This window comes from Streptomyces sp. NPDC088124 (assembly GCF_040685895.1).
GTDB lineage: Bacteria > Actinomycetota > Actinomycetes > Streptomycetales > Streptomycetaceae > Streptomyces.
The window spans coordinates 1-45,015 of the sequence record NZ_JBFBJB010000057.1; the positions used below are offsets into that span (position 1 = coordinate 1).

Consider the following 45,015-nt stretch of genomic DNA (forward strand, 5'->3'; position numbering starts at 1 on the left):
GCCGCCTCGACACCAGCCGCCCGTCCGCCAACGGATGGGAGATGCAGAAGGCCACGGACGACGGTGGTGACATCGTGGCCCGTCCCGTACCGGGCACCGGTCTGAACGTCTCCGTACGCATGGGAGACACCGAAACGGTCCTCGTCCATGTGATCCGGCGCTTCCACTACGAGGTCGACGCCCTTGGCCGGGGCGCCGAACCGAACCCAATCGAGGGCTGGGTGGCGCCGTCGGCGGTCCGCGACAGCCGCCTCCCGGAGTCCAACCAGGCATCAGGCACGGCCGTCGTGATCCGGCCGGACTTCTATCCCCCCGGCGTACGGGGCGGATTCACCGCCGGACAGCAGCTGACCATCCGCGACATCGTCGCCGACACCGAAGGAGTCGTCCGCTGGGGTGGCGAGGACCGCCGCGCCTACGAGGGCCTCTTCTACCTCACCGTGCGTCCGGGCGACCAGCGTCTGCGGCGGATCGCGTCCAAGATCCGGGCCTGGGACGAGACTCCGGGAACAGGCGCCGGAACGGTACCCGACGTCACGGAGTCCTCCCGCCGCCGCCGGGCCGCCGCCCTTCGCTGAGTCCGTCTCCGGCGCGCGATTCCCGGGAATCGCGCGCCGGAGGGCGTCCCCCGTGACCGGCGGCGGATCAGCGCAGTCCGGCGAAGAGATCGTTCTCGGGAACGGCCGCGCCGGTGCTGTCCTTGACGCGCACGAAGGTCTCCAGGCCCATCACCTCGCCGAACTTCTCCTTGCCCATCTTGAGGAAGAAGATGTTCTCGCCCTGACTGGCGTGCGCGGCCAGCGAATCGTACTTCTGACCACTGAACGCGGTGGTGTCCACCCAGGTGGTGATCTCATCGTCGGGGAGGCCGATCTCGGCCATCGCGGCGGCCTCGGCGGGATCCGGCTCCGGCATGTCCTCCTGGAATTCGCGCATGGTCTCCCCGAACCGCTGCATCATCGAGCGGGGCATCGTCGTCCAGTACACCTTCGGGGTCAGCTCGGTCATCTCCAGCGCCGCCATCGTGATGCGGTGGGCCTGGATGTGGTCGGGGTGGCCGTAGAAGCCGTTCTCGTCGTAGGTGACCACCACATCGGGCCGGTAGTGCCGCATGAGTTCCGCGAGCCGGGCGGCGCCTTCCTCCACGGGGGTCCGCCAGAAGGATCCGGGGGCGTCGTTGCTGGGCCAGCCCACCATCCCGGAGTCGGCGTAGTCCAGCATCTCCAGATCGCCGACCTTCAGGACGTCACAGCTCGCCTCCAGTTCTTGGCGGCGCATCAGGGCGACAGCGGCCGGATCATGGCCGGGATCGCCCGGCTTGGCACCCCCCGCCCCGTCGCCGCAACGGCCGTCGGTACACGTCACGAGAACCGTGCGAATGCCTTCCGCCGCATACCGCGCGAGGACCCCGCCGGTGCTGGTGGCCTCGTCGTCGGGGTGGGCGTGTACTGCCATGAGCGTCAAGGGCCGGTCAGTCATGAAAAAGTCCTCCAGCAGAACAGAACTACGTCTTGGTCCGAGTGCGCGTCGGGCATACCGCGCTCCGGGGCCTGGTGGGGCGGACGACCTCGTGGTCTCCGTGTTCCTCGCCCGTGCGGCACCGGTCCCTCGGTTGCAACCGTGCCGACCGGAGCCGCTGTTCCCGGCGCGCGAACTGATTGTCGCGCGGGCCGCCCGTCCGAGCGGGCGCGGCTGATCCACCAGCAGGGGGCGGAGGGACATCGCCCGAGGTGGCTGGGTACAGTCCCCCGTACGCTGCCGGTCCTCCACCGTGCACGTACCGCCCCCTGGGTGTGGTGCATGGCGAAGTGATCGGCTTCGCCGGAATCCGGGATTGAGTATGGGGGAATACGTGACGTTCGACTCGGAATGGGCGGCACTCCGCGCGGAATCGACGCAACGAGTCAATATGCGCCTGAACAGTGCGCCCAAGGAGCCGGGTGGTTCGGGGGGGCCGGCCGCTGCGGACCTCGCGGTCAATCAGGACAACCTGGGTGCCATCGGTCACGAGGCATATGAACTGCGCACCCGGCTGTCGAAGGACGGGGACCACGCCCGGCCCACCACCTTCGACGCGGCCATCGCGCTCACCAACGGCAACTTCGAGAGCGGTTCGGGGCTCCTCAAGGTCCACGACCGCTGGAACACGCACTTCAAGACGCTGTTGGACGCCCTCGCGCAGATCTCGAACCACCTGAACTACACGAAGTCCTCACAACAGAAGGAAGACGTGCAGATCGCCGGCGACCTGATCTCGGTGTCCAAGCTCAACGACTATATGAAGTAGTCGACCGAAGTCTCGCGTCATCAACGGGGGAAGAGAGAGATGCTGAAATACGAGGACATAGTCGACGCGCCTGTCGGCAAACTGAAGGCGGCCGCCGACGACTGGGCCGAGATGGTCACCAAGCTGGACAAGCTGGCCGACGACGCCCGGGACGGGATGAAGACCAAGGCGGACAAGGCAGAGTGGGAAGGCGTCAACGCGGGCGTCACCAAGGCGTTCATAGGCAAGACCGCCAAGGAGTTCGAGGACGCCGCCGCCGAGGCCAAGGGCGTCAAGCTCATCATGGAGGACGCCCACAAGGCCATCAAGAAGGCCAAGGACGACCTGGAGGCCATCCGTGACGAGGAGGGTCCCGCGGCGGGCATGCACATCGACGCCAAAGGCAAGGTGACCGCCCGTCATCCGCTGGAGAACGACAAGACGGCGCGGCACGACCCGGACTACTCCGATCTGCTGCGCCAGCAGAAGAGCGCGATCGATGCCTGGCAGAAGAAGATCGACAACATCGTCGACAACTGCAACGACACGGACGTGGCCTTCAAGAACGCCCTGGAGGCCAACGTCACCGAGGGCAAGGACTTCAGCGCGCCGAAGTACCGGAAGCTGGACCAGGAGGAGGCGGCCCGGGCCGCCGCACTGGCCGCCAAGGGCCGCGACATCACGCACACGGAGCTTCAGCAGCTCAACGAACTGCTGCGGGACAACACCAAGTCCACCGAGTTCGCCAAGACTTTCTACGAGAAGCTCGGCCCGGAGAAGTCGCTCGCGTTCTTCGGGCAGCTCGCGACCGACACGCACGATTACGGCAAGGTCGACAAGAAACGGCTGAAGGACGTCCAGGAGCTGCAGAAGAACCTCGGACTCAACCTGGCCACCGCTTCGCAGGACAAGGCGTTCTCGGACAAGTGGGGCCCGGAGCTGCGCAAGCTCGGCACCGAACAGATTCCGCTGTCCAAGTACGACAACACCGGCGGGCCCTACGGCTACCAGCTGCTGGGCGGCATCATGCGGAACGGCAACTACAACGCGGCGTTCCTCAACCCGATCGCCGAACACGTGGCGCAGCTGCACCAGAAGGACCCGTTCTTCTTCGCCAACAACAAGCAGGTCAACGGCCCCCTGGAGAATCCGTACAACCCCTCGGGGAAGAACGGCGCCGGTTACGACCCGACCACGGCCATGCTGGAGGCGCTGGGGCACAGCCCGGAGGCGTCCAAGAAGTTCTTCACCGATCCGCCGACCGCGTACAAGGAGGACGGCACGGTCGACGAGAGTGGTACCGCCGATCTCGGGAAGGGCGAGGACGGCGAACCCATCGCGAACTACCTCGACTTCTTCGGCAACGAGAAGTGGGAGTCGTTCCCCGACGGCAACTCGATCGACCCCGACAAGCTCAAGCCCACGCTCAACTACATGCCGGACGCGTTGGGGCACGCGCTGGAATCGGCCGCCCTCGGCTACCCGTACGACAGTCCGGACGCGAAGGTCGTGCGGGACGAGGACAACGCCGATGTCATGAAGCAGGTGATGGAGAAGTACGGGGAGGACGCGGGCCTGCTCAAGAAGCAGGAGGCGTTGTCCGACAGCCTGGGCACCATGGGCGCCGCGTATATCGACGACATCAACTGGTCGCTGGAGAAGACTTCGGAGGACAGCATCTTCGCGCCCACGAAGAACCCCGACGGTCACCTCAGTTTCGATCCCGAAGACGACAGCCGCCAAATCGCGCGTAAGTTCCTCAGTTCGCTCGGTCAGCACCCGGATGCGTACGCCACGGTCTCCAAGGCCGAGCAGATCTACACCACCAGCGTGCTGGAGGCCCAGGTCGGGCCCGACGGAAAGATCGACGAGGGAGGCGCGCGGAACGCCGTGCGGGTCGGGTCCGAGGTGCAGGGGATGCTCGACCAGTCGCGCGCCGACCAGGTCGGGGCGGAGTACGAGAAGAAGCACGAGGAGTACGAGAAGGCGGTGGCCGCCCGATCCGGCTGGATCGAATTCGGAGCCGCCGCGGGCGTCGCCGCGGGGGTCGCCTTCCTGCCAGCCACCGCGGCCGTGGGCACGGCCGCGGTGCTCATTCCGCTGGCCACCGACACCGCCGCCGGAGGCGTGGAGCAGATCATCGGGACGGTCATCGGTGATGTCTCCGACAAGTCGATCGACGAGCACAAGGACAAGGTCGACGAGCTGAGCAAGGAGGATCGGAGGAAGGTCTGGTCCGGCGGTGAATACATGGCCGAGGCCCCCATGGAGAAGTTCCTCGACTACCACTCGACAGAGGTGGACAAGGAATTCAAGGAAGACCTCAGGCAGGCCATGCTGATCGGATACGGGGCCGGAAACGCCCGCGCGCAGCAGCAGGGCAACGATCCGGAGACCGGCTGATACGGGAGACAGTCCTTGAGGAGCGGCGTGGAGAGGAAAGGTGTGGGAGTGGTGCGGGTGAGGAAGGCGCTCTCCGTGACCGGGGTGGTGCTCGCCCTCGGCGCGGTCGCGGTCGCGTGCGGTTCGGGCGGGGAGGACGAGTCGCCGTACGTGGGGGCGGCGGAGGTGTGTGACGGCGTGTTCGCCGGTCCGTTGGAGAAGACGATCGAGTCCGTCACCGGCGCCACGTCCTTCTCCCGACTCACCGGTGAAGGGGTGGGGCGGGTGTCCGAGAACATCAAGGACGGTCACGCATCGGGCCGCAGTTGGACGGTCGGTGAGAAACTCTGCAAAATACCGGCGAAAGGTACTTCTTCGCGCGAGAACGCCACCATCGATTTCTCCATCTATGCGCCGCAGGACATTGGGGACCCGAAGCCCCGTGAGGGGAGTCGCTTCTTCGCCCTTGGCACGGAGGCCGTCGCGTCGCCTCGCGGGGCCCGCGTCTACTTCGAGTGTGTCAGCCCCCAGATGAAGGGTTCCGACGAGCAGCCGGCGCGCATCTATGCGGCTCTTGTTCACGTGAAGGACCGCGGGGACGCGCTGGAGAACCTGCAGGCTAATGTGACGGTCGTCAACGCCGCGGCACTCGCCGTGGCCGAGCGGCTCGACTGCGAGAACAACGGCGGCCTGCGGGAGAAGCCCGACCTGCGACCCCTGGACGGCCATTAGCTGGAAGGTGCAGGCGAAGACCCCGAGTCCGGCCCAGGTCTGGGCACCGGTCAAGCTGCGGAGGCGGGTGCGGCGGAAACCGAAGCTGCGCACGAGGTGGCTGATGCGGGCCTCGATACCGACTCTCCAGTTGCGCGTGCGCCGGAAGGGCCGGGTGCGGTCCTGCAGAGCCCCCAGCTCACCCGCCCACGACCGGGCATCAGCCAGTTCCCCCACCCATGACCGGACCAACGACCGACCTCCCCAACCGTCACCAACAAAGACCGTTGCCGTACGAGCCCGGCGCTGCGGGCAAGCCCTGGCTGCAATGGCGGGGCGTGCCCCACGTGTTCCGAGGGGCTGCGAGGCTGAGGGCGCCGTGCGCCGTCAGCGAGGGGAACGTCCTCGCGAGAAGGCGGACTCATCTGCTCAGCGCCCTCTGTTTCTGGCGCAACGGCCTGAAGGCAGGGATCACAGGCAGGGACGAGCACTGGGCCTCCTCCGCCGCGTCCCCCAGCCGGTACTCCTCCCCATAGCTGACGAAGGCCGAGGTGTCTCGGAGACGATGTGCCCCAAGTGACTTCCCCGAGGAACGGCGGGTGACAGCATTTCCTGCTCGTCTTGTCCGTCGCGCGGTGGTTGCTGCGGGATCAGCACTTCCGGCATCCACAGCTTCTTCTTCGCGTAGACGTAGAACCGCTCGACGTGGGAGACCTCTCGGCCACACGTGCCGCCGTCGACGCGCGGCCCGCGGAGGTCTCGGCGCCGCCTGGGTCGACGTCCGCCGTGACACAGCCTCTGCCCCACGCCCACGCGCATCTCCTCCGGCATACGTTCAGCACCGGAGGGCGCAGGCTTCGGGCGGAGCCTCGTCCACCCGGCCACCCCTGGTCATGTCTGATCAGCAGCCGTCAACCCGTACACATGGCCCTGTGATTGGGGGACTCGCGTGCGGGTTTCCGTCCCCTGGCGCCCAGGATTCCTGGAACCCGCGCGGCTTCTTGTGCTTGCCGCTCGAGACCGCTGTTCACCGCTCCGGCCGGCATGTTGTGGCACGGCGGCGCGGGCCCCTACCTCCCGGGCCGTGTCCGGTGTGCACCTCCTGTGCGAGTTCCGTTGGGCGCCGTTGCCGGCCCTTGTCCACCACTGCGTCCGGCAGGTAGTGGCGCGGCCGGTCACAGGTTCAGGTCCACGCGGCGTGGAGGTCCTCGGGTGTGAGGGTGGGGACGCCGTCGGCGGTGCAGCCGCTGCGGGTGACGGCGAGCAAGGGGGTGGTGTCGTCGGCGCCGGGGAGCAGGGAGCGGTGGGTGATGAGGCGGCCGAGATCGCGGTTGTCGAAGGGCTTCTTCTCCAGCCACTTGACCGAACCCACGAGGGTGATCTTCCTGGCGATCGGGGCACGGTCGGCGCCGACGATGTCGATCTCCGGGTCGTTGGTACGGGTCCAGTAGCCGCCGATCGCATCGGTGCCCGAGGGCAGCTGCCCTCCGTCGGGGCCCAGTCGCCACAGGGCTTCGCGGATGACGGGCTCGATGGCTCTGCCACGCCAGGATGTCCAGCCGGCGCGGATGGTGTCGAGGACGCGGTCTCCGCGGCCTCGTTCGACGGTGGGGATGCCGGGGCCGATGAAGGAGAGCCAGAAGCGTAGGTACGGGTCGTCGATGCGATAGCGGGTCTCACGGCTGGGTCTGGTGGACAGGGGCAGTTCGGCGGCGACCATGCGGCGGGACGAGAGCAGGTCCAGCGAGCGGGACACCGAGCCGGGGTTGAGGCCGCCGGCGGCTCTCCCGATCAGAGTGAAGGTGCGCTCGCCGTGGCCGATGGCGCCCAGAACGGTGCGAGCCTGCGCCTCGGAGGGAAACTCGGCGGCCAGGGATCGCTCGCCGCTGACCAGCAGGGCGGAGGTCGGTCTGCGTAGAGCCAGTTCGAGGTACTCCCACAGTCCGGCGCCCGGTGGCCATTCCTCCAGGATGAGCGGGAGCCCGCCGGAGACCAGATAGGCGTCGAAGGCGTCTGCGGGAGTCAGATCGAGCATCGAGGCGACCTCTGCCGGATTCAACGGCGGTACGACCATCTCGGTCCCCCGCTGGTAGAAGGGCCGTCCGTAGGTGTTCAGCTGCTCCATCATGGCGATGTCGGAGCCGATGAGGATGAGCAGAACAGGCAGCCTCGACAACGTTCGGTCGAATGCCTTCTGCAGTGCGCCCTCGAAGCTGGGGTCCTCTCGTACGAGGTAGGGCATCTCGTCGAGGACCACCACGCTGGGTGAACCGGTGGGCAGCGCGGAAGCGAGCATGGTCAGCGCGGCGTCCCAGGTCAGCGGGGCCGCGAAATCGCCGAACCGTGCCGAGTCGGGAAGCCGGGAGGCCGTCACCTCGGCGGCGAAGCCCGCCAGATCCCCCTCGCGGGAGCCGCCGACGGCGGTGAAGAACACGTGCGGCAGCCCGGCCTGCTCCAAGAACTCCTCGACCAAGCGGGACTTGCCCACCCGTCGGCGTCCGCGGATCAGGACGGCCCGCCCGGGCCGGCCGCTGCGGCCGCCAGTCTTGACCGGTTCCAACAGCTCGTCCAAAAGGGCGAGTTCGGTGCGGCGCCCGATGAATCCCTTCATGGCAGTCCACCTTCGCGCGCTCTTGATGCTTGCACTCAAGATACTCTCATCAAATAAAGTATCAAGGAAGTGCGGAGAGTGATCGCGCGGGTGAGTGGCATCCACCTGCATCCGGCAGTCGTTCGGCGGCCGCCCCGCTTGCGAACGGCATCTCCGGCGCTCAACTGGACTTCCTCACCGCACTGCCACAGCGGTGAGGAGAGGGGCCGCGCGGGGCAGTCGGCCGACGACGGTACCGGCCCCACCGTCGGCGTACCCGGGCCTCTCCCTGACGTCGTCAAGACGTCCGACCAGGCCGAAAGGCGTGCGACCAGGCCGACGCAGGCGGCCGGGGCGGGCCGGCGCCCCTCGGTGGGACGACGCCTGCGCGGCGGTGCCGCCGCTTGCTCGTCACACGCCCGGACGCGCGAGCATGCTTCCCGGACGATGAACCATGGCCGCGGACCACCGGCGCGGCCAGGCTTGTGGCATGACACAGACGAACGCGACGCATACAGACACGATGGGCGCCGGGAACACCGTGCTGGTGATCGGCGGTTCCGGCAAGACCGGCCGTAGGACGGTGGCACGCCTCCGGGAGCTGGGCGTGGAGACCCGAGCGGCCTCACGGTCCGGGGACACCCTCTTCGACTGGGCGGATCGGACGACCTGGCAGGCGGCCCTCGACGGGGTCGACGCCGTCTACATCGTCCCGCTGGACACCTCACCCTCCCCGACGCCCGCCTTCGTCGCACAGGCCGTCGCGAGCGGGGTACGACGGCTGGTGCTGCTCTCGGCCCGGGGCGTGGACGTGCCCGGTTACTTCGGCTCCTCCTTCGAGGGTGGCGGCCCGCACATGGAGAGCGAGGTGGCCGTCCGGTCGTCCGGCGTCGCCTGGACGATCCTGCGGCCCGGCTGGTTCGCCCAGAACTTCAGCGAGGGCGTCTTCCTCGACGGTGTACGTGCCGGCGAACTCGCCCTGCCCACCGGCAGCGGCGCCGCCGCGTTCGTCGACGCCGACGACATCGCGGCGGTCGCCGTCGCGGCCCTGACCGACGAGGACGGACACGACGGCGAGGTGTACGAACTCTCCGGCCCCCGGGCGCTCGGCATCGCCGACGTACTCGAAGAGATCGCGAAGGTGACCGGCGTGCGTGCCGCCTACGTTCCGGTGGAGGAGTCCGTCTTCCGGGCCGGGCTGGTGGCACAGGGACTGCCCGAGGAGGAGGCCGCGCTCTGGACCGACGCGATGAAGCCGATTCGTACGAGTCAGGAGGCACCGGTCACGGACGGCGTGCGGAGAGCACTCGGCCGCCCGCCGCGCGACGTCACCGACTTCGTCCGTGACGCGTCCGCGGCGGGTGCCTGGTCCTGAGGGGGAGCCGGAGTACCCGGGAAGCCGGAGTACCCGGGAAGCCGGGGTACCTGGCGGGAAGGCGTCAGAGGGCTCCGGCGCGGCCCTGCCCGGGTCCGCCGCCGGGGCGCACCGGCCGGAGCCGGCCCGCCGGTCCGGCGCGGTCCGGTACGCGGGCGGTGGCGGCCTCCTGTCGGTAGGTGCTCGGGCTCTCGCCCCGGGGCCGTTTGAACGCCGCGCTGAAGCCGAACGCGTCCGCGTAGCCGACCCGCCGGGCCACCGCTGCCACCGTCAGTTCCGGGCGGGCCAGCAGATCGGCGGCGACGGTCATCCGCCACTCGGCGAGATACGCCACCGGCCCGTTCCCGACCAGTTCCGTGAACCGCTTCGCCAAGGTCGTCCTCGACACCCCCGCCCGGCCTGCCGGCTCCGCCGTCGTCCACGGGTGCGCCGGATCCTCGTGGATCGCGCGCAGGGCGGGCCCCGCCACCTCGTCGCGCACCGCCTCAGTCCTCGGTCGGCGGCTCTGCCGATTCGGCGGCGCGGCGGTACTCGGCGTTGATGCGTTGCGCCTCTTCCAGCTGGTCTTCCAGGACGACGATACGACAGGCCGCCTCGATGGACGTGCCCTGGTCGACCAGTTCACGGGCGCGGGCGGCGATGCGCAGTTGGTAGCGGGAGTAGCGGCGGTGGCCGCCCTCCGAGCGCAGGGGGGTGATCAGGCGGGCTTCGCCGATAGCGCGGAGGAAGCCCTGGGTGGTGCCGAGCATCTCGGCGGCCCGGCCCATCGTGTAGGCGGGGTAGTCGTCGTCGTCAAGCCGGCCGTACGAGTCGTCTGCTGTCACTTGCACCTCTCTTGTGGAACGCGTGGAGGGGCCCTGGTGCCGTACGGCACCAGGGCCCCGAAGGAACTACTACACCACCTGCCGGCCCTGATACTGCACCGGCATTCTGTGTCCGCAGACCCGACCTGGCCGCTGTCGGGAGTGCGGGGATCGCGGTTGCTCGACCGGAGACCACCTCACTATCGATGTCCTGCGGTACCCGGGCTCAATGCTCCGGCCCGGGCGATCCTGATGGCGCGGGCTCCTCCGTTCTTCCCTCGGTGATCAACTACCTACCATGGGGACACTGCGTACTGCTGGTACTGCACTACTGCGTACTGCTGGTGATGCGAACTGCTCAGCGGCCTGTGACAGCGCCGCTCTCCGGCAGCCAGCCCCGTTGCCCTTCCTGCGTCTGCTCTGGCTTGGAACCCCACTGCCGAACTTCCCGGTGCGCGCGTCCGCAGCCGACGCCTTCACCGAGGTACCGCTTGGTCACTTCACTGCTGGGTACTGCGAACTGCACTCACGGGTACCGCAACTTTCATGACAGCGGTCCCGCTTTGGCGGCCCCTTACTGCGGGCCACCCGGTCCGGCCGTCAGTCCCGTCGCCGTCCTGCAACAACCCTGGCTTCGAAACTCCACTGCCACACCGTCCTGCGACTACGTGTACTGCCGGCAGTTCTTCTCTGCCAGGCCCTGCTGTCTCTCTCGGGTACAAGAGAAACCATAGCCACACCACCACTCAATGTCTACTCCGGCCAACGGAGATTTTCGCGTGTTCCGTGAGGAGGAAATCGACCTCGCCGGAGGCTCCGGCCGGCCCGCGGTCAACCGGCTCGCCAGAGCGACCGCGGTCACCCGCCGGGCCTCCGAGGGGAAGAAAGCAGATGCCCCTGACCGTGGTCACCGGTGGTGCTGTCATCACCGGCCGACCGGGGCCCGAGGCCGTGTGGAGGCAACGGGTGTCGGAGGTCCTGACGGGCTCGTCCCGTTCTGGGCGAGTTCTCCGCCATGTTCACCGCTACGACGCGAGGGGAGGGGCCGCCCGCGTATCTGCACTTCCGTATGGCGCGGATCCTTCAGGGCACGGTGGGGATCCCGGAGACGGGTGGGATGTACCGCGTCTCGATCGCGGATGTCAGCGCCTGGACCGTGGGTGACTTCAGCTGCCCCGATCACTGACGTCGCGCCGCGCAGAGAAACGGTACGCGGGAGGGCCCGACCGGCGTGTGCCGGTCGGGCCCTCTTGGCTGTTCGGTTGTCAGCGCGCGCTTCCCATCAGCCAAACGGTCGGACAGTCAGACGGCCACCGGGACGCCGAGCATCGCGGAAGCGTGCTGGAGCGGGCTGAGAGGGCGGGTGGGGGCGGCGGTCCGGGGGAGGCTGCGGCAGGTGAAGCCGAGCTTGGTCATGGCCCGGAGGACTTCCTCGGCGCTGAAGTCGCGGGGATCCTGGCGGGTGATGACCACGCCGACCTGCTTGACAGGGTAGGCGCGGCGGCCGATGGTCACGGACTCGCCGACGACCTTCTCGGGCTTGATGCCCTTCATGGACTCCAGGACGCCGCTCCTGGTGAGTTCGAACGGGAAGCGGGCGATAACACAGCGCACGATGCCTCACAGGGATCACAGAGAGAGGAAGGAGATTGTCCGGCGTGGTGAGACGGTTCAGAGGGTCAGGGCGAGGACGCCCGACGCGCTGTCCTGTTCGTCCACGGCGGACGGGGTAGCGGGCCGGCGGTGGTACGTGGCGTGCTCGGCCATCATGGCGGCGGGCGAGGTGTGCGGCCCGCGGTCGCCGAGGATGTCGCGCAGCTGGAGCCGGTCCGTGTAGGCGGGGCCGTCTCGGACGGTGGTGAGCTGGGCCTGGGTGACCAGTCCGGTGCACAGACCGTCGTTGTCGCAGACCCTCAGGTGTCCGGTCCTGTCACTGGCCATGACGGACAGGGCCACCTCGACGGTCATGTCGTCGCAGACCTGTGGCCCTGCCGTGTTCATGGCGTCGAGCGCCGCCCGGGGTACGGGACCGACGTTCGCCGAGTGGGGCCGCATCTGGACCAGCGTCACAATGTGCCTCCTGCAGAGATGGGTCAGCTTCCGGATCACGCGGTGCTCAGGCCGCCGCGTCGAAGGCGGACTGTCGCCCGCTCACGCGCCGGGCAGCCGTGGCGGGACCGCGTCGACCGCGGGAGGCCGTGCCGCGCTCGCGTCGCTCGGGTGCCGGCGCGGTGATCGTCACGGGGATGCCGGAGGGGGTCCGGGCGCCGGTGATCCGGTGGAGCGCTTCCTCGCCGGAGCGGACCTGGGTGGCCCGGGGCGCGATGCCGGCGGCCGCCATGAGGCGCGTCATGGCGCGGCGCTGGTTGTTGGTGACCAGGGTGACGACACTGCCGGACTCGCCGGCCCGCGCGGTACGGCCGCCGCGGTGGAGGTAGTCCTTGTGGTCGTTCGGCGGGTCCACGTTCACGACGAGGTCGAGGTGGTCGACGTGAATGCCGCGCGCCGCGACGTTCGTCGCGACCAGGACGGTGACGTGCCCTGTCTTGAACTGGGCGAGGGTGCGGGTGCGCTGCGACTGTGATTTACCGCCGTGCAAGGCCCCGGCCCGGACACCGCTGGCGAGGAGGTCCTGGGTGAGGCGGTCCACGGCGTGCTTGGTGTCCAGGAACATGATCACCCGGCCGTCGCGCGCCGCGATCTCCGTCGTCAGCCGGTGCTTGTCGGCACCGTGCACGTGCAGGACGTGATGTTCCATCGTGGTGACCGCACCCTGGGAAGGGTCCACGGAGTGGACGACGGGGTCGGTGAGGTAGCGACGGACCAGGAGGTCGATATTACGGTCCAGGGTCGCGGAGAACAGCATGCGCTGGCCCTCGGGGCGGACCTGGTTCAGGAGCTCGGTGACCTGGGGCATGAAGCCCATCTCGGCCATCTGGTCGGCCTCGTCCAGGACGGTGATGGCGACCTGGTTCAGCCGGCAGTCGCCGCGGTCGATGAGGTCCTTGAGGCGACCGGGGGTGGCGACGACGACTTCGGTGCCGCCTCGCAGAGCATTCGCCTGCCGGCCGATCGGCATCCCGCCGACGACGGTGGCCAGCCGCAGCTTCACGGCTCGGGCGTAAGGGGTGAGGGCATCGGTGACCTGCTGGGCGAGTTCCCGGGTGGGAACCAGGACCAGGGCCAGCGGCTGACGGGGCTCGGCGCGCTGCCCGGCGGTGCGGGCCAGCAGGGCCAGGCCGAAGGCGAGAGTCTTGCCGGAGCCGGTCCGGCCGCGGCCCAGGACGTCACGGCCCGCCAGAGAGTTCGGCAACGTCGCACCCTGGATCGGGAACGGCATGGCCACGCCCTGCGCGGTGAGCGCGGCCAGCAGGCTCCTCGGCATGTCGAGGTCGCTGAACACGTCGACTGCGGGCAGCGCCGGAGTGATCGTCTCGGGCAGAGCGAACTCTCCCTGCATCGCGGCAGGCCGCCTGCCACCCGAACGGCTCGGACCTGCCGAACGGCTCGGGGCGGAGGAACCGGAGCGACCGCCCCGAATCGAACCGGCAGCGGAGTCGTACCCGTGGCCGCCGTCACGGCGGGCGCGGGAGGAACGGCTGTTCGTGCGTGTGGGGTTCATACAGAACCTTCCTTGATACGGCGCGTATCAAGGAATTCCACAGCGTAAGAGCGGCGCGGGGAATCACAGGCACGGACCGAATGGAATGCGAACGTGGCCCACGGGAAATCCGTGCCGACGTACGCAAGATGATGGATGGCGCGCGAAAAAGAATCCGGTGCATCGCCGGGAGCGGCTCCGAGGCGGCTGCGTTCCTCAATATTTTTTTCCCGGAGACGAACCGCTGCGGAAATGCGTGCAGCTGGGGCCCGCACCCCGAGGGATGCGGGCCCCAGCTATGAAATGCGCGCCGACGTCAGGCGGAAACGATGTTCTCGGCCGTCGGGCCCTTCTGGCCCTGTGCGATGTCGAAGCTGACCTTCTGACCTTCCTGCAGTTCACGGAATCCCTGGGCGGCGATGTTCGAGAAGTGGGCGAACACGTCAGCGCCGCCACCGTCCTGCTCGATGAAGCCGAAACCCTTTTCCGCGTTGAACCACTTCACGGTGCCAGTAGCCATGTCATATCTCCTTTGGGCAGTACACCGGAATCCGTACTGTACGGAAACCGCGTCGCCGCGATGATGCCCCGCCCGGAAAATGACCGGAAATACAAAGCGCTTCCCTGCGGCATCGAGGCCGAGCGGAGGCGCTTGAGTTTTTGGGTACCAAAACTGCAACCGAGTCCGACAGTAGCACGACGTGGACGATTGTGTGCGTCAAGTATTTCCCCGTGCGTGCTGCGGCAGAAACTCTCCCAGTAAGAGCCGTTAAATTCTGAGGTCGCCGGCACAGGTATTCATTTACCTCGAGTGCAGCGTTTTCCGAAAGCAAGGGCCGGCTGCTCCACCGAGAGCGTCAACAAGCACGGGGACGAACCGAAATGATCGAGCGAGTCCGCCCCGTCCTGGTCATCGCTGACGACACGATGCCGGTCATCCGACGCACCAGGCCCGGTGTCCCCGAGTACTGGGTCCTGCCGGGCGGCGGCGTCGAACCCTGCGACGAGCCCCGGGAGACCGCCCTCCACCGGGAGATCCACGAGGAGATCGCGGGGAAGGCCGACATCATCCGTCTCCTCCACACGACGGAGTCCGACAACGAGCGCCTGCTCTTCTACCTCGCCCGCGTCGCGACCTGATCCTTCGACGAGCGCCCTGCCCCGAGTTCAGCGCCGAAGGACGCGGCGATACGCCCTGGAGGAGAACCCGCTGACCATGGAAGGGCTCGACGGCATCGACCTCGATCCCAAGGAGATCGCCCGTGTCCTGCGGGGCGCCATCAGTACCGGAAGGCTCGGAGGCGAGGCAACGCTCTGAGCCTCCGCGCATGTTGACATGCCACGGGGTCGGCGCTGAAAGGGTTTGGCCCCGATGGCGTGACCATGCGTTGCCAGTGCGGCACCGTTTGATGTCGGGGTCGGGTGCCGGTCAGCGGAACCTCGCCCGCGGCCTCCGAGGTCGATCGGCGTCCGCTTCCGGCCCAGGCGGAGCACCGGCCTCGGTTCTGGACGCGCGGCCGGCCCCACACCCGGCGCCTGTCCAGGCCGACTCAGCGTGGCCTGGGCAACAAAGAAGCCCCGGTCCTGTGACCTAGGGCTTTTCATGGAGCGGGTGACGAGAATCGAACTCGCGCTCTGAGCTTGGGAAGCTCATGTTCTACCATTAAACTACACCCGCTTGGCGAGCCGGTGATCGGCTTCGCGTCGTCGGACACTCTACCTCATCCCCGGCCCCGGGCGCCGCTCGCTCCCCGGTTCGGTCGGTGTCGTCGGTGGCCGGGAAGTGCGTTCGGCGGGCGGTGGGGGCGGGAGTTGGGGCGTAGGGTCGGGGGCGGAGTGCCGCCTCTTGTGGTGTCCCGATCATCCCCTAGTGTGGGCGTTCGTCCGCGTTTGTTGGGGAAGGGACTTGATGGACTTGATGGAACGCACCGTCGTCCGCTGTGCCGATGGGCACGTGTTCAGTACTGCTTCGTTCCCGATGCAGCAGCTCGGCGCCGCACGGATCGGCCCCGGCCGGCTCATCCGGTGTCCGCGGTGCGCGCGGTTGCGGCATGCCGTGCCTGTGGAGGTGTCGGTGGAGATGGTGAACACGGTGAACAAGGTGGAGCGGGGTCAGGTGGAGCAGCGCTGACCTTGGGCGGATGAGGCGCGCGAGGCTGCCCGATTGGGGTGGGCTCGCGCGCCTTGCGTATCCTCGGGGCGTGCTTCTCTCAGACAAGGACATCCGGGCCGAGATCGACTCCGGGCGCGTGCGCCTCGATCCGTACGACGCGACGATGGTGCAGCCCTCCAGTATCGATGTACGGCTCGACCGGTACTTCCGGGTGTTCGAGAACCACCGCTATCCGCACATCGACCCCGCCGTCGAGCAGGTCGATCTGACGCGTACGGTCGAGCCCGACGGCGACGAGCCGTTCATCCTGCACCCCGGCGAGTTCGTGCTCGCGTCGACGTACGAGGTCATCTCGCTGCCCGACGACATCGCCTCCCGGCTGGAGGGCAAGTCCAGCCTCGGGCGGCTCGGGCTGGTGACGCACTCGACCGCCGGGTTCATCGACCCCGGGTTCTCCGGGCACGTCACCCTCGAACTGTCGAACATGGCGACCCTGCCCATCAAGCTCTGGCCCGGGATGAAGATCGGGCAGCTCTGCCTCTTCCGGCTCAGCTCGCCGGCCGAGTTCCCCTACGGATCCGAGCGGTACGGGTCGCGATATCAGGGGCAGCGGGGGCCGACAGCCTCGCGTTCGTACCTCAACTTCCACCGGACGCAGGTGTGACACAGGCATGACCGAGCGCCGGGAGAACCTGTCGTACGAGAAGTTCGGCCGCGCCGTGCGCGAGCTGGCGCAGAGCGTCGCGGACGACGGCTATGAACCGGATGTCGTACTGAGCATCGCGCGCGGCGGGGTCTTCGTCGCCGGCGGGCTCGCTTATGCACTCGACTGCAAGAATATTCATCTGGTCAACGTGGAGTTCTACACAGGTGTGGGGACCACGCTCGCGATGCCCGTCATGCTCGCTCCCGTCCCGAACCTCGTGGACTTCTCCGACAAGAAGGTCCTGATCGCGGACGACGTCGCCGACACCGGCAAGACCCTGAAGCTCGTGCACGACTTCTGCACGGGCCATGTCGCCGAGGTGCGCAGCGCCGTCCTCTACGAGAAGCCGCACTCGCTCGTGAAGTGCGAGTACGTGTGGGGGCGCACCGAGCACTGGATCAACTTTCCCTGGAGCGTCGAGCCGCCCGTCGTGCGCCGCGGGGATGAGTAAGGGACGGCCAGGGGGAAGCAGGGGAAGCAGGGGAAGCAAAGGAGGGGCCGGGCGGCCCCTCCTCAACCACTACAGGCCCCTACGGGCCCCTACAGGGTGCCGAGCTTCAGCAGCGACAGCAGCCCGATGAGCTGGATCGCCGACGCGCCCAGCGCCTTCGGCCAGGGCAGGTCGTGCGACTTGCTCACCATCACGGTGAAGAGCGCGCCCGCCGCGATCCACGTCGCCCAGCCGATGATCTGCACCAGCGAGTTCTCGCCGCCCAGGAAGAGCGCGAAGAGCAGGCGCGGGACATCCGTGATCGACATGATCAGCATGGAGAGGCCCACGGTCGGCTGCCAGGCGCCGTCGCCGCCGAGCTGGCGGGCGAGCGAGTGGGTGACCGCGCCCAGGATCAGTCCGCCGATGACGAAGGCGACGGCCGTCGTCAGGACGTACGGGATGGCCGTGGTCAGCGTCGCGTTGATCGCTTCCTCACGGGCGGTGTCGAAGCCGAACAGCGCCAGCAGCCCGTAGAGGAACGTCACGATCAGGGCCGGGCCCCAGATCGGGTAGTCGCGCATCTGCAGGAACGTCTGCGCCGGGCGCAGGACGATGCCGCTCAGCAGGTCCTTCCAGGGCAGCCGCGGGCCGGTCGGAGCCGGGGCCGCGCCGGCCTGGTAGGGGGCGCCGTCGCCGTAACGGTCCTCGTCGATGCTGAACGCCTGGGTGTGCCCGGGGTTGTTGGCGTACGGGTCGCCGGGGTGCTGCGGCGGGCCGCCGTACCCCTGTGTCTGCGCGTACGGGTCGCCGAAGTACTCGGGCTCCCCCTGCCGGCCGCCGCCCCCGTACTGCGCGCCGCCCCCTTGCGGACCACCGCCCGCGGGGGGCCACTGCTGCCGGCCGTACGTCGGCGCGCCCTGCTGACCGCCCCCGTATGCGGGGGGCGGCGCCTGCCGTCCGTACGGCTGTTGCTGCTGCGTTTGCGGTTGCTGTTGCGAGGTGCGGTTGTCCCGGCCGCGTCCGATCCTGAATCCAGCCACGCAATCGAACGTACCCGCTCCTGACGGGCGCGGTGACGGAGGTGGGGAACAGGAGGGCCTTTGCGGCCGAGCTGTGACATCCCTTAGGGGAACCCTGGGGGGTTCTCCCCCAGGGTTCGGTCAGTTGAGGAAGATCGCTGTGCTGAAGGTGAGCAGCGGGTGGGGCCGGAAGGCCGGTACCTTCTTCCCGCCCGGTCCGGAGGCGGGGGCGTAGACCGCCAGGAGGTCCGTTTGCTCGCCCCGGTGCGTTCTTGTGAGCAGGTAGCCGTTCGTCGCGCGCAGGATCTCCGTGGCCGCCTTTGCGGCCGGTACGCCCGGGAGCCGGGGCGCCGGGGGCTTCCGGGCGGCCGGGAAGCTGTACGTGGTGCCCGGGCGCCCGGGGCCGTCCGGGCCGCCCAGCAGCAGCGTTCCGCGCGCGGCCGCCCCGGGCGCGTGGGCGCGGGGCGCGACGACGAGGTCGTCGTAGCCGTCGCCGTTCACATCGGCCTTCGGCTCCGGGGCCGCCAGGACCGTGCCGCCGCCCTGGACCGGCGCGGCGGCGGAGCGCGGGGCCCCGGCCCGGCTGAACGGGCCGCGCAGGAAGGTGACCTGGCCCGCGCTCGCGGTGACCGCGAGGTCGGTCCTGCCGTCCCCGTCGAAGTCGCCGCAGACCGGGTGGTCGGGCCACTCGTCGCCCGCGCGGGCCTTCGCCGGGATCTTGAGGACGACCGCGCGGCCGGTGAGCCCCTGCGGGCCGCCGAACAGGATCTGGAGCGGTACGGGCGGCATCCCGATGCCGTCGTACGGCGGGTCCGTGGCGATGATCAGATCGCCGAAGCCGTCGCCGTCGAGGTCGCACGCCGCCTCCGCGTCGAACGCCGCGGGCAGCGCACCGTCCACCCGCGCGCCCCGTTCGCGCGGGTCGAGCGTCTGGCGTACGGCCGGGTCGAAGCGGCGGGCCTTGTCGCCGTCCCCCGGCCTGGCGGCCGTGCCGTACACGATGCCGATGCCCGCGTCGTCCCCGTACGTGTCGCCCGCCGCCTTGACCAGGTCGTTCAGTACGAGGTCGGGGTGGCCGTCGCCGTTGAAGTCGTCCGGGAGGCGGCTGCCCCTGCCGCGTGGCACGGGGCGGCGCGGCACGGCCGAGACGCCGGTGCCGGGGGCGGTGTCGCCGTTCTTCGCCGCCACCGTGGCGCCCGAGGAGGAAGCGGAGGAGGCGGACGAGGCGTCGGTGCAGGCGGTCAGCGGCAGCAGCAGGGCGGTGCAGGCGGTGAGGCCGATGGCCGTTTTCGTCGTCGCTGTCTTCGTCGCCGTTGTCTTCGTCGTCGCTGTCTTCGTCGCCGTTGTCTTCGTCGCCGTTGTACGTGCTTGCCGTATGCGCCGTTTCCGCATGACCCCACCCGTCCCATCCGTACTCACCGGCCCCCGCCGCACCGCCTTATTGTGCGCGCGGCGGCTCGCCGTGCCCAGGCCGGGCGGGGCTCAGTGACCGAAGTCCCAGCCGAATGCGTCGCCGGCCGCCGGCTTCAGTCCCAGATCCGCCGGAACGATCCTGCGCGGCCGGTCGGCGCCCGTGTCCTTCTCCGCCAGGCCGTCCGGGCCGCCGCGCAGGACGCGTACCTCCGCGGCCCCGGAGAAGTCCCCCCGCGCCGCGCCGATCGCCAGCTCCGCCGCCCCGTCCCCGTCCGTGTCCAGCAGCGCGAGCCGTGGTGTTCCGGGGAGGCCCGCGAGGTGCTGGGCGCCCGTGCCGGTCAGGCCCTTCTCGCCGCCGCGCACGACGAGGATCATGGTCGAGCCGTCCTTCGCCGGGGCGGTGAAGGCCACGTCGGCGTACCCGTCGCCGTTCACGTCGCCCGCCGTGGCCGCCGCCCCGAAGAAGCAGCCGGTGGAGACCGGCGCGCCCGGCAGTCCCTGCGTCCGGTCGTCGATCGTCGTCGGCTTCGGGGCGCGGCCGCGGCCCGCCCGGCCGCCGTACACGACCGTCAGCCGGCTGCCGCCGTCCGCGATCTGCTCCTCGCCGATGACCTCGCAGGAACGGCCGACGATCACGTCCGCGGTGCCGTCCTTGTCGACATCGGCGGTGAGGGTGTCCGCGCCGTAGACGTTCCTGCCCTGGGCGTCCTTGAGGCGGGTGTACGTGGCCGAGACGCCCCCGGCGCCCCGGACGGTCCCGCGGTGGACGGCGGTGGCGCGCGGGACGGGCATCTCGTCGGCGAAGACATGGGTCCAGGTGACGACGAGGTCGTCCCGGCCGTCGCCGTTCACGTCCCCCGCGGCGGCGAGGCGGGCCGTGTAGTACCCCTCGGAGTCCGGACCGGAGCCGGGGGCGGTGTCGGGGCCGAGGCCGGAGTCGGGGCCGCGGTCCTTCGGGGTGAGGTCCAGTGGCACCGTGGCCGCGGGCGCACCGGCCCGGCTGAACGGGCCGTACGACAGCGTCGCCGTCGACGGCGAGCGCCCCGCGGTGACCAGGTCGGCGTACCCGTCCCCGTCGAAGTCACCGGTGACCGGCGCGCTGCCGGCGAGCCGTGCCCCGCCCGCGAGGCCCTTCTCGCCGCCCCAGACGACGAAGACCGTGTCGGTGCCCGCCCCGGTGATCAGATCCGCCGTCCCGTCCCCGTCGAGGTCGGCCGAGCGGACGGTGCGGCCGAAGGCCCCTCCCTGGCCGGCCTTCCCGAGGTTCAGGCTGTTCTGCGTGATCACCCGGTGGCGGCCCGTGTCCGGGCCGTCCGGTGAGCCGGGCACCACGGCCGCGTACCCGGCGGAGTAGACGCCGTCGACCGTCGCGACGGGGTCGGTCAGGACGAGGTCGCTCACGTGGTCACCGTCGAAGTCGGAGTACGTGGCGGGGGCGGGCGGCGCGGTCGGCGACGGGGGCGGGACCGGCGTACGGGACGGCGCCCCGGTCGTCGCGACCGTCGTGGGGCCGGACGGCCCACCGTCCGGTGGCGTGTCCGCGCCACCACATGCCGTCGCCGCCCCCAGGAGACAGACAAGGCTCACCAGGGGGACCACACGGGCAAGGGCGGGCCTGTCGGCCACCGGACGTTTCCGCATGGCCAGTTGGACCCGCTCGGCCGCCGGATGGTTGTGCCACCGGTACGGGCGCCGTGCCGCGCCCGTACGGAACGGCCCCCGCGAACGGACTACTTCGCCGGTTCGGGCTCCGGGTCCGGCGCGCTCTCCCGCTCCTCCTCCGGCTCCGGGTCGGCCGGCGTCCGTACCGAGTCGAGCAGCAGCTGCGCCACGTCCACCACCTGGAGCGACTCCTTGGCCTGGCCGTCGCCCTTCTTGCCGTTGACCGAGTCCGTCAGCATCACCAGGCAGAACGGGCAGGCCGTCGAGACGATGTCCGGGTTGAGCGAAAGCGCCTCGTCCACCCGCTCGTTGTTGATCCGCTTGCCGATGCGCTCCTCCATCCACATCCGCGCGCCGCCCGCGCCGCAGCAGAAGCCGCGCTCCTTGTGGCGGTGCATCTCCTGCTGGCGCAGACCAGGAACGGCGGACATGATCTCGCGCGGCGGTGTGTAGACCTTGTTGTGCCGGCCCAGGTAGCAGGGGTCGTGGTACGTGATCAGGCCCTCGACCGGTGTCACCGGCACCAGCCTGCCCTCGTCCACGAGGTGCTGGAGCAACTGCGTGTGGTGGATGACCTCGTACTCGCCGCCGAGCTGCGGGTACTCGTTCGCGATGGTGTTGAAGCAGTGCGGGCAGGTCGCGACGATCTTCTTCGACGCCTTGGGCTTCTTCGTCGAGGCGTCCTCGTCATCCTCGCCGTACGCCATGTTCAGCATCGCGACGTTCTCCTGGCCGAGCTGCTGGAACAGCGGCTCGTTGCCCAGCCGGCGGGCCGAGTCGCCCGTGCACTTCTCGTCGCCGCCCATGATGGCGAACTTCACGCCGGCGATGTGGAGGAGCTCGGCGAACGCCTTCGTGGTCTTCTTCGCGCGGTCCTCCAAGGCGCCCGCGCAGCCGACCCAGTAGAGGTAGTCGACCTCCGTCAGGTCCTCGACGTCCCTGCCGACCACCGGCACCTCGAAGTCGACCTCCTTGGTCCACTCCAGGCGCTGCTTCTTGGCCAGCCCCCAGGGATTGCCCTTCTTCTCCAGGTTCTTGAGCATCGTCCCGGCCTCGGAGGGGAAGCTGGACTCGATCATCACCTGGTAGCGGCGCATGTCGACGATGTGGTCGATGTGCTCGATGTCGACCGGGCACTGCTCCACGCACGCGCCACAGGTCGTGCAGGACCACAGCACGTCGGGGTCGATGACGCCGTTCTCCGCGAGAGTGCCGATCAGCGGGCGTTCGGCCTCCGCGAGGGCCGCCGCGGGCACCTCCTTCAGGGCCTCGGCGGTGGCCTTCTCCTCGCCCTCCATCGTCTTGCCGCCGCCGGCCAGCAGATACGGCGCCTTGGCGTGGGCGTGGTCGCGCAGCGACATGATCAGCAGCTTCGGGGAGAGCGGCTTGCCCGTGTTCCAGGCGGGGCACTGCGACTGGCAGCGACCGCACTCCGTGCACGTGGAGAAGTCGAGGATGCCCTTCCAGGAGAAGTGCTCGACCTGGGAGACCCCGAAGATGTCGTCGTCGCCCGGGTCCTCGAAGTCGATCTCCTTGCCGCCGGAGGTCATGGGCCGGAGCGCGCCGAGGGCCGTGGAGCCGTCCGCCTCGCGCTTGAACCAGATGTTGGGGAAGGCGAGGAAACGGTGCCAGGCGACACCCATGTCGGTCTTGAGGGCGACGGTGATCATCCACACCAGCGAGGTGGCGATCTTGATCATGGCGACCAGGTAGACCAGGTTCTGCAGGGTGCTGAGGCTCAGCCCCTTGAAGGCCAGGACCAGGGGGTACGAGACGACGTACGCCGCCTGGTACGAGTCCGCGTGGTGCAGCGCCCCCTCCAGCCCGCGCAGGACGAGGATGGCGATCCCGATGGTCAGGATGACGGCCTCGACGAAGTACGCCTGGCCCAGGTTGGAGCCCGCGAAGCGGGACTTGCGTCCGGCCCGGCCGGGCAGCGAGAGCTGGCGGATGACGATCAGCGTCAGGATGCCGAGCGTGGTCAGCAGGCCGATCAGCTCGACGAAGACCTCGTACGGGGTCCAGTCGCCGATCACCGGCAGCAGCCAGTCGGCCTTGAACAGCTGCCCGAAGGCGTTGACCAGGGTCAGGACGAGCGAGAAGAACCCGACCGCGACGAACCAGTGCGCGACGCCGACGACGCCCCAGGCGTTCATCCGGGTGTGGCCGAGGAACTCCTTGGCCACCGTCATGGTGCGTTGCGCGGGTTCGTCGGTACGTGTCCCGGCGGGCACGGGCTGGCCGAGCCGTACGAAGCGGTAGATCTGCGCGATGGCTCGGGCGAACAGCGCGACACCTACGACGGCGAGTACCAGCGACACGATGATCGCGGCGAGTTGCATTTCGGGGGCTCCTCGGGCCTGCGACGGTGGGAGATCCGGAACCGCGCTCAGACTGATCGTACTAAGCGGTAACTTAATCGGCTCGTGCTGAGGGTACCCACTTATTCCGCCGCAATGTAGCCGTCGGACCGGTGATCTGTGTCGCTGAGCCCACCCTGACCCGCCGCAGGAGCGCGCCGGGTGTGCGGGCGAGGACCGACAGGTCGAGGCCGATCCAGTGCTGCTCCACGTAGTGCTGGTCCAGCAGGGGCGCCTCGTTCCACGGCAGCGCCGAGTGGCGCCGTACCTGCGCGAGCCCGGTCAGCCCGGGCCGTACGAGCTGCCGCCAGGGCGCCGCGGCCGCGGGGGAGCCGAACGCGAGGGGCGCCGGACCGACCAGGGAGAGGTGGCCTCGTACGACATGGGGCAGCCGGGAGAGCAGGTCGAGCCGGAAGCGGCGGGTGCGCAGGGAACTCAGGAGGAAGGGGTGTCCGTTGAGCCCGGTGCGGTAGTCGCGTACGAAGACGCCACCGGCCGGGCGGGAGAGCGCGAGGGCGAGGGCGGCGGCCGCGAGGACGGGCGAGGTGAGGAGCAGCAGGGCCGAGCCGAGGGTCAGGTCGAGCAGGCGCTTGGGTTCGAGGTGCGGGCGGAGCCGGCCGATCCGTTCGAGGTGCGGGCGGAGCCGATCGAGCCGTGCGAGGTGCCGGCCCAGCTGATCGAGCCGCGCGAGGCGCGGGTTCGGTGGCGGGGATGTCCGGGGCATCCAGGGCGTCCAGGGTGTCCGGGGTGTCCAGCGTGTAAGTCGCTTCATGGCCACATCTGACCGTTCTCTGAGCGATTTATGGCTTTTGGTGCAGAACGATCGCATGCTGGACCGGTATGGATCAGGTAGGCACCCCGAGCGGTGTCACCCGTCCCGTCGTGCCCGTTTCGGCGTGTTTCGGTGCGGCCCGGATGCGGGCGCACAATAGTTGAGTCTTATCGACTCAGGTCCTTTGACTCCGTGGGATCTGTGATGCATCCTTGAGCCTGTTCCACTCAAGTCACCTGGAGGAATCGAAATGGCACGTGCGGTCGGCATCGACCTGGGCACGACTAACTCCGTCGTCAGCGTTCTCGAAGGCGGCGAGCCCACCGTCATCACCAACGCAGAGGGCGCCAGGACCACGCCGTCCGTCGTCGCCTTCGCCAAGAACGGCGAGGTGCTCGTCGGCGAGGTCGCGAAGCGCCAGGCGGTCACGAACGTCGACAGGACCATCCGGTCGGTCAAGCGCCACATGGGCACCGACTGGAAGATCAACCTCGACGGCAAGGACTTCAACCCCCAGCAGATGTCGGCCTTCGTGCTGCAGAAGCTGAAGCGGGACGCCGAGGCGTACCTGGGCGAGAAGGTCACCGACGCGGTGATCACCGTCCCGGCGTACTTCAACGACTCGGAGCGCCAGGCCACCAAGGAGGCCGGCGAGATCGCGGGCCTGAACGTCCTGCGTATCGTCAACGAGCCGACGGCGGCCGCCCTGGCCTACGGGCTCGACAAGGACGACCAGACCATCCTCGTCTTCGACCTCGGTGGCGGTACGTTCGACGTCTCGCTGCTGGAGATCGGCGACGGCGTCGTCGAGGTGAAGGCCACCAACGGTGACAACCACCTCGGTGGTGACGACTGGGACCAGCGTCTCGTCGACTACCTGGTGAAGCAGTTCGCCAACGGCCACGGCGTGGACCTGTCCAAGGACAAGATGGCTCTCCAGCGTCTCCGCGAGGCCGCGGAGAAGGCGAAGATCGAGCTGTCGTCCTCCACGGAGACCACGATCAACCTGCCGTACATCACGGCGTCCGCCGAGGGCCCGCTGCACCTGGACGAGAAGGTCACCCGCTCCCAGTTCCAGCAGCTCACGGCCGACCTGCTGGACCGGTGCAAGACCCCGTTCCACAACGTCATCAAGGACGCGGGCATCCAGCTCTCCGAGATCGACCACGTGGTGCTCGTCGGTGGTTCGACGCGTATGCCCGCCGTCGCCGAGCTCGTCAAGGAGCTGACCGGTGGCCGCGAGGCCAACAAGGGCGTCAACCCGGACGAGGTCGTCGCCATCGGCGCCGTGCTCCAGGCCGGTGTCCTGAAGGGTGAGGTCAAGGACGTCCTGCTCCTCGACGTCACCCCGCTGTCCCTGGGTATCGAGACCAAGGGCGGCATCATGACCAAGCTCATCGAGCGGAACACCACGATTCCGACGAAGCGCTCGGAGATCTTCACGACGGCCGAGGACAACCAGCCGTCCGTGCAGATCCAGGTCTACCAGGGCGAGCGCGAGATCGCCGCGTACAACAAGAAGCTCGGTATGTTCGAGCTGACCGGTCTGCCGCCCGCGCCGCGCGGTGTGCCGCAGATCGAGGTCGCCTTCGACATCGACGCCAACGGCATCATGCACGTGGCCGCGAAGGACCTCGGCACCGGCAAGGAGCAGAAGATGACCGTCACCGGTGGCTCCTCGCTGCCGAAGGACGAGGTCAACCGGATGCGCGAAGAGGCCGAGAAGTACGCGGACGAGGACCACCGCCGCCGCGAGGCCGCGGAGACCCGCAACCAGGCCGAGCAGCTCGTCTACCAGACCGAGAAGTTCCTCAAGGACAACGAGGAGAAGGTCCCCGGCGAGATCAAGACCGAGGTCGAGACGGCGATCGCCGACCTCAAGGAGAAGCTGAAGGGCGAGGACACCGCCGAGATCCGTACCGCCACGGAGAAGGTCGCGGCCGTGTCCCAGAAGCTCGGACAGGCGATGTACGCGGACGCCCAGGCGTCCGGTGCCGCGCCCGGTCCCGACGGTGCCGCGGGCGCCGGTCAGGCCAAGCCCGAGGACGACGTCGTGGACGCCGAGATCGTCGACGACGAGAAGCCCAGGAAGGACGGTGCGGCGTGACAGAGGAGACCCCGGGCTTCGACGAGAAGCCCGATGTCCCCTCCGGCGCCGACGACGCCACGCCGAAGGCCGCCGAGCCGGACTCCGCGAAGGAGTCCGGGCCGGCGGCCCCCGCCGGGGACATCCAGGACGCGGGCCTGCTGGCCCAGCTCGACCAGGTCCGTACGGCGCTCGGTGAGCGCACGGCAGACCTCCAGCGGCTCCAGGCCGAGTACCAGAACTACCGCAGGCGCGTGGAGCGGGACCGGGTCTCCGTCAAGGAGATCGCGGTCGCGAACCTGCTCACCGAACTCCTGCCCGTGCTCGACGACATCGGGCGGGCGCGGGACCACGACGAGCTCGTCGGCGGCTTCAAGTCCGTCGCCGAGTCGCTGGAAGCGGTCACGGTCAAGCTGGGTCTCCAGCCGTTCGGTACGGAGGGCGAGCCCTTCGACCCGACGATCCACGAGGCCCTGATGCACTCGTACGCGCCGGACGTCACGGAGACGACGTGCGTCGCGATCCTCCAGCCCGGGTATCGGTTCGGCGAGCGCACGATCAGGCCCGCCCGGGTCGCGGTGGCCGAGCCGCAGCCGGGTGGCAAGACCAAGTCCGCCGAGGAGCAGGCGGAGTCGGCCGATGACAAGGAGAACGGTGGGCCCGAACAGGGCTGACGGAGACGGCACGGAGCACGCCGTCGGTAACCGGGACGCGGCCGGCGCACGACGCGCCGGCGGCGTTCCGGACACAGGTGACGCGGTGACCGGCGGTGCCGGTGCGGGCGGAGAGGAGGGACGTCGGGGATGAGCACGAAGGACTTCGTGGAGAAGGACTACTACAAGGTTCTCGGCGTTCCGAAGGACGCCACCGAGGCCGAGATCAAGAAGGCGTACCGGAAGCTCGCCCGCGAGTTCCACCCGGACGCCAACAAGGGCGACGCCAAGGCGGAGGAGCGCTTCAAGGAGATCTCCGAGGCGAACGACATCCTCGGCGACCCCAAGCGGCGCAAGGAGTACGACGAGGCGCGCTCGCTCTTCGGCAACGGCGGGTTCCGGCCGGGGCCCGGCGCGGGCGGCAACGGCTCGTTCAACTTCGACCTGGGCGACCTCTTCGGCGGCGGCCAGGGCGGCGCGCAGGGCGGCCCGGCCGGTGCCGGCGGCTTCGGCGGCGGGCTCGGTGACGTCTTCGGCGGGCTGTTCAACCGCGGCGGCCCCGGCACCCGTACGCAGCCGCGCCGCGGCCAGGACATCGACACCGAGGTGACGCTCAGCTTCACGGAGGCCGTCGACGGGGCCACCGTCCCGCTGCGGATGTCCAGCCAGGCGCCCTGCAAGGCGTGTTCGGGCACCGGCGACAAGAACGGCTCCCCGCGGGTCTGCCCGACCTGTGTGGGCACCGGACAGGTCTCGCGCGGCTCGGGCGGCGGCTTCTCGCTGACCGACCCGTGCGTGGACTGCAAGGGGCGCGGGCTGATCGCCCAGGACCCGTGCGAGGTCTGCAAGGGCAGCGGACGGGCCAGGTCCTCGCGGACCATGCAGGTCCGCATCCCCGCGGGCGTCAGCGACGGCCAGCGGATCAGGCTCCGGGGCAAGGGCGCTCCCGGCGAGCGCGGCGGCCCGGGCGGCGACCTGTACGTCGTCGTGCACGTCGACGCGCACCCGGTCTTCGGCCGCAGGGACGACAACCTCACCATCACGGTGCCCGTCACGTTCGCGGAGGCGGCGCTCGGCGGCGAGGTGCGGGTTCCCACGCTGGGTGGCCCACCGGTCACGCTGAAGCTGCCCGCGGGCACCCCCAACGGCCGTACGATGCGGGCCCGTGGCAAGGGCGCCGTACGCAAGGACGGCAGCCGCGGCGACCTGCTGGTGACCGTCGAGGTGGTCGTGCCCAGGGACCTCGGCGGCCAGGCGCGCGACGCGCTGGAGGCATACCGGAAGGCGACCGCGGACGAGAACCCGCGGGCGGAGCTGTTCCAGGCGGCGAAGGGAGCATGACCCGATGGACAGGGACGGGCGGCGGCGGCCGTCCTCATCGTTCGGCAGGGCGTACGCGCTGACCGAGGAGACGCCGGTGTACGTCATCTCGGTGGCGGCACAGCTCTCCGGGCTGCACCCGCAGACCCTGAGGCAGTACGACCGTCTCGGCCTGGTCTCCCCGGACCGTACGGCGGGCCGCGGGCGCCGCTACTCGGCCCGGGACATCGAACTGCTCCGGCAGGTGCAGCAGCTCTCGCAGGACGAGGGCATCAATCTGGCCGGAATCAAGCGCATCATCGAGCTGGAGAACCAGGTCGCCGCGCTCCAGGCCAGGGTCGCCGAGCTGGCGTCCGCGGTGGACGGCGCCGCGGCGGCGATGCAGCAGCGCGAGGCGCAGGTGCACGCCTCGTACCGCCGGGACCTGGTGCCGTACCAGGACGTGCAGCAGACGAGCGCGCTGGTGGTGTGGCGCCCGAAGCCCAAGCGCCCGACGGACTGACCCGGCGGACTGACCTGACGGACTGCCGACTGCCGACTGCCGCGGAACGCCCGGCCGGGATCTCCCCGGCCGGGCGTTCCGCGTGTTCGCGCGCGCTCGTCCCGCTCGGGTGCGATCAGCCCCGTTTGCGCTCCTCGGCGGCGGCCTCGGACCCCCACCACACCCCGAGCGAGAAGAGCGTGTCCACGCCGACGACCTCGTACAGCTTGTTCAGGTCGGTGTTGACGGTGCGCAGGCTGACGTCCAGTTCGCTGGCGATCTGCTTGAGGGTGCGGCCCTCGCGGAGCTTGTTGAGGATGCGCCGGGAGCGGCCCGTCGTGACGATCCCCTCCCGCGGCCGGAACCGGCCGCCCATCCAGGGCTCGGCCCGCTCCCACTGCTGTTCGAAGAGGTGGTGGAGGAAAGCCACCATGCCGGGGTGCGTCACTTTGAACGCGGTCATTCTGTTCGGCTCGTCCCGGTGGTCGGAAATGATGGCGAATCTTCTGTCCACGAGGATCATTCGCTCGAAATCGGAGGCGAGCGTGCGAATCTCCGCGCCGTGCGCGCTCATGGTCGTCGCCCACTCCTGTTCCGCGGCGCGGGTGCGGGCGGATTCGGAGTAAATGGTGCGGCGGGTGATGCCGCGTTCCAGGAGCTTGATCTCGCGGGGGATGACCGCGGCCAGGCCCTCCGGCTTTCGGTTTACCGGGTGCGCCGTGTACATGTGGGACCGCGCGTAATCCGCCGCCTGCATGATGGCGGCGTTGACGTGTTCGAGGCGGTCCAGAAACTCGATTCCGTTTCCGGTGGGCGAGCCGTACGTTCCCAGCTCGCGGTAGAGATCGGCGAGTTGCCGCATGCGCTGGAGGTGGCGGGCTATGCCGGCCCGCTCCTCGGCCATGGCGGTCTCCTCGGCATGGCGCAGGTCGGCCATGCCCCACCGGTCGTTGTGCGGGTCGTGGACCGCCAGGCCGAGGGCGATCAGTTCGGTGCAGCCGGGCTCGGCGCGCCCGACCTGCTCGCCCCGGACGAACCGGTCGAGCAGGGCGCGCGCCTCCGCCGACACATCGGGCGACGGTCCTCTGTGGGTCACCGCGTCCGGTTGTGTCATATGTCCCTCCTGCGTGGTTCCGCAGTGCTGCACGGTTCCGCAGTGCGCATCAGTGCAGTCGCGTTTCGCTTGATCCGGACAGGCCGAAGCCGCACTCTACAGAGAGTGACTGCGGACGTCGCCGGGTTCTCGCCGTGCAACGGCGGGTTTTAGGCGTCCGGTTCGGGGAATTCGCGCTGTTTCAGGTCGGTTCGGATTCGGATTGCGGGTTTCCTCTGTTTGTTCGGTGTGGGGTTCGTTGTGTGCGGTGTGGAGCGAGGTATGTCGGGGTGTATCGAAATGCCGGGTCAGCGCTCCTGGTCCAGGATTCCCGAGTGTGCGATGAGATAGCCGAGTTGCGCCCTGCTGCCGCTGCCGAGCGTGGTGGCGAGTTTGGCGATGTGGGCGCGGCAGGTCCGTACGTTCATCCCCAGCCGGCGGGCGATGGCCTCGTCCACGTATCCCTCGATGAGCAGCCTCGCGATGGAGCGCTGGACGCCGGAGATGCCGTCGGGGGTCGGCTCGTACGCGACCTGTTCGGTCAGGGGGGTGGCGCGTCGCCAGAGCTGCTCGAAGACCTGGGCCAGGTAGTCGACGAGCGCCGGGTGGCGCAGCTCCAGGGCGACCTCCCGGTCGGAGCGCGCCGGGATGTACGCGACGGTGCGGTCGAAGATGATCAGTCGCTCGACCAGCTCCTCCAGCGTCCGGATCTCGACGTTTCCCTCGGCGAGACGTTCGGCGTAGACGAGCGTGCCCTGGCCGTGCCGGACGGTGTGCTGGTAGAGCGTGCGGATGCTGACGCCGCGGTCCACCACGGTCCGGCCGCGCTCCAGCCCCTGTTCGAGCGCGTCCACGCTGCGGACACCGCCCGGCTGCACGGTGAGGACCTCGGTCCTGCACGCGGCCGTGGAGAGGTCGATCGCCGCGTTGATCCGGCCCTTGCCCTCCAGGACGGTGATCGCGTGGGTGCTCGGCGGCCCCTGCGAGGCGATCGCCATGAACGGCTCGAAAGCGTCGGTCAGCGCGACGGCGAAGTGCCTCCGCTCCTGGATCTCCCGCTCGATGGGGTTGAGGCGCTGGGAGAGCGCGGCCGACGGCGGAACCGGTCGCAGCCAGTCCGGATCGTCCGGGTCCGGATGCAGGAGTGGGAACTCCATCAGACAGGGGGCGGTCACGATCTCGCTCCGGGCGATGCGCCCGGAGCGCAGCGCACTGGCGTAAAGCCGCCTGCCGTCTTCACATAGATCAGTGACGGCATGGGGATGTGTCGGTTTTGTGATGCTTTCGGTCAAATCTCCACCCCTCAGGGTCCTGAACATGCAGGAACATGATGCCTCGTCCCGGTGGTGTTGACGTGTCCGAATGAGACATCGTCTAGATGGCGGGGGAGAGGAATCCATCAAGTGAGGACGAAGCCGACTATGTATCAGAGAATGCTTCGCGCGGTGGTGGCCACTGCTTTCTCTACGGCTCTGGCCTTCGGTGCGCTGGCTGCTGTCGGGGAGATCTCCTGGACCAGTGCGCCGACGGGTGCGGCCCACCAGGCCGCCGCGGTGGGGGAGATCTCCTGGACCAGCACGCCGGCCGGAACCGCCGTCCGGGCCGCGGGCGCGGGCACGAAGGAGATTTCGTGGACGGTGGCCCCCAAGGCCGCCTCCGGTGACGCCGGTGACTCTGGTGACATCGAATGGGGCAGCACCCCGGCCGGCACCGAGGCATGACCGTCCCGCCGGACGATCGGGTCTTCCGGCGCGAGATGGCCACGGCGTACCGATCGGGATGGCACTTCATCGATCTGGTCACGGCCATTCCCCACCGAGGAGACTCGTTGATGGTCACTCTCTTCGGAGAGCCGATCGTCGTCGTGCGCGAGGAGGACGAGGACGTACGCGCCTACCGCTGCCTCCGCAGGCCGCGCGGCGCCCCGCGCCCGGTCCGCTGCGCCATCCGCTACGACATGATCTTCGTCAACCTCGACCAGCGTGACCACCAGCTGGTCGGAGCACCACAGACCACCCTCGCCACCCCCCGCAGTGCCTGAGCGATTCCCCCGTCGTTCCAAATCGTTCAGGCGCTTCCCCCACACAACGGCGCCATCGTGGACCTGAAACACGATGGCGCCGTTGTGCTGCCCGGATTCCTCCGGGCAGCTGCCCCGGATCCCCCCCCGGCCCGGTGCCCTTCCGGCCCGGCACGCGTGACCTCGCGTGCCGGGCCTTTTGGTGTGTACGGGTGGCGCCCGGGCGAGCACCGGTGGTGCTCGCGCCGGAACGCGAGAAAAATCGGGCTCGGGGAGCGGGGTTCCGGGCGCCACTCCAGGCTTGAGTGGAATAGACTCAACTTTGCGTAGGTTCTTGCTATCAGGATGCGGCGGGACGGATGAGACCGGAGCGGCGTTTTTCCGTATCTGTAGGTGATCACGCAAGATCGAAAGATCGCGCAGGTCACGCACGTCACGCAGGTCACGCAACATCGCAGGAACGCGCGCGCAGAACTCGTGCAAGGAGGAGAGGGCACACGTGGACGCCGAGCTGACCAACAAGAGCCGGGATGCGATCAACTCCGCCACCAGCCGGGCGGTGGCGGCGGGACATCCCGACCTGACCCCGGCCCATCTGCTGCTCGCGCTGCTGGAGGGCCAGGAGAACGAGAACGTCACCGACCTGCTGGCCGCCGTCGAGGCGGACCAGGCGGCCGTACGGTCGGCCACCGAGCGGCTGCTCGCCGCCCTGCCCAGCGTCACCGGATCGACCGTCGCTCCCCCGCAGCCCAACCGTGACCTGCTCGCCGTCATCGCGGACGCGGGCCGCCGGGCGAAGGAGCTGGGCGACGACTACCTCTCCACCGAGCACCTGCTCATCGGCATCGCCGCCAAGGGCGGCCAGACCGGGGAGATACTGGCCCGGCAGGGAGCCGCCGCGGACCGGCTCCTGGACGCGTTCGAGAAGTCGAGGGGAGGGCGCCGGGTGACCACACCCGACCCGGAGGGCCAGTACAAGGCCCTGGAGAAGTTCGGCACCGATTTCACCGCCGCCGCCCGGGACGGCAAGCTCGACCCCGTCATCGGCCGGGACCACGAGATCCGCCGCGTGGTGCAGGTGCTGTCGCGCCGTACGAAGAACAACCCGGTGCTGATCGGTGAGCCCGGCGTCGGCAAGACCGCCGTGGTCGAGGGGCTCGCGCAGCGCATCGTCAAGGGCGACGTGCCGGAGTCGCTCAAGAACAAGCGGCTGGTTTCGCTGGACCTCGGCGCGATGGTCGCGGGCGCCAAGTACCGCGGCGAGTTCGAGGAACGCCTCAAGACCGTCCTCTCCGAGATCAAGGAGAGCGACGGACAGATCATCACCTTCATCGACGAGCTGCACACCGTCGTCGGCGCGGGCGCCGGCGGCGACTCCTCGATGGACGCGGGCAACATGCTCAAGCCGATGCTGGCCCGCGGCGAGCTGCGCATGGTCGGCGCGACCACCCTCGACGAGTACCGCGAGCGGATCGAGAAGGACGCCGCCCTGGAACGCCGCTTCCAGCAGGTGCTGGTCGCCGAGCCGACCGTCGAGGACACCATCGCGATCCTGCGCGGGCTCAAGGGCCGTTACGAGGCCCACCACAAGGTGCAGATCGCGGACGCGGCCCTGGTGGCCGCCGCCGCCCTCTCCGACCGCTACATCACCTCGCGCTTCCTCCCCGACAAGGCCATCGACCTCGTCGACGAGGCCGCGTCCCGGCTCCGTATGGAGATCGACTCCTCGCCGCTGGAGATCGACGAGCTCCAGCGCTCCGTCGACCGCCTCCGCATGGAGGAGCTGGCCCTCAAGAACGAGTCCGACCCCGCCTCCAAGCAGCGTCTGGAGAAGCTGCGCCGCGACCTCGCCGACCGCGAGGAGGAGCTGCGCGGCCTCACCGCCCGCTGGGAGAAGGAGAAGCAGGGCCTGAACCGGGTCGGTGAGCTGAAGGAACGCCTGGACGACCTGCGCGGCCAGGCCGAGCGGGCGCAGCGCGACGGCGACTTCGACACCGCCTCCAAGCTGCTGTACGGCGAGATCCCCAACCTGGAGCGGGAGCTGGAGGCGGCCGCGGAGGCCGAGCAGGAGGCCGCCAAGGACACGATGGTCAAGGAGGAGGTCGGCCCGGACGACATCGCCGACGTCGTCGGCTCCTGGACCGGTATCCCCGCGGGCCGGCTGCTGGAGGGCGAGACGCAGAAGCTGCTGCGCATGGAGCAGGAGCTGGGCAGGCGGCTGATCGGCCAGAGCGAGGCGGTCCAGGCCGTCTCCGACGCGGTACGCCGCACCCGCGCCGGCATCGCGGACCCCGACCGGCCCACAGGATCGTTCCTCTTCCTCGGCCCGACGGGCGTGGGCAAGACGGAACTGGCCAAGGCGCTCGCGGACTTCCTCTTCGACGACGAGCGGGCCATGGTCCGCATCGACATGAGCGAGTACGGCGAGAAGCACTCAGTGGCCCGCCTGGTCGGCGCGCCTCCCGGCTACGTCGGCTACGAGGAGGGCGGCCAGCTCACCGAGGCGGTACGGCGGCGCCCGTACTCCGTGGTCCTCCTGGACGAGGTCGAGAAGGCCCACCCCGAGGTCTTCGACGTGCTGCTCCAGGTCCTGGACGACGGCCGCCTCACCGACGGCCAGGGCCGGACGGTCGACTTCCGGAACACCATCCTGATCCTGACGTCGAACCTGGGCAGCCAGTACCTGGTCGACCCGACGATCACCCCGGAACGCAAGAAGGAGCAGGTCCTCCAGACCGTACGGGCCTCCTTCAAGCCGGAGTTCCTCAACCGCCTGGACGACCTGGTGGTCTTCTCCGCCCTGTCCAGGGACGAGCTGGCCCACATCGCGGGCCTCCAGATCGACCGCCTCGCCCAGCGCCTCGCGGAACGCCGCCTCATCCTGGAGGTCACCCCGGAGGCCCTGGACTGGCTCGCGGAAGAGGGCAACGACCCGGCCTACGGCGCCCGCCCCCTGCGCCGCCTGGTCCAGACGGCGATCGGCGACCAGCTCGCGAAGGAGATCCTGGCGGGGGACATCACGGACGGCGACACGGTCCGGGTCGACCGGGTGGGCGACGGCCTGATGGTGGGCCGGGGCACGGCGGACCCGCGAACGACCGGGCGCGCGGACCTGTGGACGGGCCGCGGCGCGCCGGAGGGGCCGTCCCTGGAGAAGGCGCCGTAGAAGGCATCCGGGTCCCGACAGGCCCGTCACCCGCCCGGGTGGCGGGCCTGTCCACGTTCGTGGACACGCACAAACATGACTCTGGATCCGCCTTTCGCGATTCACTTGTTCACAAAGCTCTTTTAGGGGGTGGCACTCTCCATGTTGCTGAGCTTCCGTGTCGCCAACCACGGCTCCCTGCGTGAGCCGCAGGAGCTGAACCTCGCCCCGGTGTACGAGGACGACCGGCCCGCGGTGCCGGTGGCGGCGATCTTCGGGGCGAACGCTTCGGGCAAGTCCACGGTGGTGATTGCCTTCGACTTCTTCACGTCGGCGGTGCGTGATTCGCAGGCCCGCTGGCTGCCGGGCGGCCCCGTATCGCGCCGCCCCTTCCTCCTCGATCACCAGAGCCGGGCCGAGCCGTCGTCGTACGCCGTCGACCTTTTGGTGGAGGGGGTGCGGTACGTGTACGGCTTCAGCGTCACCGACGCGGAGGTCGTGGAGGAGTGGCTGTACGCCTATCCCAAGACCCGTAAGCGCGTCCTCTTTGAACGGGCCCGCATGGCCATGACGTACGGCGCCTCACTCACCGGTGAGCGCATGGCCGTCGAGCGCACGATGCGGCCGAACAGCCTCTATCTCTCGGCCGGGGCGCAGTCCGCGCATCCGCAGCTCGGGGCGGTATGGCGCGCTCTGGACGGGATGATCCTGGGGGACGGCAGCCGGCAGGCGATGACCGAGTTCGGCACGGCGCTGGTCGATATGTACAAGTGGCTCGAAGACGCGGGGCTGCCGCTCAGAGCGGATGTTCTGGCGGCCGCCGATCTGGGTGTGCACGACATGCGGAGTGGCCCGACGGGCAATGAGGCTTTCGCCTCGATCCAGCGGGTGCTGGCCGAGCAGCGGTGGGAGCCGCCGGAGGGCTTCGAGGCTGCTGCGGCCCGTTCGCTCGAATTCGTCCACCGGGTCGGTGACGAGGAGTTCGTTCTCCCGGTGGAGGCCGAATCGGCGGGCACCAAGACCTGGCTCTCCATGGTGACCACAGCACTCTCGTGCGTCCTCCGCGGGTCGGCCATGTGGGTGGACGAGATCGACGTGAGCCTCCATCCCCTGCTCACCGCCAAGCTCCTCACCCTCTTCCAGGACCCGGAGCTGAACCCGCTCGGCGCCCAGCTCATCTTCACGACGCACGACGCCTCGCTCCTCGGCACGATGCTCGGCGACCAGGTGCTCCGCCGTGACCAGGTCTGGTTCGTGGAGAAGAGCCCCGCGACCGGCGCCTCGGAGCTGTATCCGCTCAGCGACTTCAAGCCGCGCAAGGGCGAGAACTTCGAGCGCCGCTATCTGGCGGGCAGCTACGGCGCCGTACCGCTTCTGCCGGAGACGGCCTTCGAGGACATGCTCAAGAAATACTGGGGGACTCGTGGCGAAGGCGTTTCCGCGTAAGGGATCGGGTCGGCGGCGCGGTCCGGTCCGGCGGTCCTCGCGGACGCTGCTGGTCGTCTGCGGCAGCAAGGAGACCGAGCGCCAGTATCTCCAGGGGTTGCAACACCGTTCGGGACGTTCGGCTGAGCACGAGCACGAGCCCTGGCAACAGGACTCACTCCCACTCAGTCTCTAGGAACGGTTACGTGACCACCTCCGTAGCCCTGCGGTCTCCGTCGTCGTGCGCGGCAAGGCGTGCTCCCCGACGCAGCTCGTCGCCTACGCCCGTGGTCAGAGGGATCTGAATCGGGGCGGGTACGACGAGGTGTGGTGCGTCTTCGACGTCGACGAGTACCCCGATGTGGCCACCGCGGCCGACGCCGCCCGTCGGCACGGAATCAAGGTCGCCGTCTCCAACCCGTGCTTCGAGCTGTGGCTGCTGCTCCATTTCACCGACCACCACGCGTTTGTCGACACGTACCGGAAACTTCTGCCGCTGCTCCAGAAGCACGTTCCCGGCTACGACAAGACGCGCGTCGAGTTCGTGAAGTGCCGCGACGCGGTGGGCCGGGCGGCGGAACGGGCGCGGAAGCTGGACCCCACCGGCGCCGAGCATGCCCGTAACCCCTCCACGGGGGTGTGGCGGCTCACGGACCGCATGACGAATCCATGACCCGTGCGGACGCGGATGGGCTTGCCAGGGACCGCCCGGGATGGGAGAGGATGGCAGGAACCGTACGAAGGGAAATACACGGTGAGCATCGACCCGTCCTCGATTCCGAATTTCGGGGGACAGCCCCAACCGCAGGGTGAAGGACCGGCGGGCCCCGTCGTCCCCGACCAGGACCTGGTCAAGCAGCTCCTGGAACAGATGGAGCTGAAGTACGTCGTCGACGACGAGGGTGACCTCGCGGCTCCGTGGGAGGAGTTCCGCACGTACTTCATGTTCCGTGGCGAGGAGGACCAGCAGGTCTTCTCGGTGCGGACGTTCTACGACCGGCCGCACCCCATCGCGGACAAGTCCAAGATCCTCGACGCGATCGACGACTGGAACCGCCGCACGCTGTGGCCCAAGGTCTACAGCCACGTCCACGAGGAGGGCGACGGCCCGCCCACCGTGCGGCTCATCGGCGAGGCCCAGATGCTGATCGGCATGGGGGTCAGCCTGGAGCACTTCGTGTCGTCGACGGTGAGCTGGGTGCGCGCCTCGATCGAGTTCGACAAGTGGCTCGTGGAGCAGTTCGGCCTGGAGCCCGGCGACGAGAAGCCCGAGGACGTCTGAGCCACGTCCTTTCTGTCGCGAGCACCGATGAGCCCGCCCCCGGTGTGGGGGCGGGCTCATCGGCGTCCGGGGAGGCGTGGGGCGGGCGGGTCACCGGGCCCGCCGCCTGCCGGGTCCGATGTTCGCGGTTCCCCCGTCACCCCTCGCGCAGCCGCCACGTGTGCAGGTGCTCCCAGGTCAGGGTGGTCCACCAGCGGCCGGACCAGTCGTCGCTGCGGGTCCGGTAGAGGGCGACCGTGTCGCCGGGGAAGGCGTCGGGGAAGGGGACGGGGAGGCCGCGTACGTACTCCTCCAGCTCCTCGGACAGGTCGGGGCGTACGTACATCTCGTGCGAGACGAGCGACAGATGGGCCTCGAAGGTGGCGCGGTCGAAGGTGTGCGGGTCGGGGTTGGGCGCCGGGGTCACCAGCGGGGCCACGGCCCGGTCGACCGCTTCGGCGAGGGCGAGGAAGGCGGGGTTCGGGGTGGTGCCGTCGGCGAGGTGGTGGACCCCGAGGACCAGGCCCACGCCTTGCCGGCGGACCCCGGCGTTGTGGACGGTGAAGGGCGCGACGCCGGCGATCCCCCGGGTCACCGCCGCGATGATCTCGTCCACGGGCGCGGTGATGTGCTGGCTGCCGACGAGCGTCGCGTGCGGCGGGAAGGCGCCCGCGGAGACGAACCCGTACTGGGCGCGGACCTGGCCGGTCAGCGCGGTCACGGCCGCGCAGGTGGCGGGGTCGGGCCGCAGGTAGACGCCGTAGCGGTACGGGTCACCCGGGGCCTTGGCGAATCGCTCGGTCACTGGCCTGCCTGCTTCCGGTAGTCGTCGATCTTGGTGGTCGCGGCCTTCTCGGCCCGCGTGAGTGCCTTGTCGAGCGGTTCGGCTCCGCTGAAGGCACGCTGCATCTCGGGGACGATCGCGTCCCGGACGCCGGACATCGCGCCGCTCAGACAGCCCGAGGTGGCGGTGTTGGCCGGGGTGTCGGCGAACTGCTTGTCGAGTACGGCGTAGGGCTTGTTCTTCCCGAGGAAGTCCCGCCAGGTGGCCGAGGCGCCGACGTCCGTGTTGATCGGCGCGTAGCCGGACGCCATGGCGAACCGCTCCTGCACCGGGGCGGAGGCCATGTGGCTGATGAACTTCCAGGCGGCGACCTGTTCGGCGTCGCTGTGGCCGACGCGGTCCAGCCACATCGCGGCGCCGCCGATCAGGGCGCCCGCGTCGGAGGCCGGGCCCGAGAGCGGGTAGGGCAGCGCGCTGTACCCCTTCATGCCCGATTCCTTGAGGCCGCCGATGGCGCCGCTGGAGTTGAACATCATCGCGGCCTTGCCGGCGGCGAACGCCGACAGCGCCGCGTTGCCGTCGGTGCCGGTGTCGAGCCCGACGCCCTCCGTGTACAGCTCGGCCATGGTGCCGATCGCCTTGCGCTGGGCGTCGCCCGTCAGCGAGAGCGCGGTGGCGCCGTCGGCCTTCCGGCCGTTGTCCGGGGTGCAGTACGGCGTCCCCGACGCGGCGGTGAGCTGTTCGAACCACCAGCCGTCGAAGGGCTGGACGATTCCCTTGGTCCCGGGCACCGCCGTCCGGACCTTACGGGCCGCGGCGGCCACCCCGTCCAGTGTGGAGAGCGTCGACCGGTCCACGCCCGCGCGGGCCAGCAGCGCGTCGTTGACGTACAGCAGCGGCATCGACGTGTTGAGCGGTACGGCGAGCAACTCGCCCTCGGCGGTGTAGTAGTTGCGGGCCGCGGGGCGCAGCCGGCCGAGGTCGAGGTCGCCGGGGTTGGCGGCGGCCATCGCCTGCGCCGGGACCGTCTGGCCGGCGTCCCGCAGATAGCCCGTGGTGATGTCGTTGGACACCATGACCGTGGGCGTGCTCTTGTCCCGTACGGCCGAGGAGTACTTGGCGATGGCGTCGGCGTAGCTGCCCTGGAACGACGCCTTGACGGTGATCCTGCCCTGGTTGGCCTTGTTGAAGGCGTCGATCTCCTGCTGCAGCGCCTCGCCCGCGGGACCGCCGAGGCCGTGCCAGAGGGTCACGGTCACCGGCCCGGACGCCTTGGCGAGCGCCGAGCGGCCGGGGGCGGCGGCGGAGGCTCCGGAGGGGCTCGTACCGGAGCCTCCTCCGCAGGCGGTCAGCGCCGTCGCCGTGGCTATGGCGAACAGGGCGCCGAGGACGCGGTTTCGTCCGGACATGGCCGGTTCACTCCTTCGTTGATGAGGTGTCGGGGGATGAGGGGCGGACGTGAAGGGGGTGGGTGGGGTCAGGCTCTGACGCGGCCGGCCAGTCCGTTCACCAGGTAGCGCTGGCCGAACAGGACGAGCAGCAGGGTCGGCAGGAGGACCAGCAGCGTCCCCGCGTAGATGACCGCGGGCCGGGTGGTCTGCTCGACGGCGAGCTGGGCGAGGCCGACCTGGATCGTGCGCCGCTGGGGGGAGTCGGTGATCAGCAGCGGCCAGAAGTAGCCGTTCCACGCCGACAGGGCGCACCACAGCGCGGCGGTGACCACCTGGGGGCGCGCCATGGGGAGCACGACGTACAGCAGGGTCCGCAGGTGGCCGCAGCCGTCCAGGCGCGCTGCCTCCCAGACCTCCCTCGGCAGCCCGATGAACGCCTGGCGCAGGAGGAACACCGCGTACCCCGCCGCCAGGTACGGCACGACGACACCGGCCAGGGTGTCCCGCAGGCCGAGGCCGGTCGCCAGCTCGTAGTTGGGGATGACCAGGCTCTCGCCGGGGATGGCCAGGGTGGCGAGTACGAGGGCGAACGCGACGCCGCGCCCGCGCCAGTGGGGGAAGGTGAACGCGTAGGCGGCCAGCGCGGCGGTGACCAGCTGCGCCGCCGACTGCACCGCCGTGACGGCCACGCTCATGCCGTACTGGTGGACCAGCGGGGCCGAACGCAGCGCCTCCCGTACGTTGTCCAGGGTCAGATGCGTGGGCAGCGGGATCAGCCGCCCGGCGACGACATCGCCCTGGGGCAGCAGGGCGGTGGTGACGGTGACGTAGACGGGGAACGCGACGATCACGACGATCACGGTCAGGGCCGACAGGCGGACCGCCTTCGACAGGTGCTTCACGCCGACCTCCTCAGCACGCGGAACTGGACGGCGGTGATCAGTACGACCAGGGCGAGCAGGACCAGCGCGAGGGCGGAGGCCGACCCGAAGTCGGGCAGCGCCTCGCCGAAGGCGCGCCGGTACAGCTCGTGGACGAGCGTGGAGGTGGCGCCGGCCGGGCCTCCCCTGGTGAGGACCTGGACCTGTGTGAACACCTGGAGGCCGCTGATCGTCCCGGTCACCACGAGGAAGACCAGGGTCGGCCGGAGCATCGGGATGATCACCGACCAGGCGGTCCGCAGCTCGGACGCGCCGTCGAGCGCCGCGGCCTCCAGGACCTCCCGGTCGAGCTGGGTCAGGGCGGCGAGCAGGACGAGAAAGGCGAATCCGAACTCGTACCAGGCCGTCGCGACGGAGACGCTCAGCACGGCCCAGACCGGCGACTGCAGCCAGGGCGGGCCGCCGAGACCGAGGCCGGCCAGGAGTTCGTTGACCGTCCCGACCGCCGGGGCGAACAGCCCGGCGAACACCGCCGACGCCGCCGCCGCGGAGTACGCGAACGGCAGGGACAGCAGCACCGACAGGACCGCTCGCGGCCGGCGCCCGGTCCGGCGCAGCAGCAGGGCCGCGGCGAGCGCGCCGCCGACGGAGAGGAGCACGCTCAGGGCGGCGATGACGCCGGTGGTCAGCAGGACCCGGCGCAGCGCCGGATCGGTGACGAGTTCGACGTAGTGGTCCGCGCCGACGAACCGGGTCGGATTGCCCAGCAGATCCGTGCCGTACAGGCTCAGGACGGCGCTGCGGAGGACCGGCCAGTACGCGAAGGCCAGGAGCAGTGCGAGACAGGGCAGGGCCATCAGGGGCCCGGTCGGCAGACGCGGCTTGCCCCGGCGGCGGTCGCCGCGCCGAGGGGGTCCGGAACGAGGGGGTCCGGAGCGAAGTGGAACGTTCCCAATCACGAGTGGAACGTTCCCATCCTCCCCGTGAGGAGAGAAGGAGATGTTCCGTGAACGTTCCGTTAACGCGGATCGGCGCTGATCCGCGAGGATCCGTGTAGATCAGCACGGATCAGCGCTGGTATGTGCGGATATACGACGAGAGGCCGGGGTGGTGCGCGGACCGCTGCCCGCCCACCACCCCGGCCGTAGGTGGCTCAGCCCCTCAGCGCTTGCCCGCCTCGGCGCCGGAGCGCTCCGGTGCCTCCGCGCTCACGCCGGGCGGTGGTGCGGCCGTCCGCCCCGCCACCAGAGCGCCGGACAGCGCCAGGTGATGGTCCGGCGGCTGTTTCCCGTCGAGCAGGCGCACCACGGCGTCGATGGCGCCGCTTCCGATCAGTTCGATCGGCTGGCGCCAGCTCGTCAGGCCGATCAGGGGCGTGCTCAGCGGCCCGATCCCGTCGTAACCGGTGACGGACAGGTCCCCGGGCACGGACACGCCCCGGAGCTGGAGCTGCTCCAGCAGATCGACGGCGTGGCGGTCGCTGGGCGCCATCACCGCGGTGATCCCGGGATGGCGCAGCACCTCCGCCGCCCAGCCGCCGGCCTCCTCGCTGTGCGCCCCCTCGATCTCCAGGACCCGGACGCCCCGCTCCCGCAGGCGCCGGGCCATGGCCCGGGTGCGTGGCGCCATGGTCACCGAGGAGGTCTTCGGCACGGCGATCACCGCGACCTGCCGGTGGCCGAGCCCGGCGATGTGGTCGGCGAGCGCCGCGCCGCCCTCCTCCTCGTCGCAGTAGACGCTGGTGATGCTCCGGTGGGTCTCGGGGCGCCCGGCCACGACGGTCGGCAGCCGCTCGGCGAACGGCACGATCTTCGCGGCGGGCAGCAGCCCGCTGCACACGATCAGCGCCTCGACGCGCAGCATGGCCAGGGTCTCCAGGGCGCGGTACTCGTCGGCCACCGCGAACCGTCCCGAGCCCGTCGTCGTCACCACCCGGTAGCCGTGGAACGCCGCGCGCTCCTGCATCGCCGCGAGCAGCTGACCGTAGAAGGCCGTGGCGGCGTCGCGGACGAACACCCCGACCGTGTACGTACGGTGGGCCACCATGGCGCGGGCGACCGCGTTGACGACGTACCCCAGTTCCGCCGCCGCCTCCAGCACACGCCTGCGGGTCTCCTCGCCGACGCTGCCCCGGCCGGAGACGACACGGGAGACCACCGATTTGGACACCCCCGCGCGGGCGGCGACGTCGATGATCGTCGGATTGCGGGGCCGCTCAGCCATCGAGCGGACCTCCCGGCCGTACGAGCCCGTCGCGCAACCCCTCCCGGGCGAGGACCTGGCGCGCGTCCTCGCAGCCGGTCCACACGTGGGCGCGCCAGCCGTGGGCGCGGGCCGCCGCGACGTTCCCGGGCCGGTCGTCGAAGAACACGACGTTCGCGGGCGAGAACCCCAGCCGGTCGTCCGCGGCCCGGTAGACCCGCGGATCCGGCTTGAGCAGACCGACGTCGGACGAGAAGACCAGGCCCTGGAAGACGGCGCTCCACGCCGACCGCCGCACCGCGTCCGCCAGCGACGCCGGGGCGTTGGACAGCACGCCCAGCGGTATGCCGGAGGCCGCGAGCGAGGACAGCATCGCCGTCACGTCGTCCGCGATCCGCGACCAGCCCGCGACGTCGATCCGGTCGAGGCGGCCGACCCACTCCGCGTCCAGCCGGCGCCCGAGTGCGGCACCGACCCGCTGCCAGTACGCGGCAGGGGCGTCACCCTCGTCGTAGCTGTCCCGGTAGGCCCAGTAGGGCTCGGCCAGTTCATCCCGCGGCACGTCGAGCGCGGCGGAGAGCGCGGCCAGCGCACCGCCGGACGGCACCAGGACACCACCGAGGTCGTAGACGACCGCCGTCGCCGTCGTTTCGGAAGAAGAATGGGAACGTTCCACAAGCCGGGATCATAACGGACCGGGGCCGCGCACCGACAGGGCGTCGTGCCGGTTCTCCGGTCAGGCAGGCGTCGCGTAGACGATGAGGTTGTTCACCGGGTGCCCCTCGGCGTCGAAGTCGCCGTCGCAGGTGATCAGCCGCAGGACGGGGGTGTCGGTCCGGCCGTAGACCTTGTCGGTGGGGAAGGCGTTCTTGCTGACGCTCTCGGTGTCCTTGACGGTGAAGCGCTTCGCCGCTCCCTCGTCGTCGGTGACGGTGATGGCCGCACCCTTGGTGATCTTCTTCAGGTCGTGGAAGACGGCCTTGCCGTAGCGGGTGTCGTTGTGGCCGATGATGACGGCGGCACCGGCCTCGCCGGGTATCGCGCCGCCGGTGTACCAGCCCGCGGTCATGCCCTTCTCGGCGGGCGGGACCTCGACGGTGCCGTCCTCGTTGAGGCCCAGATCCATCAGCGAACTGCTGATCCCCAGCGAGGGGATGTCGACCTTGGCGGGCGCCGCGGCCTTCCCGGCCCCGGACTCCCCTGCCCCCGGCCCCCCCGCCCCGGACTCTCCTGCCCCCGACTCACCGGCCCCGGACTCACCGCCGGGCGAGGGGGTGCCGACGGCCACGGTGCCGGAGCTTTCCGCGGCGGCCTTTTCGGGGGCGGACGAGCAGCCGGTGAGCAGGGCGAGGACGGCGAGGGTGAGGGCCAGGACGGCCGGCAGGGCGCCAAGTCGCCGTACCGGAGGGTGCGTTGGGGACACGGAAGGCTCCAGGAGGTGGACCGGAGGATGTCACGATGGCGCCGCCCGGGGAGGGCGGCGCCACGGTGATGCCTGATCAGGCGGTATGCGATGAAGCGGTGCAGGGGTGTACGCGTAGGGCGCGAGCCCTGACGGGGTGCGGGCGTCGGACGCCGGGGCGGATCGGACCCGCTACGGGTCGGACCCGCTACGGGTCAGGCGCGCGGCGGTCGGACGCACTGCGGATCAGTCGTGCTACCGGATCGGAAGCGCTACGGATCAGTCGTGCTGCGGATCGGACGCGCTACGGGTCAGCCGTTGGCGCGCGCGGCCGAACGGCGGCGGATGACGAAGGTGCCCGCTCCCGCGAGCAGCATCGCGCCGGCGGCCGTACCGGCCAGGGGCGCCACACCGTTGCTGCTGGCCGGGGCCTCGCCCGCGGCGACCGCGCCGCGCGGGGCCGCCTGCGACGCGGCCTTGGCCTTCTCGACGGCCCGCGCCTTCATCGCCGCGGCGTCCTCCGCCCGCTTCGCCTTCTCGCTCGGGGCGTCGCCCGCGGCGACCGCGCCACGCGGGGCCGCCTGCGACGCGGCCTTGGCCTTCTCGACGGCCCGCGCCTTCATCGCCGCGGCGTCCTCCGCCCGCTTCGCCTTCTCGCTCGGGGC

The 45,015-nt window shown here is 69.8% G+C and carries 40 protein-coding genes, 1 tRNA gene and 4 pseudogenes; 20 read left to right on the forward strand and 25 right to left on the reverse strand.

What is annotated here, in order from left to right:
* Window positions 1-578: hypothetical protein (locus AB0P17_RS34105; RefSeq protein ID WP_365817197.1), on the forward strand; the 578-nt coding region annotated here is incomplete at its 5' end.
* Window positions 579-645: 67 nt separating this feature from the next.
* Here the strand turns inward: AB0P17_RS34105 and AB0P17_RS34110 are convergent.
* On the reverse strand, window positions 646-1,479 hold the full coding sequence (locus AB0P17_RS34110; protein WP_365817199.1) for a PIG-L family deacetylase: 834 nt from the start codon (window positions 1,477-1,479) through the stop codon (window positions 646-648).
* Window positions 1,480-1,852: 373 nt separating this feature from the next.
* On the opposite strand from AB0P17_RS34110, the gene AB0P17_RS34115 reads away from it, so the two are divergent.
* The 3 genes from AB0P17_RS34115 (at window position 1,853) to AB0P17_RS34125 (ending at window position 5,380) form a co-directional block, all read left to right on the forward strand.
* The gene (locus AB0P17_RS34115) at window positions 1,853-2,287 is read left to right on the forward strand and encodes a hypothetical protein (protein WP_365817201.1); all 435 of its coding nucleotides are present in this window, start codon (window positions 1,853-1,855) and stop codon (window positions 2,285-2,287) included.
* Window positions 2,288-2,326: 39 nt separating this feature from the next.
* Window positions 2,327-4,669 carry a hypothetical protein gene (locus AB0P17_RS34120; RefSeq protein WP_365817203.1) on the forward strand — a complete coding sequence of 781 codons (2,343 nt, stop codon included), beginning with the start codon at window positions 2,327-2,329 and terminating at the stop codon, window positions 4,667-4,669.
* Between the two features lie 75 nt (window positions 4,670-4,744).
* Window positions 4,745-5,380, forward strand: a complete 636-nt coding sequence (locus AB0P17_RS34125; RefSeq protein WP_365817205.1) for a hypothetical protein — start codon at window positions 4,745-4,747, stop codon at window positions 5,378-5,380.
* A 12-nt stretch (window positions 5,381-5,392) separates the two neighbouring features.
* Here AB0P17_RS34125 and AB0P17_RS34130 read toward each other — a convergent pair.
* Both AB0P17_RS34130 and AB0P17_RS34135 read right to left on the reverse strand, forming a co-directional pair.
* A pseudogene (locus tag AB0P17_RS34130) lies at window positions 5,393-5,542 on the reverse strand (ISNCY family transposase); the annotation flags it as partial.
* A 1,000-nt stretch (window positions 5,543-6,542) separates the two neighbouring features.
* The gene (locus AB0P17_RS34135; RefSeq protein ID WP_365817207.1) at window positions 6,543-7,970 is read right to left on the reverse strand and encodes an ATP-binding protein; all 1,428 of its coding nucleotides are present in this window, start codon (window positions 7,968-7,970) and stop codon (window positions 6,543-6,545) included.
* 469 nt (window positions 7,971-8,439) lie between these two features.
* Here AB0P17_RS34135 and AB0P17_RS34140 point away from each other — a divergent pair, with 469 nt between their 5' ends.
* Window positions 8,440-9,324: an NAD(P)H-binding protein gene (locus tag AB0P17_RS34140; RefSeq protein ID WP_365817209.1), complete on the forward strand. Its 885-nt coding sequence runs from the start codon at window positions 8,440-8,442 to the stop codon at window positions 9,322-9,324.
* A 64-nt stretch (window positions 9,325-9,388) separates the two neighbouring features.
* Here AB0P17_RS34140 and AB0P17_RS34145 read toward each other — a convergent pair.
* Window positions 9,389-9,808, reverse strand: a pseudogene (locus tag AB0P17_RS34145) (AraC family transcriptional regulator); the annotation flags it as partial.
* 1 nt (window position 9,809) lies between these two features.
* On the reverse strand, window positions 9,810-10,148 hold the full coding sequence (locus AB0P17_RS34150) for a MerR family transcriptional regulator (RefSeq protein ID WP_189543364.1): 339 nt from the start codon (window positions 10,146-10,148) through the stop codon (window positions 9,810-9,812).
* Between the two features lie 858 nt (window positions 10,149-11,006).
* Between AB0P17_RS34150 and AB0P17_RS34155 the strand changes: the two are divergent.
* Window positions 11,007-11,313 (forward strand): annotated as a pseudogene (locus tag AB0P17_RS34155) (hypothetical protein); the annotation flags it as partial.
* A gap of 116 nt (window positions 11,314-11,429) precedes the next feature.
* Here the strand turns inward: AB0P17_RS34155 and AB0P17_RS34160 are convergent.
* From AB0P17_RS34160 to AB0P17_RS34175, 4 genes are all read right to left on the reverse strand, one after another.
* The gene (locus tag AB0P17_RS34160; RefSeq protein WP_365817211.1) at window positions 11,430-11,741 is read right to left on the reverse strand and encodes an SCO5918 family protein; all 312 of its coding nucleotides are present in this window, start codon (window positions 11,739-11,741) and stop codon (window positions 11,430-11,432) included.
* A 57-nt stretch (window positions 11,742-11,798) separates the two neighbouring features.
* Window positions 11,799-12,197, reverse strand: a complete 399-nt coding sequence (locus tag AB0P17_RS34165; RefSeq protein ID WP_365817213.1) for a hypothetical protein — start codon at window positions 12,195-12,197, stop codon at window positions 11,799-11,801.
* 46 nt (window positions 12,198-12,243) lie between these two features.
* Entirely contained in the window at window positions 12,244-13,749 is a 1,506-nt protein-coding gene (locus AB0P17_RS34170) for a DEAD/DEAH box helicase (protein ID WP_365817215.1), read from the reverse strand.
* Between the two features lie 295 nt (window positions 13,750-14,044).
* The gene (locus AB0P17_RS34175; protein WP_072489439.1) at window positions 14,045-14,248 is read right to left on the reverse strand and encodes a cold-shock protein; all 204 of its coding nucleotides are present in this window, start codon (window positions 14,246-14,248) and stop codon (window positions 14,045-14,047) included.
* A 362-nt stretch (window positions 14,249-14,610) separates the two neighbouring features.
* On the opposite strand from AB0P17_RS34175, the gene AB0P17_RS34180 reads away from it, so the two are divergent.
* Complete coding sequence (locus AB0P17_RS34180) at window positions 14,611-14,868, forward strand: NUDIX domain-containing protein (protein WP_365817217.1); 258 nt, start codon at window positions 14,611-14,613, stop codon at window positions 14,866-14,868.
* A 464-nt stretch (window positions 14,869-15,332) separates the two neighbouring features.
* On the opposite strand, the gene AB0P17_RS34185 is transcribed toward AB0P17_RS34180, so the two are convergent.
* Window positions 15,333-15,406 (reverse strand) — tRNA-Gly (locus AB0P17_RS34185).
* A gap of 231 nt (window positions 15,407-15,637) precedes the next feature.
* Here AB0P17_RS34185 and AB0P17_RS34190 point away from each other — a divergent pair.
* The 3 genes from AB0P17_RS34190 (at window position 15,638) to AB0P17_RS34200 (ending at window position 16,998) form a co-directional block, all read left to right on the forward strand.
* Window positions 15,638-15,859 carry a hypothetical protein gene (locus AB0P17_RS34190; RefSeq protein WP_365817219.1) on the forward strand — a complete coding sequence of 74 codons (222 nt, stop codon included), beginning with the start codon at window positions 15,638-15,640 and terminating at the stop codon, window positions 15,857-15,859.
* Between the two features lie 70 nt (window positions 15,860-15,929).
* The gene (gene dcd, locus AB0P17_RS34195) at window positions 15,930-16,505 is read left to right on the forward strand and encodes a dCTP deaminase (protein ID WP_365817221.1); all 576 of its coding nucleotides are present in this window, start codon (window positions 15,930-15,932) and stop codon (window positions 16,503-16,505) included.
* A gap of 7 nt (window positions 16,506-16,512) precedes the next feature.
* A complete protein-coding gene (locus AB0P17_RS34200; RefSeq protein ID WP_365817223.1) occupies window positions 16,513-16,998 on the forward strand; it encodes a phosphoribosyltransferase in 486 nt (161 codons plus the stop codon).
* An 89-nt stretch (window positions 16,999-17,087) separates the two neighbouring features.
* Here the strand turns inward: AB0P17_RS34200 and AB0P17_RS34205 are convergent, their stop codons facing one another.
* From AB0P17_RS34205 to AB0P17_RS34225, 5 genes are all read right to left on the reverse strand, one after another.
* On the reverse strand, window positions 17,088-18,020 hold the full coding sequence (locus tag AB0P17_RS34205; protein ID WP_365817226.1) for a Yip1 family protein: 933 nt from the start codon (window positions 18,018-18,020) through the stop codon (window positions 17,088-17,090).
* A 120-nt stretch (window positions 18,021-18,140) separates the two neighbouring features.
* The gene (locus tag AB0P17_RS34210; RefSeq protein ID WP_365817228.1) at window positions 18,141-19,391 is read right to left on the reverse strand and encodes a VCBS repeat-containing protein; all 1,251 of its coding nucleotides are present in this window, start codon (window positions 19,389-19,391) and stop codon (window positions 18,141-18,143) included.
* Between the two features lie 90 nt (window positions 19,392-19,481).
* Window positions 19,482-20,999, reverse strand: coding sequence for an FG-GAP and VCBS repeat-containing protein (locus AB0P17_RS34215; protein ID WP_365817230.1), 1,518 nt, complete (start codon window positions 20,997-20,999; stop codon window positions 19,482-19,484).
* 143 nt (window positions 21,000-21,142) lie between these two features.
* On the reverse strand, window positions 21,143-23,416 hold the full coding sequence (locus AB0P17_RS34220) for a (Fe-S)-binding protein (protein ID WP_365817232.1): 2,274 nt from the start codon (window positions 23,414-23,416) through the stop codon (window positions 21,143-21,145).
* A 73-nt stretch (window positions 23,417-23,489) separates the two neighbouring features.
* A complete protein-coding gene (locus tag AB0P17_RS34225; RefSeq protein ID WP_365817234.1) occupies window positions 23,490-24,158 on the reverse strand; it encodes a sugar transferase in 669 nt (222 codons plus the stop codon).
* Window positions 24,159-24,456: 298 nt separating this feature from the next.
* On the opposite strand from AB0P17_RS34225, the gene dnaK reads away from it, so the two are divergent.
* From dnaK to AB0P17_RS34245, 4 genes are all read left to right on the forward strand, one after another.
* A complete protein-coding gene (gene dnaK / locus AB0P17_RS34230; RefSeq protein WP_365817236.1) occupies window positions 24,457-26,313 on the forward strand; it encodes a molecular chaperone DnaK in 1,857 nt (618 codons plus the stop codon).
* Window positions 26,310-26,966, forward strand: coding sequence for a nucleotide exchange factor GrpE (grpE, locus tag AB0P17_RS34235; RefSeq protein WP_365817238.1), 657 nt, complete (start codon window positions 26,310-26,312; stop codon window positions 26,964-26,966). Before dnaK ends, grpE begins: the two co-directional genes overlap by 4 nt.
* 129 nt (window positions 26,967-27,095) lie before the next feature.
* Complete coding sequence (gene dnaJ / locus AB0P17_RS34240; protein ID WP_365817239.1) at window positions 27,096-28,286, forward strand: molecular chaperone DnaJ; 1,191 nt, start codon at window positions 27,096-27,098, stop codon at window positions 28,284-28,286.
* A 4-nt stretch (window positions 28,287-28,290) separates the two neighbouring features.
* Window positions 28,291-28,767, forward strand: coding sequence for a helix-turn-helix domain-containing protein (locus AB0P17_RS34245; RefSeq protein ID WP_365817241.1), 477 nt, complete (start codon window positions 28,291-28,293; stop codon window positions 28,765-28,767).
* Between the two features lie 115 nt (window positions 28,768-28,882).
* On the opposite strand, the gene AB0P17_RS34250 is transcribed toward AB0P17_RS34245, so the two are convergent.
* Both AB0P17_RS34250 and AB0P17_RS34255 read right to left on the reverse strand, forming a co-directional pair.
* Window positions 28,883-29,860 (reverse strand): LuxR C-terminal-related transcriptional regulator, encoded by a 978-nt coding sequence (locus tag AB0P17_RS34250; RefSeq protein ID WP_365817243.1) that lies wholly within the window; start codon window positions 29,858-29,860, stop codon window positions 28,883-28,885.
* A 287-nt stretch (window positions 29,861-30,147) separates the two neighbouring features.
* Window positions 30,148-31,158: a helix-turn-helix transcriptional regulator gene (locus tag AB0P17_RS34255; RefSeq protein ID WP_365817245.1), complete on the reverse strand. Its 1,011-nt coding sequence runs from the start codon at window positions 31,156-31,158 to the stop codon at window positions 30,148-30,150.
* A 126-nt stretch (window positions 31,159-31,284) separates the two neighbouring features.
* On the opposite strand from AB0P17_RS34255, the gene AB0P17_RS34260 reads away from it, so the two are divergent.
* The 6 genes and pseudogenes from AB0P17_RS34260 to AB0P17_RS34285 all read left to right on the forward strand — a co-directional run bounded on the left by AB0P17_RS34260 (window position 31,285) and on the right by AB0P17_RS34285 (window position 37,711).
* Window positions 31,285-31,560, forward strand: coding sequence for a 5'-nucleotidase (locus AB0P17_RS34260; protein ID WP_365817247.1), 276 nt, complete (start codon window positions 31,285-31,287; stop codon window positions 31,558-31,560).
* Window positions 31,557-31,880, forward strand: a complete 324-nt coding sequence (locus AB0P17_RS34265; protein WP_365817249.1) for a (2Fe-2S)-binding protein — start codon at window positions 31,557-31,559, stop codon at window positions 31,878-31,880. The genes AB0P17_RS34260 and AB0P17_RS34265 overlap by 4 nt, the downstream gene beginning before the upstream one ends.
* 478 nt (window positions 31,881-32,358) lie before the next feature.
* Window positions 32,359-35,025: an ATP-dependent chaperone ClpB gene (gene clpB / locus AB0P17_RS34270; RefSeq protein ID WP_365817251.1), complete on the forward strand. Its 2,667-nt coding sequence runs from the start codon at window positions 32,359-32,361 to the stop codon at window positions 35,023-35,025.
* Between the two features lie 141 nt (window positions 35,026-35,166).
* On the forward strand, window positions 35,167-36,450 hold the full coding sequence (locus AB0P17_RS34275) for an ATP-binding protein (protein WP_365817253.1): 1,284 nt from the start codon (window positions 35,167-35,169) through the stop codon (window positions 36,448-36,450).
* A 196-nt stretch (window positions 36,451-36,646) separates the two neighbouring features.
* Window positions 36,647-37,102, forward strand: a pseudogene (locus tag AB0P17_RS34280) (RloB family protein); the annotation flags it as partial.
* An 81-nt stretch (window positions 37,103-37,183) separates the two neighbouring features.
* The gene (locus tag AB0P17_RS34285) at window positions 37,184-37,711 is read left to right on the forward strand and encodes a YbjN domain-containing protein (protein ID WP_365817255.1); all 528 of its coding nucleotides are present in this window, start codon (window positions 37,184-37,186) and stop codon (window positions 37,709-37,711) included.
* 136 nt (window positions 37,712-37,847) lie between these two features.
* Here AB0P17_RS34285 and AB0P17_RS34290 read toward each other — a convergent pair whose 3' ends face one another.
* The 8 genes from AB0P17_RS34290 to AB0P17_RS34325 form a co-directional block, all read right to left on the reverse strand.
* Window positions 37,848-38,495: a 2'-5' RNA ligase family protein gene (locus AB0P17_RS34290; protein WP_365817257.1), complete on the reverse strand. Its 648-nt coding sequence runs from the start codon at window positions 38,493-38,495 to the stop codon at window positions 37,848-37,850.
* Window positions 38,492-39,883, reverse strand: coding sequence for an extracellular solute-binding protein (locus AB0P17_RS34295; RefSeq protein WP_365817259.1), 1,392 nt, complete (start codon window positions 39,881-39,883; stop codon window positions 38,492-38,494). The genes AB0P17_RS34290 and AB0P17_RS34295 overlap by 4 nt, the downstream gene beginning before the upstream one ends.
* A gap of 68 nt (window positions 39,884-39,951) precedes the next feature.
* Window positions 39,952-40,767: a carbohydrate ABC transporter permease gene (locus tag AB0P17_RS34300; RefSeq protein ID WP_365817261.1), complete on the reverse strand. Its 816-nt coding sequence runs from the start codon at window positions 40,765-40,767 to the stop codon at window positions 39,952-39,954.
* A complete protein-coding gene (locus tag AB0P17_RS34305) occupies window positions 40,764-41,603 on the reverse strand; it encodes a sugar ABC transporter permease (protein WP_365817263.1) in 840 nt (279 codons plus the stop codon). Before AB0P17_RS34305 ends, AB0P17_RS34300 begins: the two co-directional genes overlap by 4 nt.
* Before the next feature lie 304 nt (window positions 41,604-41,907).
* Window positions 41,908-42,969, reverse strand: a complete 1,062-nt coding sequence (locus AB0P17_RS34310; RefSeq protein WP_365817265.1) for a LacI family DNA-binding transcriptional regulator — start codon at window positions 42,967-42,969, stop codon at window positions 41,908-41,910.
* Window positions 42,962-43,624, reverse strand: a complete 663-nt coding sequence (locus tag AB0P17_RS34315) for an HAD family phosphatase (RefSeq protein WP_365817267.1) — start codon at window positions 43,622-43,624, stop codon at window positions 42,962-42,964. The genes AB0P17_RS34310 and AB0P17_RS34315 overlap by 8 nt, the downstream gene beginning before the upstream one ends.
* Before the next feature lie 60 nt (window positions 43,625-43,684).
* A complete protein-coding gene (locus AB0P17_RS34320) occupies window positions 43,685-44,371 on the reverse strand; it encodes a class F sortase (protein WP_365817269.1) in 687 nt (228 codons plus the stop codon).
* A 290-nt stretch (window positions 44,372-44,661) separates the two neighbouring features.
* Window positions 44,662-44,973 carry a sortase-dependent protein gene (locus AB0P17_RS34325; protein ID WP_365817294.1) on the reverse strand — a complete coding sequence of 104 codons (312 nt, stop codon included), beginning with the start codon at window positions 44,971-44,973 and terminating at the stop codon, window positions 44,662-44,664.
* Window positions 44,974-45,015: the final 42 nt, after the last annotated feature.

Bases quoted from the DNA above. Each gene is read 5' to 3' on its own strand.
- AB0P17_RS34120 (WP_365817203.1), top strand. From the start codon at position 2,327: ATGCTGAAATACGAGGACATAGTCGACGCGCCTGTCGGCAAACTGAAG.
- AB0P17_RS34250 (WP_365817243.1), bottom strand. From the start codon at position 29,860: ATGACACAACCGGACGCGGTGACCCACAGAGGACCGTCGCCCGATGTG.
- AB0P17_RS34310 (WP_365817265.1), bottom strand. From the start codon at position 42,969: ATGGCTGAGCGGCCCCGCAATCCGACGATCATCGACGTCGCCGCCCGC.
- dnaJ (WP_365817239.1), top strand. From the start codon at position 27,096: ATGAGCACGAAGGACTTCGTGGAGAAGGACTACTACAAGGTTCTCGGC.
- AB0P17_RS34170 (WP_365817215.1), bottom strand. From the start codon at position 13,749: ATGAACCCCACACGCACGAACAGCCGTTCCTCCCGCGCCCGCCGTGAC.
- AB0P17_RS34325 (WP_365817294.1), bottom strand. From the start codon at position 44,973: ATGAAGGCGCGGGCCGTCGAGAAGGCCAAGGCCGCGTCGCAGGCGGCC.
- AB0P17_RS34110 (WP_365817199.1), bottom strand. From the start codon at position 1,479: ATGACTGACCGGCCCTTGACGCTCATGGCAGTACACGCCCACCCCGAC.
- AB0P17_RS34180 (WP_365817217.1), top strand. From the start codon at position 14,611: ATGATCGAGCGAGTCCGCCCCGTCCTGGTCATCGCTGACGACACGATG.
- AB0P17_RS34210 (WP_365817228.1), bottom strand. From the start codon at position 19,391: ATGCGGAAACGGCGCATACGGCAAGCACGTACAACGGCGACGAAGACA.
- AB0P17_RS34220 (WP_365817232.1), bottom strand. From the start codon at position 23,416: ATGCAACTCGCCGCGATCATCGTGTCGCTGGTACTCGCCGTCGTAGGT.
- AB0P17_RS34175 (WP_072489439.1), bottom strand. From the start codon at position 14,248: ATGGCTACTGGCACCGTGAAGTGGTTCAACGCGGAAAAGGGTTTCGGC.
- AB0P17_RS34275 (WP_365817253.1), top strand. From the start codon at position 35,167: ATGTTGCTGAGCTTCCGTGTCGCCAACCACGGCTCCCTGCGTGAGCCG.
- AB0P17_RS34295 (WP_365817259.1), bottom strand. From the start codon at position 39,883: ATGTCCGGACGAAACCGCGTCCTCGGCGCCCTGTTCGCCATAGCCACG.
- dnaK (WP_365817236.1), top strand. From the start codon at position 24,457: ATGGCACGTGCGGTCGGCATCGACCTGGGCACGACTAACTCCGTCGTC.
- AB0P17_RS34255 (WP_365817245.1), bottom strand. From the start codon at position 31,158: ATGTTCAGGACCCTGAGGGGTGGAGATTTGACCGAAAGCATCACAAAA.
- AB0P17_RS34140 (WP_365817209.1), top strand. From the start codon at position 8,440: ATGACACAGACGAACGCGACGCATACAGACACGATGGGCGCCGGGAAC.
- AB0P17_RS34245 (WP_365817241.1), top strand. From the start codon at position 28,291: ATGGACAGGGACGGGCGGCGGCGGCCGTCCTCATCGTTCGGCAGGGCG.
- AB0P17_RS34225 (WP_365817234.1), bottom strand. From the start codon at position 24,158: ATGCCCCGGACATCCCCGCCACCGAACCCGCGCCTCGCGCGGCTCGAT.
- AB0P17_RS34135 (WP_365817207.1), bottom strand. From the start codon at position 7,970: ATGAAGGGATTCATCGGGCGCCGCACCGAACTCGCCCTTTTGGACGAG.
- AB0P17_RS34265 (WP_365817249.1), top strand. From the start codon at position 31,557: ATGACCGTCCCGCCGGACGATCGGGTCTTCCGGCGCGAGATGGCCACG.
- AB0P17_RS34305 (WP_365817263.1), bottom strand. From the start codon at position 41,603: ATGGCCCTGCCCTGTCTCGCACTGCTCCTGGCCTTCGCGTACTGGCCG.
- AB0P17_RS34200 (WP_365817223.1), top strand. From the start codon at position 16,513: ATGACCGAGCGCCGGGAGAACCTGTCGTACGAGAAGTTCGGCCGCGCC.
- AB0P17_RS34190 (WP_365817219.1), top strand. From the start codon at position 15,638: ATGGACTTGATGGAACGCACCGTCGTCCGCTGTGCCGATGGGCACGTG.